Raw genomic sequence first — 56,555 nt, forward strand, 5'->3', positions numbered from 1 at the left:
GCCTTCTCCGCCGTGCTCGACGCGGCACGGCGCCGACCCCGGGGCGCGCCGCCGCCCGCGCTCCCGGGACGCCCGGACGACCGGCGCGACGCACCGCGCGCCTCGTCGGGCTCGTCGGGCACGTCGACGCCCTCGAGCCGGTCGTAGAAGAGGAACTCGTCGCACGCCGGCGGCAGGAGCCGGGACGTCGACTTCTCGACCCCGACGCCGATCACGCGCTTGTTGAGCTCGCGCAGCTTGTGGACCAGCGGGGAGAAGTCCGAGTCTCCCGTGCACATGACGAAGGTCGAGATGTAGTCGCGCTCGAACGCCATCTCGATCGCGTCGACGACCATCTTGATGTCGGCCGCGTTCTTTCGCGACGCGCCCATGCGCTGCGGCATCTCGATGAGCTCGACCTGGTGGCGCGTGAGCGAGCGGCGGTCCTCGTCGAAGTACGACCAGTCCGCGTACGCGCGCCGCACGACCACGCGGCCCCGCACCGCGAGGGCGTCCGCGATCGGTCCGAAGTCGAACGCCATCCCGCCCAGGTGCTCGCGCGCGCCGAGCGCGAGGTTCTCGTAGTCGATGAAGACGGCCAGGCGTTCCTCGAGATCCATGCCCCCGAGCCTAGGGGGCGCCCGGTCCGCCTGCCGCGCCGATGGATCGCGTGGCGCCTCAGCGGGGTGCCGGCTCCCGCGTGACCTCGAACAGCTCGCACGTCGCGTCGTAGTACGCGTCGGTCGTGCCGCGGTGCGCCATCCCGATGCGGCGGCAGACCGCCTGCGAGGCCGCGTTGTCGGGGTGCGTCACCGCGACCACGCGGTCGAGCCCCCGCTCGAAGGCGTGCGCCAGGACGGCCGCCGCCGACTCCGTCGCCCAGCCCTTCCCCCACGCGTCGGGGTGGAAGTGCCACCCGATCTCCGTGTCCCCGGACGGCTGCGGGGGCTCGCCCGTGCCCGACGCCGGGATGGGCTTGAGCAGGACCGTGCCCACGGGCACCACGGGCACCACGGGCACCACGGGCACCGTGTGCTCAGAGGCGGCGTCGGGCGCGGTCGCGCCGAGCGGGACGACCGCCCAGACGCCGTGCGTCCCGTCGTCGGCGGCACGCCAGCGCTCGATGCGCTCGACGGCCTCGTCGCGGTGCTCCAGCACGCGCGGCGTCGTGCCGACGTAGCGCGCCACCTCCCAGCGCGAGTAGATGTCGAGGACGGCGTCGACGTCGTCCTCGGTCCATGGCCGCAGGAGGAGCCGGTCGGTCGTCAGGGTGCGCACCGCGACACCGTACGCCGCCGGTCCCGCCCGGGCCCAGGGGTCACGGCGAGTAGTGCCCGCGCAGCGCCTCGACGTAGGCGTCGAACGGCTTCGCGGGCGGCCCGCCGCGCGCGGCGTTGAGCCGGTCGAGGTAGTACTCCCACCCGGGGCCGATGTCGCCCGGCTCGTCGTCGGGACCGAGCCGGTGCCGCAGCTCGAGCTCCGTCGCGCGACCGCGGCGCGGCGTCAGCGCGACGGACACCCGCCAGCCGCCCTGGTCGACGGAGAACGAGCGCGGCGGGTCGCACGCGAGCACGTCCACCTCGTCGGCCGGTGCGCCGTCCTCGGCGGTCATGCGCAGGCGGACGGTCGCGCCCGCGCGCGGGTCGCCGTCGACGACGCCGTACCACCGGGCGAGGCCCGCCGGCTCCGCGACGTCGGGCCACAGGTCCGCCGCGGACGCGCAGAACGTGCGGCGCAGGACGAGGTCGCGGGCGCCGTCCTCCGCCACCTCGAGCTCGCCGGTGGGGCGCGGCGTCGGGTCCACCTGGGCGGCCGCCCGCGCGACGAGGCGCAGGAGCGCGTCGACGTCCACGCGGTCGAGCGACCGGAACGTGACGACGGCCTTGCCGACCTTCACGTCACCGAGCTCCGGCCCGTACGTCTCCGCGAGGTACCGCCCGTCCTCGGTCGCGTTGACGTACAGGCTCACGTGGTCCTGCTGCGCCGCGAGCCCGACGACGAACCACTCGACCGGCTCGCCGCGCGACCGCTGCTGCACGAGGTCGCCGTAGCCGATGATCCGCTGCTCGGTCCCGCCCCAGAACACGCCCTCCCACAGCACGCGCGAGTGGCCGGCCATGATGCGCGAGATCTCGGCGTCGAGCCGGGCCACGTCGTCCCGGAAGCGGTCGGGCGACGACGCGACGAGGTCGTCGGGGTCGGTGGTCGTGCGCTCCATCACGCCTCCTCGCGAGCGGTCAGACGATCTTCGGGAAGGCGAGCAGGAAGCCGATGCCGACGACCAGCAGCACGCACGCCGCCCCCACCATCGTCCACGCCGCGCGCTCGGAGCGGAACCGCCCCGCGAACGCGCCGAAGAACAGCACGAGGGCGAACAGCACGGTGACGAGCGTGTAGTCGTCGCCGCGCTGGTTGTTGACCAGCGCCTGGGCGAAGTAGGCGTCGGCCCGCGCGTCGGCCTCCGCCGCCTCCACCTCGCCGGGCGGGACGTACGAGTCCAGGGCGAACGGGCTGCGCGCCGCGTCCGGGTCCTGCAGCGGCCGTTCGGCCGTCCACTCCTCGAACGCGGGCGCGAAGTGGTCGGTGAACCGCGCGCGCGTGAACTCCTCGAGCTGGGCGTCGTCGGTCGCGTACGCCTCGAGCCACAGGCTGAAGACCTGCAGGTCCACGGCGCGGGCCGCGTCCGCCGTCGCGGCCTCGCGCGCCGCCTCGATGCGCTGGGAGGAGGCCCGGGAGAAGGCGATCGACATCTCGCCGCCCCACTTGCTCGCCTCGAACCCGCTCCAGGCGGTCAGCACCGCCGAGATCGACAGCACGACGACCGTGACGGTCTCCCGCAGCGACCTGCGGTGCGGGCGCTCCTCGTCGTCGGCGGCCACGGCAGGACGGTATCGCTCGGCCCTCCGGGGCGCGCGGCGACGACCGGACGCGAGCCTCCGACTCGCCGGCCGTCTCGCCCGCTGTCACGTCGTCTCACGTGGCGGTCACTCTCGACCGCATGGCGGATGGCCTCTAGGATCGAGACAACCATCCAGAGCGGTCGAGAGTCCTGGCTCGACGACACCGCAGCAACCCGCCGACGGAAGCCTCCCGAGGACAACGGTGCTAACGCCAGGGTCGATGGAGTGACCATGGTCGACGAGGCATCCTCCGCGCACCGCCCGGGCGTGCGCCGTCCGGCTGCGCCCACGCCCGGCGAGGTCGCGCCGTGAGCGTCGCGCACGCCGTCGGGCAGGCACACGGCGGAGCCGCGCGGCCCACGGTGTCGTTCGAGCTCATGCCGCCGCGGCGGCCGCAGGCGGCGCCGAACTTCTGGGAGACGGCCCGCCGGCTCGTCGCCACGCACCCCGACTTCCTGTCCGTGACCTACGGGGCTGCCGGGAACGACCGGCAGACGTCGCTCGAGGTCATGGGCACGCTCCTGCACGGCACCCCCGTCCACGCGATCGCGCACCTGACGTGCGTGGGTGCGTCGCGCGAGGACGTCGAGGAGGTCATCGCCGACTTCCTCGACGCGGGCGTGCGGAGCTTCCTCGCGCTGCGCGGCGACCCCCCGAAGGACCAGCCGGACTGGCGCCCCGCGCCCGACGGCGTGCGGTCGAGCATCGAGCTCGTCGCGCTGCTGCGCGAGGTCGAGGCGTCACGCTGCGCCGCCGACCCGGCGCTGGCGCTGCGCGGGGCGGCGCGCCCGCTGACCATCGCCGTCGCGACGTTCCCCGACGGCAACCGCGACGCCGGGACGACCCGCACCCAGGAGGTGCGCCGCCTGTGGCAGAAGCAGCAGGCGGGGGCGAACTTCGCGATCACGCAGCTGTTCTACGACGCGTCGTCGTACACCGACTTCGTCGCGGAGGCCCGCGCGGCCGGCGTGACGATCCCCATCCTCGCCGGGCTGCTGCCCACGACGGAGCCCCGCCGGCTCCGCCGCGTCGAGGAGCTCACGGGCGTCCCCGCCCCCCGGCACCTGCTGGAGGCGCTCGACGCCCTGCCCGACCCGGAGGCGCAGCACGCCTACGGGATCGCGTACTCGGTGGACCTCGCGCAGCGCGTCCTCGACGCCGGTGCGCCGGGCCTGCACGTGTACACGTTCAACAAGCACCGCGCCGCACTCGACCTGCTCGAGGGAGTCCACCTCGGCGGCGGGACGCGCGGGGACGACGGCGGCGGCTCGAGTGCCTCGAGCGCCGCGGCGGACCCGCTCCTCCCGGACCTGGCCAGCGGGCCGTGGGTCACCGGCACCTCCCTGCCCGCGACGGGCGCCGCCACCCACGGCAGCGCCGTCTGACCGGTCCACCGGACCAGCACGAGGTATCGACCATGACCACTTCCGTACCCTCCCCTACCCACCTCCCGGCACCCCACTCCCCGGTCCCGTTCCCTGCCGGGACCGTCCTCGGCTACCCGCGCATCGGGCGCCGCCGCGAGCTCAAGAAGGCCGTGGAGTCCTTCTGGGCCGGGCGCACGAGCGCCGACGAGCTCGAGGCCACGGCCCGCGATCTGCGCCTCGCGACCGTGCGCCGCCTCGTCGACCTCGGGCTCGGCGCCGACGACGCGTCCGTGCCCGGCTCGTTCTCCTTCTACGACCAGGTGCTCGACGTCGTCGCCGCGCTCGGGGCGGTCCCGTCGCGGTTCGCGTCGCTCACCGACGCCGACGGGCGGCTCGACCTGCCGGGCTACTTCACCGTCGCCCGCGGCGCCGGCGAGCACGCGCCGCTCGAGATGACCAAGTGGTTCGACACGAACTACCACTACCTGGTCCCCGAGATCGGCCCGGACACCCCGATCCGGTTGGTCGACGACCGCGTCGTGCGCGACTTCGTCGAGGCGAAGGAGGCGGGCGTCGTGACCCGGCCGGTCGTCGTCGGGCCCGTGACGTTCCTGGCGCTCGCCAAGGTGGACGACACCGTGCCCTCGGCCGCCGGGTTCCGCCCGCTCGACCGCCTCGACGACGTCGTCGCCGCGTACGCCGACCTGCTCCGTGCGCTCGCCGCTGCCGGCGCGCCGTGGGTGCAGCTGGACGAGCCGGTGCTCGTCACCGACTCCGTCGACGTGCCGCCCGCCGACCTCGCCGCGGCCGTCGAGCACGCCTACCGCACGCTCGCGACGGACCTCGCCGTCGGCGCGGACGACAGCGCGCACGCGCGCCCGGCGATCCTCGTCGCCGCGCCGTACGGCGGGCTCCAGGGCCGCGCGTCCGACGGCGCGGGGGTGGGCACGGACGCGGCGCCCCTGGACGGGCTCGCCCTGCTCGCGGGCACCGACGTCGACGCGATCGCCGTCGACCTCGTCAAGGGCGCGGTGCCCACCGGGACCGCTGCCGACGGCACCGTGCCGGGGCTGGCGACGAAGACGCTCGTCGCGGGCGTCGTCGACGGGCACAACGTGTGGCGCGCGGACCTTGCTGCACGGCTCGACGTCGTGGGGGCCGTGCGGGGCCTCGGGGCCGGCGCGCTCGCCGTCGGGACCTCGACGTCGCTCCTGCACGTGCCGCACGACGTCGAGGACGAGACGTTCGCCGAGCCGGGGACGCCGGGTGCGCCGCGCACGGCGCTCGACCCGCGCCTGCGCGACTGGCTCGCGTTCGCCGACCAGAAGGTGGGCGAGGTGGTGACGCTGGCCCGCGGGCTCACCGAGGGGCGCGAGGCCGTGACGGAGGAGCTCGCCGCGTCGACCGCCGCCCTCGCGTCCCGCGAGACCGCGACCGGCGTCGTCGTGCCGACGGTCCGCGAGCGCGCCGCCGCGCTGACGGACGCGGACGCCGTGCGCGAGCCGTACGCCGAGCGCGCCGCCGCCCAGCAGGAGCGCCTCGCCCTGCCGCCCCTGCCGACGACGACCATCGGCTCCTTCCCGCAGACCCCGGAGATCCGCCGCGCCCGCGCGCAGTGGACGAAGGGCGAGCTCGCCGACGCCGACTACACGGCGGCCATGCGCGAGGAGATCGCACGCGTCGTCGCGCTGCAGGAGGAGCTCGGACTCGACGTGCTCGTGCACGGCGAGCCGGAACGCAACGACATGGTGCAGTACTTCGCGGAGCACCTCGACGGGTTCGCCGTGACCGCGAACGGCTGGGTCCAGTCGTACGGGTCGCGGTGCGTGCGCCCGCCGGTCCTGTGGGGCGACGTCGTGCGCCCGGAGCCCATCACGGTCGGGTGGTCCGCGTACACGGCGTCGCTCACGGACAAGCCGGTCAAGGGCATGCTGACCGGCCCGGTGACGATCCTGGCGTGGTCGTTCGTGCGCGACGACCAGCCGCTCGGCGACACCGCGGTCCAGGTCGGTCTCGCGCTGCGCGACGAGATCGCGGACCTCGAGGCCGCGGGCATCGGGATCGTGCAGGTCGACGAGCCCGCGCTGCGCGAGCTCCTGCCCCTGCGCCGGGAGGACCAGGCGGCGTACCTCGACTGGGCCGTGCGCTCGTTCCGCCTCGCGACGTCAGGTGTGGACGCGGCGACGCAGATCCACACCCACCTGTGCTACTCCGAGTTCGGCGAGGTCGTCGACGCGATCGACGGTCTCGACGCCGACGTGACCTCGGTCGAGGCGGCGCGCTCGCGCATGGAGATCGTGCCGGAGCTCGCCGCGGCGGGGTACCACCGCGGGATCGGCCCGGGCGTGTACGACATCCACAGCCCGCGCGTGCCGTCGGTGGAGGAGGTCACGGAGCTGCTCGAGCTCGCGGTGAAGGCCATCGACCCGCGGGTCGTGTGGGTCAACCCCGACTGCGGGCTCAAGACCCGCCGCTACGAGGAGACCGTCCCGTCGCTCGAGCACCTCGTCGCGGCGGCGCGGTCGGTGCGCGCGACGCTCGCACCGTAGCCTCCGGGCCGGCGTCGCGCGTCGGCCGGACGCGCGGGGCGGTGCCGAGGTCCGGGACCTCGGCACCGCCCCGCGGGGTGCCTCTCGCGCGGTCAGCGCTCGGTCGTGCCCGTGCCCATCATCGGCAGCATGAACGCGAGGGTCGCCGCGGCGATACCGCCGACGAAGAGCCACGGCGCGCCGTCCACCTGGGACCCGCCCGCGCCCATGAGCACGATGCCGCCGATGAACAGCGCGAACGTCAGGAGGAAGCGCAGCACGGCACCGGCGTGGCCGGGGATGTCGCGACCCTCGGTCCCCGTGGGGAGGGGGCTGTGGGCTGCCTGCTCGCTGGTCGTCGTCATGTCAGTGGCTCCTGTTGCTCGGCGGACGGACCGTCATGGGGAGAGGTGCGGTCAGTCCAGGTAGTTCTCCACCGTACCCGCGTCGCGCACCTGCGCGTCGTCAGGGTCCTTGCCGTACTCGCGCTTCGCGTCGCGCTGGCGCAGCAGGTCCCAGTACTGGTCGAGCTCGGCCTCCACGGCGCGCAGCCGCTCCTGCTCCGTGGGCGCCGAGATCTCCCCCGACTGCAGCTGCTCGCGCAGCGCGCGCTCCTGCGCGACGAGGTCGCTGATGTGCTGTCTGATGTCGCCGTCGTCCGCCATCCGCCCACGGTAGGCCCGACGGCGCGGGGTCGCCCGCCCGGCCGCGCTCGCGGGGGCTCGTGGCCGGGCGGGCGGCGTCGCTACGCTCGGGCAGCATGACGACGACGATCGGTCGGACGGTCCTGCTGTGCCGCGACCTGGAGGCGAGCGCGGCGTTCTGGGCGGACGGGTTCGGCTTCCGCACGCTCTTCCGCGGGGAGACGGACGGCTTCCCGCTCCTGCACGTCGGCCCGGGACGGGTCGACGAGCCGGGGCTGTGGCTCGTCCCGCTGCCCGACGGCGCCGCTCCCCTCGTGCGGCACGGACTGCCGAACCTCGTGCTCTACGTGGACGACGTCGACGCGACGCTCGACCGCCTCGCGGCCCTCGGCGTGGAGCCCTTCGTCGGCCCCGAGACCGACGCCGAGTCGGGCGACCGCTACGCGCACGTGACCGACCCGGACGGGCACCGGATCGTCGTCGTCCGCCTCGGCGGCCGCTGACCCATCTGGCGGCGCCTGCCGGGAGCTCGGTGGACCTGCGTGCCGTCGAGGTGCACCATGGTGCGGTCGGTCGGCACGTCGACCACCCGTCCCGGGCGAACGCCCGCTGACGGTCCCGGGTGCGAGGAGACAGCGGATGCACGGCGCCGCAGGGTGCGAGGTGGCCGTCTCGGCCTGCTCGGGCGACCCCGCGCGCCGCGCCTCGTCCGTCGCCGCCTGCCGCTGATCGCGGCCGGGCCTGCGTCGTCGACGCCTCTGCGCGGCATCCGTCCGCCCCGCCGCCCGCCGCCCGCCGCCCGCCGCCCCGGTGAGCGTTCCTCGCCGTGGCCGCGTGCGCCGTCGTGCCCGTGCCCGGACGCCCGTCCGTGCGCGCGACGGCGTGCGCTCCCCTGCCGGCCGGCGGTTCCGACCGACCCGGAAGCCGAGAGACCATGAACCCCCTGACCGAGAAGCAGATCCGCGCGTCCTTCGTCAACGCCTCGCGCCGTGAGGCCGCGCAGGCGACGCTCCCCGACCTCGACGCGCTCGACTGGGACCGCCTGGACTACCTCGGGTGGCGCGACCGCAGGGCGCCGCTCGCCGCGTACGCAGTGGTCCCCGTCGACGGCGAGCCCGTCGGCGTCCTGCTGCGCTCCACGGACGCGAAGGCGGGCGGCCGCCGTCGTCGTGCGCTGTGCGCGTGGTGCGAGGACGTCGTCGTGACGGACGACGTCAGCCTGTACGTGGCGCGCCGCGCCGGCGCCGCGGGTCGCCGCGGCAACACCGTCGGCACGCTGATCTGCACGGACTTCCGCTGCTCGGCGAACGTCCGCCGCACCCCGACCCGCACCGAGCTGGGCGACGACGACTCGATGCGCGACACGATCGTCGAGCTCCGCATCGACGGCCTGCGCGAGCGCTCGTCCCGCTTCGTCACCGAGGTCCTCCGCGACGCCTGACGCCCCGAGGTAGAGCCCTGCCGCCCGGCAGGGCTTTACCTCGCCCGACCAGCACCCGCCCCGGGCGAGCGGGATCGCTACCTCGCCCGCTCTGAAGGTGACGCGGACACGGAGGTCGAGGGCGGAGCGGGGGTGGGGCGGGTCGTGGCGGGTCTGGCGGGAGGTCGCGAGGAACGAGCGGCCGGATGGTAGACCCGCCCCGCCCCCGCGGAGCCCTCGACCGAACCCGACCTCGATCCCGCACCGACCGACGAGGACCGACGACGCCCGGGCCACCAGTTCCACCGCCCCAGCAACCGCATCGTCGCGGGCAGGAGCAGCCCGCGCACGACGGTGACGTCGAGCAGGACGGCGACGGCCATGCCGATGCCGACCTCCTTCATGGCGACGAGGTCGCCGATGGCGAAGCCGAGGAACACGACGGTGATGGCGACGGCGGCGGTGGTGACGACGGGGCCGGTGAGGGTGATGCCGCGCAGGACGGCGCGGTCGTTGGCAACGCGCGGGTCCTCGTCCGGGTCGCGCTGCCGCCATTCCTCGGCGATGCGGGCGAGGAGGAAGACCTCGTAGTCCATGGAGAGGCCGAAGACGAGGAGGCAGAGCAGGAGCGGGGTGGTGACGTCGAGCGCGCCCCACGACTCGAAGCCGAGGAGGGTCTCGCCCCAGCCCCAGGCGAAGACCGCGGTGAGCACACCGAGCGTGGCGCCGATGGTGACGAGGTTGAGAAGGAGCGCCTTGATCGGGACGACGACGGACCGGGTGAGCGCGAGCAGCAGCACGAACGTCGCGGCGACGACGACGCCGAGCGCGAGCGGGAGGCGGTCGAGGAGCTGCTGCTGGGTGTCGACGACGTCGGCGGCGGGTCCGGCGACCTGGACGACCGTGCTCCCGCCCGCGCCGAAGTGCTCCGTGCGGAGGTCGCGGACGTCGCGCACGAGCTGCTGCGCCTGGGCGCCGGTCGCCTCGCCGGCGGGCGTGAGCTGCACGACGGTCGTGGTGTCGGTGGCGACGGCGTCGAGGTCGATCCCGGCGTCGGTGACCCCGGGGAGCGCGGCCGCCTCGTCGAGGAACGCCTGCACGCGGGCGTCCTCGACGGGCCGGTCGACGATGACGGTGACGGGTTCGATCCCGAGGTCGCTGAAGCCGGTGGTGAGCGCCTCGTACGCGCGGCGCTCCTCGGCGTCGGCGGGCAGCGACCGCACCTCGGAGCTGCCGAGCGTGAGGGAGCCGAGCGGGGCGGCGAGGACGAGGAGGCCGGCGGTCGCCGCGACCGCGACGAGCACGGCGTGGCGCTGGGCGAGTCCGGCGAGCCGGCCGAGGAGTCCGCTCCCCGTGGGGGCGGCACCGGGTGCCGCCGCGGGGCGTGCCCACGGCCGGGACCACGTGCGCGCCCCGGGCGCGGGGACGTGCCGGTGCCAGACGGCGACGAGCGCGGGGACGAGCGTGAGCCCGGCGAGCGTCGCGATGAGCACGACGACGGCACCGCCGACGGCCATCCCGGACAGGAGCGGGTCGCCGAGGAGCAGCAGCCCCGCGAGGGCGATGCCGACGGCGAGACCGGAGACGAGGACCGCCCGCCCCGCGCCGGCGACGGTCCGGCCCAGGACGTCCTCGACCGGCGCGTCGGGCGTGCGCTCGCGCTCCTCGCGGAAGCGGGCGATGACGAGGAGCCCGTAGTCGACGGCGAGGCCGAGGCCGAGCAGGGTCACGACGTTCACCGCGAACTCGTTCACGGGCACGACGCCGAGCAGCCCGGTGAGGCCCAGGAGCGCCGCCGCGATCGTGGCGAGCGCCGCGAGCACGGGGACCACGCCGGCGCGCAGGCCGCCGAGGACGACGACGAGCAGCACGAGCAGCACGGCGACGGCGATGCCCTCGCCGAAGGCCGCGTCCGTGACCGCGCGCTCGACGAACGCCTCCTCGGCGAGCAGCTCGCCGCCGACGAGCACCTTCGGGGCGTCGACCGTGCGCAGCACCTCGGCGACGCGGTCGGCCGCGGCGAGCGCCTCGTCGTCGGCGAGCGCGGGGTCGAGCTCGACCGTGACGAGCGAGCTCTGGCCGTCGTCCCCGATGAGGCCGCCGGCGGTGTACGCGTCGTAGACGTCGACCACGCCCGGGAGGGCGCGGACCTCGGCCATGACGGCCGTCGCGCTCTCGACGAGGTCGGGGTCGAAGAAGTCGCGCCCCGCGATGACCGCGGAGACGACCTCACCCTCGGGTGACTCGCCGGGAGGCGTGGTGAGCTCGTCGTGCCACTGCGCGGCGAGCGCCGCCTCGCTGCCGGGCGGGGCGTCGGGGACGTCCTGCGTGCGGTCGAACACGGCGCCGCCGAGGACCGCGCCGGCGAGCGTGAGCGCCGCCCACAGGGCCAGCACGACGACGCGTCGCCGGGCCACGGCGCGACCGAGCCGTTCGAGCATCAGTGCGTCCTCCTCGTCGAGGGCACGACCGGCCCGTCGGTGGACCGGTCGTGGACGGGGTGCAGCCTACGTCCTGGCGGGAGCGTCGTCGGACCACCGCTCCCGCCTGCGGACGACGAGGGCCTCACGCCCGGCGGCGGACCGCCGGGCGTGAGGCCCCCTGGGTGCGACCGTCAGCCGCAGCTGGTCGCGTCGTACGGCAGCTCGAGCGCCGCCGTGCGACCGTCACCGCTCGCCGTCACCTGGGCCGAGCCGGCGTCGACCGACGCCGACCGGACCGGGAACGACTGGTACGCCGACCTGCCCGGCTCGACGCCGGTCACCGTCTTCGTCCCGAACGGCGTGGTGAGCGTGACGTCCGCCGGCACCGTGTCGGCGTTCGTGGCGCGCACCGCGACGTACGCCTTGCCGGCGAGGCACCGGACCTGCGCCGTGGCGTCGATCGCGAGCTCCTCGGGCTCCGCGGACAGGTCCTTCACCCGGATGTTGCGGTACGAGACCATCTCGCCGCTGCCGTGGTTCTGGATGCCGATGAACCCGCTCGACAGGTCGCGCGCCGGGTCGGTGCTCGTGAAGTCGTTGACGAGCACGTCGTTGAGGTAGACCCGGATGCGGTCCCCCTCGACGCGGATGTCGTACGCGTTCCACTGGCCCACCGGGTTGAGCGCGGCCTCGACCGCCTCCGCGTCGGCACCCTGGAACGTGTAGATCGCACCGGTGGTGCGGTCCGCCGCGTCCGTCGCGTCGATCTGGATCTCGTAGCCCTGGTTGACCGCGACCCACGGGTCGTCGCCCGGGTTCGGGAACCCGACGAACACGCCGCCGTTGTCGTCCTTCACGAGCTTCCAGTCGAGCTTGAGCGAGTAGTCGCCACCGAGCTCCTCGGCCGTGTACCAGAGCAGGCCCATGCCGCCCTCGCCACGGATCGAGCAGTCCTCCTGGCGGCCGAAGCCGCCCGGACCGGCCATGCGCCAGCCCTCGTTGAGGCTGGCGAGCGTGCCGTCGAACAGCGCGGTGTAGCCCTCCTCGACCTCGCCCGGGGTGCAGATGTCCACCGTGTCGCCGACGGAGAGCACGTCGAGGTTGACGTTGCCCTCGTCGCCCTCGTCCTGCTGGACGGCGATCGTGTTGGTGCCGGCCTGCAGCTCGACGTCACGCGTGACCGTGTTCCACGTCTTCCAGTCGCCGGTCGTGGGCAGCGTCCACGGCCCGACCTTCTCGCCGTTGACGTAGAGCGACACGTCCTTGTCGCGCAGCTCGGGGAACGGGTGGATGCCGTTCGCGTAGCGCAGGTGGATCGGGTATGTGCCCGCGGCGTCGACGTCGACCGTGAACTGGCGACCGGTGCCCGGGTCCTTCATGTTGGCGGCGAACCCGGTGCCGGAGTAGTTGCTGTGGTCGTGCGCGTGGCTCGAGCTCCCGAGCGGCTGCGCCTCCTCGGCCTCGAACCAGCCGCGGTCGGCCGGCGCGACGTAGCCCGGGAGGGAGTTCAGCGTGTACCAGGCCTCGGTGCTGAGCAGCTCGGCGCCGCCCGCGGAGGCGAACGGACGCGGTGAGCGCAGGTGCACGACGTGACCCGGCTTGAGCCCGTCGACCTGCAGCGTGACCCGCGTGCGGTCCTCGGACACGCTGGCGTCGGTGACGAACAGCGGCTGCTCGTCGACCTTCGGACCGCCGTACTGCTGCGTCGGCACGTAGCGCCACTGCTCGAGCTGGTAGGCGTCGGCGAGCTTCGCCACGACCTCGTCCGAGACGGGGTCGGTGTACTCGATCTCGAAGCCGCCCTCGACGACGCGCATCGCCTTCATGTCGAAGGAGTCCTCGTTGACGGGGACGAGCTTCTGCAGGCCGTACCGGAGCTTGCCGGACTCGCCCCAGTTGCCGCCCTCACCGGTGCCGCCGGCGTACAGCGCGCCGTCGGGACCGTAGATGACGCGGTTGACGCCGACCTCGAGGCCCGCGGTGTGGCGGAAGACCGCACCCTGGAACTCGCCGTCGACCTTCTCGAGGAACGCGCGCTGGATGCCGCCGTAGGTGACGTCGCCCAGGAGCATCTGCCCCGCGAACTCGCCGTTCTCGACGTAGATCGGGTTGCCCGGGGAGTTGGCGATCTCGTTCTGCGGGAGCCACACGGCCGGCGGGGACACGGGCTGGTCGTCGAACGGGCCGGCCGGGTTCGTGTAGTGGTTGTAGAAGTGGTCCTGCTGGATGTGGATGAGCTTGTTCGACGGGAGCCACGCGCCCTGGTTGTCCGTCGCGAACAGCGCGCCCTCCGGGCCGAAGCCGATGCCGTTCGGCGTGCGCAGACCGCCCGCGACGTAGGTGACCTCGCCGGTCTCGCGGTCGATCTTGATGGACGTGCCGCGGTTCTGCGCGGGCTGCGGGTTTGTCGTCGCACCGCCGTTGTTGATGGCGACGGAGAGGTTCACGTAGAAGTAGTCCTCGTCGTGGACGAGACCGAACGCGAACTCGTGGAAGTTGCCGCCGTCGGGCCACTCCGCGATCTTCGTGTGGACGTCGTAGAAGCCGTCGCCGTCGGGGTCGGTGAGCTGCGTGAGCTGGTGGCGCTCCGAGACGAAGATCGAGTCCTCGATGACCTCGATGCCCATCGGGTTGAGCAGCTCGTCCGCGACCTTCGTGACCGTGACGTCCTCGGGGCCGTCGGCCGTGGTGACGCCGTCGAGGAAGTACACCTCGCCGGACACCGGGTCGGGGCGCCAGCCGCCGGAGCTGACCTCGCCCGTCGTCACGACGGCGAGCTTCTCGTCGGGCGTGAACGCGAGGCCGGAGACCTTGGGCTCGAAGCCCTCGGGGCGCAGGTCGACGAGCTCGTAGTTCGGGTTCACCGAGTCGAGCCGCAGGCCGTCGCCGGCCGTGTCGGTCGCGCCCTCGCAGTACTTGTAGCCGGGCGCGGTGACGCGCACGACGTCGGCCTCGGTGCTCAGGGCGGACTGCGGGATCACCTCGAACGTCGAGCTGCCCGGCGTCTTCCACGCGAGCGTGAGGCGCTGGTTGAAGCCGCCCTCGTAGTACTCGACACGCAGGTCGTGCACGCCGGCGGTGAGCGTGATCGCGCCCTCGACGGACGTCGAGTCGTTCGGGCCGTCGTTCTCGAGGACGAGCTGGTCGTCGATGTACACCAGAGCGCCGTCGTCGTTCGTGACGCGGAGCTGGTACTGCCCGTCCGCGGGGACGTGCAGGTTGGCGAGGACGTGCGAGATGAAGTTGTCCTCACCCCCGAACTGCTGGGCCGTCGACCAGTCGATCGTCGGCATGAGCTTGTCGACGTTCGGGGTCTGGCCCGACTTGAGCGTGCAGACGCCGCCCGGGTCCTGAGCGAGCTGGAAGGTCCGCAGGGTCACGCCGGGCTCCTGCTCCGGCAGCTCGGCGGCAGCGGGGACGGCCCAGGCTCCGACGGCGACGACGGCGCCGAGCGTCACGGCGGCGACGCCGCGACGTCTTCTCGGCGAGCGCCCCGGGTCGGATGGTGGGCGGGTGGTACGTACGAGCATCCTTGCTCCCTTGGGTCGTTCACCGCGCCGACGAGGTGCCCCTGCCGTCCCCGTCGACTGACAACGCTGGCAAGGCTAGCGGCGGTTGTGCCGTGATGTCTACAACTTCGGTCTTTCGCCCGACAAAAGTGGCATGCGGGACGTAGGGGCCATCGGGACCGCGCGCCCTGGCTATCCTCGCCGCCATGAGCGCGCGCCACGCGGAGGCCGGCACCCCCGGCGTCTCCCGCCCCTTCGCCCAGGTCGACGTCTTCACCCGCACGCCGACCCGGGGCAACCCGGTCGCCGTCGTGCTCGACGGCGACGGGCTGGACGACGCGCAGATGGCCGCGTTCGCGCGCTGGACCAACCTCTCCAAGACGACGTTCGTCCTGCCACCCACCGCGGAGGGAGCCGCGGGCGGCGCCGACTACCGCCTGCGCATCTTCACGCCCACGGGCGAGCTGCCCTTCGCCGGCCACCCCACTCTCGGCTCGTGCCACGCCTGGCTCCAGGCCGGCGGGACGCCGCGCGACGGCGACGTCGTCGTCCAGGAGTGCGGGGTCGGTCTCGTGACGATCCGGCGGGAGGACGACCAGCGGCTCGCGTTCACCGCACCCGACCTCCTCGCCGACGCGCCGCTCGACGACGACGAGCTCGACGCGATCGTGGCCGCTCTCGGCGTCCCGCGCGCGGCCGTGCTCGACCACCGTCTGCTCGACAACGGGCCCGGCTGGCGGGTCGTCCTGCTCGACTCCGCCGAGCGGGTGACGGGCATCTCCCCCGACTTCGCGGAGCTCCGCGCCGCGCACCCCGACCTGTCCGTGGGCGTCGTCGGGCTGTACCCGGACGACGCCGCCGGGCCCGACGGCGCAGCCGTGGAGGTCCGGGGCTTCGCCCTCGGGATGGGCATCCCGGAGGACCCGGTGACGGGGAGCCTCAACGCCGTCGTCGGGCAGTGGCTCACGGCGGACGGGCGTCTGCCGGGCCGCTACGTCGCCGCCCAGGGCGGCGCGCTCGGCCGGGCCGGCCGCGTGCACGTCGCGCGCGACGCCACCGGCTCCGTCCGCGTGGGCGGGGACAGCGTCACGGTCGTCGCCGGCACCGTGCGGCTCTAGCGCCGGCTGGGCCGTCCGCGACCCGCGCCCTGTCAGTCGACGGGGAACGTGACCCAGATGTTCTTGGTCGTCGGGGTCGAGTACCACCCGACGTCGAGGGAGAGCGTGCGCGCGAGGTGGAGCCCGAGGCCGCCCGCGCCGGGGATCCGCTCCCCCGCGTAGACCGGCACCGTGCCGCGGTCGTGGTCCGCGACCTCGAGCAACCAGAGGCCGTCGTCGTCCAGCAGCCGCACGATCGTCGGCGGCCGGCCGTGCTCGAGCGCGTTGGTGGCGAGCTCCGAGGCGACGAGCACGATCTTCTCGGGCGTCGTCCCGAGCCCCTCGTCCGGCGCGGCGTCGCCCCGCCGCAGGATCGCGGCGAGCTCGGACCGCAGCGTGCTGAGCTGGTCGAGGGAGTCCATCGACCACTCCCGGACCAGCACGAACCGTGCGGGCGGCCGCGAGAACGGCAGGCCGGCATCGCTGGCGGGTACCTCGATCGAGACGTCCTCGGACGACGTCACGGGCGATCTCCTTCACGGTCGACGGACGCCGTCGACCAGCTCCGTGGGACGGAACCGGCGGTGCACCGGCACCGTCAGAGCCTGGCACGCGACCGCCGCGCCTGCACCTCCAGGCCCCCGCTCCGCGGTTCCTCCCCGGGGCGCACCGGGAAGGCTCCCGTCGCCGTCCGATTCGACGGCGCAGCCCTCGCCCCGGGACGATGGGGCACGGATCGGGCGACGGGCCCGGAGGACGGAGAACCAGTCGCGTGACCGATCGCGGAGCCCTGGACCCGGTGCCCCCTGCCGGGGCCGTGCTGGTCCTCGACCTGACGCGGGACGCCGTCGTGCACCAGGACGAGCGCGCCCGCCGGCTGGCCCCCGGCGTCGCCGCACCGGCGCCCGCGCTGGAGTGGGCACGCTCCGCGGACCTGCGCCACGCCGACGACGGGCTCCCCGTGGACCTGCGCAAGGTGGCGACCGGTCCCTCCGACGGGCTCGCCGTGACCGCCGCCGCGCCGGACGGCGTCGCCGGCAGGGTCCGCTGCGTCCTCACCAGCACCGGTCCGGCCGGCGGCGACGGCACGTTCGCCGTCGTCGTCCTGGAGCCCGTCGACGCGGGCACGCTCGAGCGCCGGGCGGTCCTCGCGAGCGACCTGTCGTTCACGATCGCCGACGCCCGGCTGCCCGACGTGCCGCTCGTCTGGGTGAACCCCGCGTTCACCGCGACCACGGGCTACTCGGCCGAGGACGTGCTCGGGCGCAACTGCCGGTTCCTCCAGGGGCCGGGGACGGACCGCGCGACCGTCGACCGGGTGCGCGAGGGGATCGCCGCCCGCACCACGGTCGGCGAGACCCTCCTCAACTACCGCAAGGACGGGACGCCGTTCTGGAACCAGCTCGTCCTGTCGCCGATCACCGACGCGCGCGGCGACGTCACGCACGTGGTCGGTGTCCAGGCCGACGTGACGGCACGCATCGAGAGCGAGCAGGCGCGCGACCGCCAGCTCGACGACGTCCGTTCGCGCAACCGCCGCCTGAGCACGTCGATGGACATCACCCAGCACCTCACGCAGATCCTCGACGTCGACGCGCTGCCCCGGGAGGCGGCCGCCGTGTTCGCGTCGGCCTTCGCCGCGTGGGCCGTCGTCATCACCTACCCGGGCGGGCGGCCGCGGGCGGACGTCGCGACGTCCGACCCGGCGCTCGACGACGCCGCGCGCGTCCTGTCCGCGAGCGCCGGCTGGGCCCACCGCTCGACGGCCGCGACCGACGTGCTCGACGGCGGCTCTCGCTTCACGCAGCCGTTCGACATCACGCCCGACCTGGTGCCCGAGGACGCCGCACCCGCGGAGCTCGCAGCCATGCAGGCGCTGGGCCTCGGCTCCGCGATGACGGTCGCCCTGCGCGCCCGGGGGCGGATCTCCGGCGTCGTGGGGGTCGTGAGCCCCGAGCCGGACGCCTTCGGCCCGCAGGACGCCGCGATGCTGGAGGACCTCGGGCAGCGCGTCGGGCTGATCCTCGACAACGCGCGGCTCTACGCGGCGGAGCACGAGGCGGCGCGCGCCCTGCAGGAGCGCATGCTGCCGACGCTGGCCGACGTCGAGGGCCTCGACGTCGCGGTGTCGTACCGCCCGGCGTCCGACGGCGAGCAGGCGAGCGCCGCCGTCGGCGGTGACTGGTTCGACGTGCTGGAACGGCCGGACGGGACGGTCGCGCTCGTGGTGGGCGACGTCGTCGGGCACGACATGCACGCGGCGGCGTCGATGGGCCAGCTCCGGTCCGTGCTGCGCACGGTCGGCTGGGACCTCGAGGACCCGGCGGAGGTGCTCGGTCGCGTCGACCACCTGGTGACGGTGCTCGACCTCGCCGACATCGCGACGTGCACGTTCGCGTCTCTCGGCCCTGCGGCGGCCGACGGCACGCGGAGGCTCGCGTACTGCCGCGCGGGCCACCCGCCGCCGCTCCTCCTCCGCCCCGACGGTGCGGTCGTCGCGCTCGACGGCGCGCTGACGACGCCGGTGGGCGTGCCGCTCGTGGACACGGTGACCTCCGCCCACGTCGACGTCCCGGCGGGCTCCGCCCTCGTCCTGTACACCGACGGTCTCGTGGAGTCGCGCGCGCGGGACCAGCGCAGCGGGATCAGGGACGTCGTCGCGGCGCTCGAGGCCGCCCCCGCGGGCCTCGACGCGGCGGGTGTCCGCGACGTCGTCCTCACCGCGGCGGGCAGCGGCCGCCAGGAGGACGACCTGTGCGTCCTCGTGGTGCGCACCGCGGCCGGGAGCGGCTAGCGGGCCGCCGCGTCGCGGTCGACGAGCGCCGGGTGGCGCGGGTCGTCGACGCGCACGACGACGTCCGCCGTCCCTTCGGGGTCGGTCTCCGCGGCGTAGCGCGCGTACGCGTCGAGCGTCCAGGCGTCGTCGGGCGGCGTCCGGCGAGCGATCGTCGTGGCGCGCACCGCGAGGTGGACGGTCACGTCGAGCGGCAGCCCGTGGCCGAGCGCGAGGGACCCGTCCAGCACGACGACCAGCCCCGGCTCCGCGTCGGCGTAGGGCGCCCGCGTCGCGCGGTCCGTCTCGGGGTCGCGCAGGCTCGGCAGGTACCGTCCGCTGCCGGCCGGACCGACGGCGTCGAGCACCTCGCGCCGCAGGCCCGCCACGTCGATCCGGTCCTCGAGCAGCGCGTCGGGGTCCGTGCGCCCGCGCTCCAGGCGCAGCGACGCGGGCCGCCAGAAGTCGTGCACGTGGATCCGGGCGACCGGCCGCCCTGCCGCCCGCAGCGGGTCGACGAGCGCGTCCGCGAGCGCTGTGGGGTTCGTGGTCGGGTGCCCGTCGACGAGGACGCGCAGCGCGAGCCCCGGGACCGGCTCCGCGAGGACGCGCCCGACGACGCGCTCGACCAGGACCTCCTCGCTCACGGGCTCGACACGCACCCGGCCAGCATGGCACCTCGCGGTGCCGGCCGGACCGCCGGGACGTGCTCGAGCCGCCTTCGGCACCTGCCTCGCGGGCTCTCCGCCTCGTCGTCCGGCGACGCCCCGGCGCCGCGTGCCGGCAGCGCGCGAACCCGGACGCGCACGCGCAGGAGGCGGACGGTCACGACGCCGCGTGCCGCGAAGGTCGTCGCCCGCCGGGTCAGGGCGCGGACGGCGGGGTGGTCAGACACGGTCGTACGTGAGGACGGCGTTGCCACCGTCGAACGTCGTGACGTGCGCCAGGTCGAACGTCGTGGGGCGGAAGCCGACCGACCCGAAGGCCGTACGACCGTCGCCCGCGACCACCGGGTACAGCTTGACCACCAGGCGGTCGATCTCCCCGAGGAGGGCCCCGGCGAGGACACCACCGCCCGCCAGGTAGATGTCGAGCGGCGAGCTCTCGGCCTTGAGCGCCCGCACGAGCCCCACCGGGTCGTCGCGCACGACGGTCACCGCGGGGTCGAGCTCGGGCTGCGTCGTCGACACGACGTACTGGCGCAGGTGCGCGTACGGGCTGGTGATCCCCAGGTCGAGCGCGGGCTCGTACGTGCGCCGGCCCATGATCACCGTGTCGAACGACCGGTTCGGCTCGCCGTCGATACCGAGCTGGCGGCGCCCGTGCGTCGGCAGGACGTCGGGGTGGTTCTCGATCATGCGGGCGCTGTAGGCGTCGGAGGACGGGTAGAAGTCGACCTCGTCGTCGGGACCGGAGATGCGTCCGTCGATCGACAGGGCGACGAAATAGGTGAGTCGTCTCATGGCTCGAGCCTCGAGGCCCGCGCGAACGGGATCAATGACACTTCCCTGGATAATCGATCACGCCGGATGAACGATCCTGGCCCCGGACGACGACGTGCTCGGGACGAGGGACGAGAGGTGACGGTGGACCTACGAGACATCGAGATCTTCCTGACGCTGGCCGACGAGCTGCACTTCGGGCGGACCGCCGAGCGGCTCCACGTCTCCCCCGCTCGCGTGAGCCAGGCGATCAGCCGGCAGGAGCGGCGCATGGGCACCGTGCTGTTCGAGCGCACGAGCCGGCGCGTGGAGCTGACGCCCGTCGGGGCACGCCTGCGCGACGACCTGCGTCAGGGGTACGAGCTCATCCAGTCGGGCATCGCGGCGGCGTCCCGCGCCGGGGAACGCCCGACCGGGACGCTGCGGCTCGCGGCGATGGGCATCATCGGCCACGAGATGCTCCCCGTGGTGAGAGCCTTCACGGAACGCCACCCCACGTGCTCCGTCGAGCAGCGCGAGTTCCACTTCTCCGACCCGTTCGGCGGGCTCCGCGGGACCGACGCCGACGTACAGGTGATGTGGGCACCCGTGCGCGAGCCCGACATCGTCGTCGGGCCACGTGTGCTCACGGAGGGGCGTGTGCTGGCGGTGCCCGCGGCGCACGAGCTCGCGGGTGAGGACGCCGTGTCGATCGAGGTGCTCGGCGACCACACCGTGGTCGACGTGGGCCCCGGCGTCCCCGGCTACTGGGAAGACGCGATGGTGCCCCGCCGGACGCCGTCGGGCCGGCCCGTGCTGCGGGGTCCCGAGGCGCGGACGTTCCACGAGGTCTTGGCCGTGGTCGCCTCCGGCGAGGCGGTCACGCCGCTCAACGCGCACGTGCGGCGCTACTACTCGCACCCGGGCGTGGTCTACGTGCCGATCACCGACGTCCCCGACACCGAGTGGGTCCTCACCTGGCTCCGGGGGCGGGAGAGCCCTGAGGTGCGCGCGTTCGCCCAGACGGCTCGCGAGCTGGGCTCGCGGGCCGTCTGACGACGCCCGCCCAGGGATGTCGACGCGGTCGGGCTCGAGCAGGACGGCTCGATGCCCGGCGCAGCAGCGACGACCATGACCCCGCGCGCACGTAGCGCCACGAAGGATCCACCCGGCCGTGCCGTCCGCCGCTACCTGCCGCAGGCTGGGCCACCGCTGGTCACCATGCCGCGAGACGTCGAGGCGACGGTGGCCGCATGGGCGGATCGCCGGGCGGCCACAGTCCGGGTGGCGAGGGCAGATCCTCGGGCGCCGCACCCACGCGGTGGCGTGCGGGTACGGTGAGCGACGGCCTCCCCTCGTGCCGACCGGCCGAGGGCGAGCGAGGCCACGGCTCGACGAAGGGTGCGACGATGCAGTTCAGCACGGTAGGGCTCGCGCTGATGGTGAAGGACCCGACCGCCGCGGGGCGGTGGTTCGCCGACCACCTCGGCTTCACGGTGGTCGCCGACCTCGGGTGGTACGTCACCACGCGACACGACGCGCACGAGAACCTGAGCGTCGACTTCATGACCCCCGACGCGCACGCCTGGCCCGAGCGCGTGCGCGGGCAGGCCGCGGCGGGCACGCTCCTCGCCTTCCTCGTGGACGACGTCGACGCCGAGGCGCGGCGTCTCGGGGCGGAGGGCGTCGAGGTGCTCCTCGCCCCGGTCTCCGAGCCGTGGGGGCAGCGTCGCGTGCAGGTCGCCGGGCCCGAGGGGGTCGTCGTCGAGGTGCTCCAGGTCGTCGAGCCGGACCCCGCGTGGATGGCGGCGAACGGCTTGGCAGCGCAGGACTGACCGGTCAGGGACGGGCGTGCTCCAGCGGGACGAGGCGCGTGAGCTGGGTGACGTGCCGCGGTTCGAGCTCGGCGATGCTCGTGACCTGGAGCAGCTTCATGGTCCGCTCGACCTGCTCCGTGAGGATCTGGATCGTGCGGTCCACCCCCGCGCGGCCGCCCGCCATGAGGCCGTAGAGGTACGCGCGGCCGATCAGGGTGAACCGGGCGCCGAGCGCGCACGCCGCCACGACGTCCGCGCCGTTCATGATGCCCGTGTCGACCATGACCTCGACGTCCGTGCCGACCTCGCGCACGACGCGCGGCAGGAGGTGGAACGGCACCGGGGCGCGGTCGAGCTGGCGGCCGCCGTGGTTGGACAGGACGATCCCGTCGACGCCGAGGTCGGCGAGGCGCTTGGAGTCCTCGACGTTCTGCACGCCCTTGACGACGAGCTTGCCCGGCCAGATCTCGCGGATGGCGTCCAGGTCCGCGAACCCGATCGACGGGTCCATCGCGGAGTCGAGCAGCTCGCCGACCGTGCCGCCCGTGGAGGTGAGCGAGGCGAACTCGAGCTTCGGCGTCGTGAGGAAGTCGAACCACCACCACGGGCGCGGGATCGCGTCGGCGATCGTGCGGAGCGTGAGCTGCGGCGGGATGGAGAACCCGTTGCGCTTGTCGCGCAGGCGCGCGCCCGCGACCGGGGTGTCGACGGTGAACATGAGTGTGTCGAAGCCGGCAGCCGCCGCCCGCTCGGCGAGCGCGAAGGAGATCTCGCGCCGGCGCATGACGTAGAGCTGGAACCAGTTCCGGCCGTGCGGGTTCGCGGCCTTGACGCCCTCGATCGACGTCGTGCCGAGCGTCGAGAGCGTGAACGGGATGCCCGCCGCCCCCGCGGCACCCGCGCCCGCCGTCTCGCCCTCGGTCTGCATGAGTCGCGTGAACCCGGTCGGCGCGATCCCGAACGGCAGCGCCGACGGCCCGCCCAGCACGGTCGTGGACGTGTCGACCGTCGAGACGTCGCGCAGGATCGACGGGTGGAACTCGACGTCGAGGAACGCCTGCCGGGCGCGGGCGAGCGAGATCTCGTTCTCCGCCGCGCCCTCGGTGTACTCGAAGGCGGCGCGCGGGGTGCGGCGGCGGGCGACGTCGCGCAGGTCCTCGATCGTCAGGGCCGCGTCGAGGCGGCGGCGCAGCGGGTCGAGCTGCGGCTTCTTGAGCCGCACGAGCTCGAGGAGGTCGCGCGGGTCGGGGAGCTGTCGGGCGGTCACCGGTCACCTCGGGGGTCGAGTCGGACGGGGGCGAAGGCGGACGCGACGAGCGCGCGCAGGTCGTCGAGGCCGCCGCGGACGAGGCCCGCCGCACGGGTTTGGACCAGCACGTTACCGATCGCCGTCGCCTCGACGGGACCGGCGAGCACGGGCAGGCCGGAGCGGTCGGCCGTCGCCTGGCACAGGAGCGTGTTCTGCGCTCCCCCGCCGACGACGTGGATCGCCGAGACGCTCCGGCCGGCGAGCCGGGCGGCGGTGTGGACGGCGTCGGCGAACCCCTGGGCGAGGCTCTCGACGATGCTGCGCACGACCTCCCCGCGCGTCGCGGGGACGGGCCGGTCGTGCTCGCGGCACCAGTCGGCGATGCGCGCGGGCATGTCGCCGGGCGGCAGGAACCGGGGGTCGTCGACGTCGAAGACCGCGACGGGGCCGGTCACCGCCGCGGCCTCGCCGAGCAGCTCCTGGAGCGTGCTCGAGCGCTGGGCCGCCGTCGCGGCGCGGTCCCACGTGCGGATCGACTCCGACAGCAGCCACAGGCCCATGACGTTGTGCAGGAACCGGGTGCGCCCGTCGACGCCGCCCTCGTTCGTGAAGCCGGCAGCACGCGCCTCCTCGGTGAGCACCGGGGCGTCGAGCTCGAGCCCGACGAGGCCCCACGTGCCGCACGAGACGTACGCGACGTCCGGCTCCGTGCTCGGCACCGCGACGACCGCGGACGCCGTGTCGTGCGACCCCACGGCGACCACGGGGACGTCGCGCCCCACCACCGCGGCGACCTCGGGCGTCATCCGGCCCAGCGGGGTGCCCGGGTCGACGAGAGGCGCGAGGACGCGCGCCGGGACGCCGACGAGCGCGGCGAGCTCGAGGTCCCACTCCCCCGTGCGCGGGTCAAGCAGGCCCGTGGTCGACGCGTTCGTGCGCTCGGTCGCCTCGGTGCCCGTGAGCCAGTACGCCAGGAGGTCCGGCACGAGGAGCAGGCGGTCCGCGAGGTCGAGGACCGGCCCCTCCGCCGCGAGCTGGAACAGCGTGTTGAATGGCAGGTGCTGGAGGCCGTTGCGCCCGTAGAGCTTCTCGGGGCCGATCACGCCGTGCACCCGCTCCACGCCGGCCGCCGTGCGGTCGTCGCGGTAGTGGAACGGCACGCCGAGCAAGCGGCCGTCGCGCAGAAGGCCGTAGTCCACCGCCCACGAGTCGATCCCGACGCTCTCGAGCGCGCCGGACGTCTCGCGCTCGGCCGCCGCGACGCCGTCGAGCACCTGCCGGTACAGCTCGAGCAGGTTCCAGTGCAGGCCGTCGCGCGTGCGGACGGGCTCGTTGACGAACCGTGCGACGTGCCGCAGCCGCAGGTCGCCGCCGTCGACGTGCCCGACGATGACCCGGCCGCTCGTCGCGCCCAGGTCGACGGCGGCGACGCTGCCGGCCCGCGCGGTCACCGGAGGAACGCCGCGGCCACGCCCGAGTCGACCGGGACGTGCAGGCCGGTGGTCTGGGACAGGTCCGGACCGGTGAGCGCGAGGACGGCGGCGGCGACGTGCTCGGGGAGCACCTCGCGCTTGAGCAGCGTGCGCTGGGCGTAGAACGCGCCGAGGTCCTTCTCCTCCACGCCGTAGACCGCCGCGCGCTGGGCGCCCCAGCCGCCGGCGAAGATGCCGGACCCGCGCACGACGCCGTCGGGGTTGACGCCGTTGACGCGGATCTGGTGCTCGCCGAGCTCGGCCGCGAGGAGCCGCACCTGGTGGGCCTGGTCGGCCTTCGTCGCCGAGTACGCGATGTTGTTCGGGCCCGCGAAGAGCGAGTTCTTCGACGCGATGTAGACGATGTCGCCGCCCATGCCCTGCGCGATCATCGCGCGCGCGGCCTCGCGCGCGACGAGGAACGAGCCCTTGGCCATGACGTCGTGCTGCAGGTCCCAGTCCGCCTCGGTCGTCTCCAGCAGCGGCTTGGAGATCGACAGCCCGGCGTTGTTGACGACGAGGTCGACCCCGCCGAAGGCGAGCGCCGCGGCGTCGACCATCGCGGCGACGTCGGACGCCGACGTGACGTCGCCGCCCACGGCGACCGCGACGTCGGGCCCGCCGAGGGCCTCGGCGACCTCGCGCGCGCCGTCGAGGTTGCGGTCGGCGACGACGACGCACGCGCCCTCCGCCGCGAGCCGCTCGGCGATCGCCTTGCCGATCCCGGACCCGCCGCCGGTGACGAGCGCGACGCGCGTCGCGAGCGTCTTCGGCCTCGGCATCCGCTGGAGCTTGGCCTCCTCGAGCGCCCAGTACTCGATGCGGAACTTCTCCGACTCCTCGATGGGCGCGTACGTGCTGATCGCCTCGGCACCGCGCATGACGTTGATCGCGTTGACGTAGAACTCGCCCGCGACGCGCGCGGTCTGCTTGTTGCGCCCGAACGAGAACACGCCGACGCCCGGGACGAGCACGATCGCCGGGTCGGCACCGCGGATCGCGGGGCTGTCCGGGGTAGCGTGCCGGTCGTAGTACGCGCGGTACGCCTCGCGGTACGCCGCGTGCGCCTCGCGCAGCGCCGCGACCGTGTCCTCGACCGACGCGTCGGCCGGGACGTCGACGACGAGCGGGCTCACCTTGGTGCGCAGGAAGTGGTCGGGGCAGCTCGTGCCGAGCGCGGCGAGCGGTGCGAGCTTCTCGCGGGCCAGGAAGTCGAGCACGACGTCGGAGTCGGTGAAGTGCCCGACCTGCGGCGCGTCGGTCGACGCGAGCCCGCGGACCGTCGGGGCGAGCGCCGCCGCCTTGGCGCGGCGCTCGTCCTCGGGCAGCGCCTCGTAGCCGGCGCGGACGGCGCCGAACGGGTGCTCGGCGCGCTCCGCCGTCCGGCGCGCGATGAACTCCTCCGCCGTGCGGACGATCCGCAGCGAGCGCTCCTCCGCCTCGGCCGACGTGTCGCCCCACGCGGTGATGCCGTGCCCGCCGAGGACGCAGCCGATCGCCTGCGGGTTCTCGGCCTTGATGGCGGCGATGTCGAGCCCGAGCTGGAAGCCGGGACGGCGCCACGGCACCCACACGACCTCGTCGCCGAACACCTCGCGGGTCAGCGCCTCGCCGTCGGCCGCGGTCGCGAGCGCGATGCCCGCGTCCGGGTGCAGGTGGTCGACGTGCGCGGCGTCGACCAGGCCGTGCATGGCCGTGTCGATCGACGGCGCGGCGCCGCCCTTGCCGTGCAGGCAGTAGTCGAACGCGGCGACCATCTCGTCCTCGCGCTCGACCCCCGGGTAGACGCCCGTCAGCGCGCGCAGGCGGTCGAGGCGCAGCACCGCGAGGTTCTTCTCCGTCAGCGTGCCGAGGTCGCCGCCGGAGCCCTTGACCCACAGCAGCTCGACGTCCTCGCCCGTCACCGGGTCCGTCGCCGTGCCCTTCGCCGACGTGTTGCCGCCCGCGTAGTTCGTCACGCGTGGGTCGGAGCCGAGCCGGTTCGAGCGCGCGACGAGGTCCGCGACCGTGGTCGTCGTGGTCGTGCCGGTCATCTCATGCTCCCCATCCGGCCTGCGTGCCACCGACACGCTCGGCCACGATCTTCTCGGTGTAGCCCGACGCCGCGAACGCGGCCATCGGGTCGGGCGCGAGGCCCTGCTCCTCGCGCAGGTCCGCGAGCAGCGGCCGCACGTCCGTGCTGTAGGCGTCCATGAGCACGCCGTTCGCGGCGAGGACGTCGCCGGAGACCTGCGCGGCCTCGAGCGCCTCGGCGTCCACGAGCAGCGCCTTCGCCGTCGCCTCCTGGACGTTCATCACGGACCGGATCTGCCCCGGGATCTTCGCCTCGACGTTGTGGCACTGGTCGAGCATGAAGTTCACGCCGCTGTCCGGGGCCAGCGCCCCGGCCTGGACGATCTCGTGCATGATCCGGAAGAGCTGGAACGGGTCCGCGGCGCCGGCCATGAGGTCGTCGTCGGCGTAGAACCGCGAGTTGAAGTCGAACGCCCCGAGCCGGCCCTGGCGCAGGAGCTGGGCGACGATGAACTCGATGTTCGTCCCCGGCGCGTGGTGACCCGTGTCGAGCACGACCTTCGCCCGGTCGCCGAGCGCGAGGCAGTGCAGCAGCGACGTGCCCCAGTCGGGGATGTCGGTCGCGTAGAACGCCGGCTCGAAGAACTTGTACTCGAGCACGAGGCGGTTCTCCGGGTGCGCGGCCGTGAGGGCCGCGTAGACCTCCGCGAGCGAGTCCGCGAGGCGGTCCTGGCGCGCGCGGATCGAGTCCTGGCCCGGGTAGTTGATGCCGTCGGGCAGCCACAGCTTGAGCTCGCGCGAGCCCGTCGCCTCCATGACCTCGATGCACTGGAGGTGGTGCGCGACCGCCTTCTTGCGCACGACCGGGTCCGGGTGCGTGAGCGAGCCCAGCTTGTAGTCGTCGTCCTGGAACAGGTTCGAGTTGATCATGCCGATCGACACGCCCAGGTCGGCCGCGTGGCGCGACAGGTCCGCGTAGTCGTCCACGAGGTCCCACGGGATGTGCAGCGACACGCGCGGCGCGATCCCCGTGTACCGGTGGACCTGCGCGGCGTCGGCGATCTTCTCGTACGGGTCGCGCGGCACGCCCGGCTGGGCGAACACCTTGAAGCGCGTCCCGGAGTTCCCGAACGCCCAGGACGGCAGCTCGATCGTCTGCTGCCGCAGCGCGGCCCGTGCCGCCTGGACGCGGGCCTCGGTGCCCTCTGTCGTGCTCATGTGCTTCTCCCCTTCGAGGCGGCCGAGGCCGCTTCCCGCGCCGTGCGGCGCGGGGACTGTGGAACGTGGTGCCGCTGTGTCGGCGGCGTCGGTGTCAGGCGGTCAGGTGGTGGGTCCCGCCGGTCACGCGGGTGCGCTTCCCGTCGGGCAGGACGATCTCGGCGGGGACGCCGTCGGGGATCGACACGTCGAGGACGAACGCCCCGGCGTCGTGCGTCCACTCGACCTCGATGCGTCCCGCGCGCGACTCGTAGGCCGCGCGGACGTGGTCGATGCCCGGGCCGGGGACCGGCTGGACGAGGACCTCGGCGTAGCCCGGCGCAGCGGGACGGATGCCGGCGACGACCTGGTAGACCCAGTCGACGACGGCGCCCAGGGCGTAGTGGTTGAAGCTCGTCATCTCGCCCGGGTTGATGGAGCCGTCCGGCAGCATGGAGTCCCACCGCTCCCAGACCGTCGTCGCCCCCATCGTGACCGGGTAGAGCCAGGACGGGCACTCCTTCTCGAGCAGCAGCCGGTACGCCTCCTCGACGTGCCCGGTCTCCGACAGCGCCCAGGTGATGAACGGCGTGCCGGCGAACCCGGTCGTCACCCGGTACCCGCTCTCGCGCACGAGCTCCGCGAGCCGGTCGGCCGCCGCCGCGCGGTCCGCGTCGTCGAGCAGGCCGAAGGCGATGGCGAGCGCGTAGACCGTCGTGCAGTCGGAGGTGACCCTGCCGCCGTCGACGTAGTGCTCGGAGAACGCCGCGCGCGTGCGACGCGCCAGCGCGGCCCACCGCTCCGCGTCGTCCGCCCGGCCGAGCACGCCCGCCGCCTCGGCCGCGAACGTCGCGCTCCGGAACAGGCAGGCCGTCGCGACGACGCCGGGGTCCGCCTTGGCCTTCGCCGGCTCGTGGGGCGACGCGTCGGGGTCGAGCCAGTCGCCGAACTGGAAGCCCTGGTCCCAGAGCCCGGACGGCGACAGCGCCGCCTCCACGGACTCGAGGTGCATGACCATCGCCGGGTAGTGGGCGGCCAGGCGGCTCTCGTCGCCGTACGCCCGCCACAGCGCCTCGGGGACCCAGACGGCGGCGTCGCCCCAGACGGCCGTCGGGGTCGTGTCGAACGGGTTGTCCCAGTGCGACACGTCGCCGTGCTTCATGACCTCGGGGACCACGTACGGCACCGCGCCGCCGGGGGCGTGGCGCGTCTCCTCGGCGAGGTCGAGCAACCACTTGTGCAGGAAGTCCGCCGTGTCGAACTGGAAGGAGGCGGACGCGGCGAACGCCGCGATGTCGCCGGTCCAGCCGAGCCGCTCGTCGCGCTGCGGGCAGTCCGTCGGCACGTCGAGGAAGTTGCCCTTCTGCCCCCACACCGCGTTGTGGACGAGCTGGTTCACGAGCGGGTCGGAGCAGGTGAACTCGCTCGTGCGGCGCATCGCCGAGTGCACGACGACCGCCTCGAGGTCGTCCGTGGTGAGCTCGCCGGGCCAGCCGGTCACCTCGGCGTACCGGAAGCCGTGGAACGTCAGCGTGGGCTCGAAGGAGTCGGTGCCGCCCGAGAGCACGAACGTGTCGGTCGCACGGGCGGACCGCAGGGGCCGCGTCCCGAGCTCGCCGTCCTCGAGGACCTCCGCGTGCCGGACCACGATCTCGGTGCCCTCCGGGCCGCTCACGGTGAAGCGCACCCACCCGACGAGGTTCTGCCCGAAGTCGACGAGCGTGCGGCCGGAGGGCGACGTCCACACGCGCCGGGCGGGGAGGACCTCCTGGCGGACCGTGCGCGGCCCGACCTGCGGCACGAGCACGGAACGGTCGAGGTCGACGACCCGCACGGGGAGCGCGGTCGGTTCCGCGGCACGGAGCCGGGCGTCGATGCGCTGGCCGTCGTAGAGCGAGTTCTCCGTGGTGTCCGAGAGGCGGGCCGTCCACGCGGGCGAGCTGGCGACGGTCTGCACCGTCCCGTCGTCGAACGTCACCTCGAGGACGCCGAGGAACCCGATGTCGGTTCCGTAGCTGGCCTTCGCGCCCTCGAAGCCGAGGTCGCCCCGGTACCAGCCGTTGCCGAGGAGCACCTCGACGACCGTCTCGCGGGGACCTCCGCGCACCAGTGCGGTGACGTCGACGTCCTGGACCTGGAGGCGCCACTCGTACGCGGTCCACCCCGGGCGGAGCACGGCGTCGTCGACCGGCCGGCCGTCCACGCGCGCCTCGTAGACGCCGTGCGCGGTGGACACGAGCCGCGCCGAGCGGACCGCCTCAGGGTCCCGCTCGAGCCGGACCGTGGTGGCCAGCAGGATCGCGCGGCCGCGGTCCGCGTCGGCGGTGATCATCTGTGCCGCGTCCAGCAGGGACACGGGGGCCGTGCTGCTCATCGATCTCCTCACCTCGAGCGCCTGTGCTCGACCCTGTGAACGGGGTCCGGACCTCGTCGTCATCCGTCGACTGCGGCGAACCTAACACGGAATGAATCGGTTCACAACCGTCCTCAGGAAACGAGCGATACCGGTCGTGACAGGGATGTGAACTGTTGGAAATCGCCCGGTCGCGCCGGGACGGGCCCGCGCGCTGCGCGCGGGCTCGGCCCCGTCGCTATGCTGCCGCTGGGTCCACCGACGGACGAGCCTCGCCCGGCGGGTCGACGACCCTGGACCGAGAGGACGACGTGCCCAGGACCACCGCCCCCCGACGCAGCTCCATCGGCGACGTCGCCCGGCTCGCCGGCGTGTCCGTGGGCACGGTCAGCAACGTGCTCAACCGGCCCGAGCGGGTGGCGGAGGCGACGCGCGACCGCGTCCTCGACGCGATCCAGCGCCTCTCGTTCGTGCCGAACGGCTCCGCTCGCCAGCTGCGCGCCGGCACGATCACGACCGTGGGCGCGATCGTCCTGGACATCCGCAACCCCTTCTTCACGGAGGTCGCCCGGGGCATCGAGGACCGCCTGGAGCAGGCCGGTCGCACGCTCATGCTGGCCAGCTCCGACGACGACCCGGAGCGCGAGGCCCGCTACCTGCGCCTCTTCGAGGAGCACGGCGTCTCCGGGCTCCTCGTCGTCCCGACCAGCGACGACCTCGCTCCCCTCCTCCGGCTCGCCGCGCGGGGCGTGAACGTCGTCCTGCTCGACGTCCCGTCCCCGACCACCGCGCTGTCGTCCGTCGCCGTGGACGACCTCGCCGGCGGCAGGGCGGCGGGCGAGCACCTGCTGGACCTGGGCCACGAGGAGATCGTCATGCTCAACGGCCCCCACGCGATCCGCCAGTGCCGCGACCGCCTCGACGGCCTCCGCCGGGCGGTGGAGCGCCGGGGCCTCGACCCTGCTCGTGCCGTGCGCGAGGTCCCGCTCGCGAGCCTCGACGCCAGCGGCGGCGCGGCGGCGTTCGCGCGGCTCCTCGACGAGGGCGAGCCGCCGCGCGCCGTCTTCTGCGTCAACGACCTCGTTGCGATCGGCGTGCAGCGCGAGATCCGCCGCCGCCGGCCGGAGCTGCTCGCGCGCACCGCCCTGGTGGGCTACGACGACATCGAGGTCGCCGCCGAGCTCGCCACCCCGCTGACGTCCGTGCGGCAGCCGACCCACGAGATCGGCTTCCGAGCCGCAGACCTGCTGCTCGCCCGGCGAGCCGAGGGCGACCCCGTCCGCGACCACGTCGTCTTCCAGCCCGAGCTCGTCGTCCGGTCGTCCAGCGTGGCCGCCTGACGTCGCGGAACTAGCCCTTGACGGCGCCGGACGTCATCCCCGCGACGATCTGGCGGTTGAAGAAGATGTACATCACCAGCGGCGGGATCGTGATCAGCAGGACGTCCATGAAGAGCAGGTTCCACTGGTTCAGGCCCTGCGACTGGAAGTTGTACAGCGTGAGCTGCACCGTCGCGTTGTCCGTCCCGGGGAGGAAGTACAGCGCGTAGGTGAAGTCGTTGAAGACCGTCACGGCCTGCACGACGACGACCGTGACGATCACCGGCTGCAGGAGCGGGAAGATCACGCGGAAGAACAGGCGGACCGGGCCGGCGCCGTCGATGAGCGCGGCTTCGTCGAGCTCGCGCGGGATCGACGCCACGAAGGCCCGGAAGAGCAGGATGCAGAACGACAGGCCGAAGGCGACGTGGACCGCGATGAGCCCGGCCATCGTCTTGAAGGCGCCCAGGCCCTGCAGCACCCAGATCGTCGGCACGACGGCCGGCGGGATGATGAGCCCGGCGAGCACCAGGGCGTTCACGACGGGGTTCCACCGGCTGCGGCGCCGCTGGACCACGAACCCCACCATCGCGGCGAGCACGGTCATGATCGCGACGCTCACGACCGTGAGGATCGTCGAGTTCGCGAAGGCGCGGATGAGCACGTAGTCCGAGGTCTGCACCACGTCGACGAGGTTCTCGACGAAGGCCCACTCCGTGGGCAGCGAGAAGGCCAGGAGGGACGCCTCCTGCTGCGTCTTGGACGCCGTGAGGACGACGAAGACGAAGGGGACGACGAAGACGACGACGCTGAGCAGGACGGAGACCGAACCCAGCACGAGCCCCTTGCGATTCACGACTCGATCTCCTTGCGGTTGAGCCACCGGTTGAGCGGGAAGACGATCAGCGCGATCGCGACGAAGAGGACCACGTTGCCCGCCGTCGAGAGGCCGTAGAACCCGGCCTGGTACTGCTTGTAGATCACCGACGCGATGACGTCGCTGCTGAACCCCGGGCCGCCGCGGGTCATGACCCAGATGAGGTCGAACGAGCGCAGGCCGCCGATGAGCGACAGCAGGACGACGGTCACCGTCGCGGGCCGGGCCAGCGGGAGCGTGATGTTCCAGAAGTTCTTCCACGGACCCGCGCCGTCGACGCGCGCCGCCTCGTAGTACTCCTGCGGGATCGTCACGATGCCGGCGATGTAGATGAGCGTCGCGAGGCCGACGCCCTTCCAGACGTCGACGAGCGCGACGGAGAATAGGGCGAGCGACGGGTCCGTCAGCCAGCCGGGACCGGCGACGCCGAACCAGCCGAGGACGGTGTTCACGAGCCCGTCGAACGGGTCGAGCAGCACCTCGAACATGATGCCGACGCCGATGGTGCTCACGAGCACCGGGAAGAACACGACCGACCGCAGGTAGCCGCGCGCCACGATCTGCGAGGTGAGCAGGACCGCCAGCAGGAGCCCGAGCACGACCTTGAGCCCCGACGTGAGGAAGGCGTAGACGAACGTGTTGACGAAGCCGCGGACGAGCGCCGGCTCCTGGAAGAACTGGACGAAGTTGTCGAGGCCGATGAACTCGGCGTCGAACAGGTTCCACCGGGTGAGCGCGAAGTAGAACGACGCCGCCGTGGGGATCGCGAACAGCACGACGTAGAAGACGCCTGCCGGGATGAAGAACCACGTCGGGTACGGGCTGCGCTTGCGTCGCGCGCTCCGGGGCCCCGGGGCCTGGCGGCCCCGGGAGCGGTCGTGGGACGTGCCGTGCGTGTCGGCCGGGGCCGGTTGCACCGTTGCCATGCTCTCTCCTTCACGCGGTGGGGCCCGCCGTCGTCGGCGGGCCCCACGCTCCGAGCCTCGGGCTGCTCTGCCGGGGGACGGCCTACCAGCCCTCGAGCCCGAGCTGCTGCGCCTGCTTCTTCACGTCCTCGTCGTAGAGCGCCGCACCGTCCTGCGCGGAACGGATGCCGGAGCCCACCTCGACGGTGATCTGCTCGAGAGCCGGGCCCTTGATCGGGGAGAGGAACTCGAGCGCGAGGCCCGTGTTGCCCTCGTCCAGGTACGGCTGCATGTCCGAGACGACCGCGGGGACGTCCTCGGGGAGCTCGCACCCGTCGATGACGAACGGACCGCCGAGCGTGATCGTCTCCGCCTGGACCGCGCAGGCCTCCGGCGTCGTGAGCCACGCGACGAACTCCTTGGCGGCCTCGAGCCTCTCCCCCTCGAACGACTTGGGGATGTAGATCCCGTTGGGCATCCACAGCGTGAGGCCGTTGACCGACGGGTCCTCCGACGGGATCGGGAAGGTGCCGAGCGTGTCCGCCGCCTCGGGGAAGTTCTCACCGATCGCGCTGGCGACGTTGCTCGTGAGCATCGGGTAGTGCGCCGCCTCGCCCTCGGCGAGGAGGCGGACCCCGTCGTCGTAGGTGGCGGAGGCGAAGTCCTCGTTCATGACCCCGGCGTCCGCGAGCTCCTGGAGGTGCTCGAAGCCGGCGAGCGCCGGCTGCTCGGCGAACTTCGCCTTGCCCGCCGTGTAGTCCTCCGCCCAGCCCGGCTGGATGGTCTCGACGTTGTAGAAGTCGCCGAGCACGGGAACCTGGGAGGTCCAGGTGTCGCCGTAGGTCTGGACGACGGCGGTGAGGCCCGCGGCCTTGACGGCCTCGTTGTTGGCCATGAACTCGTCCCACGTCGTCGGGATCTCGAGGCCCAGGTCGGCGTAGACGTCCTTGTTGTAGATGATGGCGCCGCCGAAGGACGGGCCGACGGGCGCCCCGTACAGCGCCGTGTCCGTGGAGACCACCGTCTTGAAGTCGTCGCTGACCTTGGACACCCACTCCTCGTCGTCGAGGGGGTGGAAGTTCTGGTCCGGGTTGAGCGCCTGGAACAGGGAGCCGGAGTTGTACCAGAGGAGCTCGTTCATCTCGCCGGTGGCGAGGCGCGTCTTGACGAGGTTGTCGCCCTCCGACCCGCCCGGGTGGGTCTCGACCTCGATCGTCACGTCGGGGTTGGCGTCGGCGTAGGCCGCGGCGATGCCCTCCCACAGGTCGATCGAGTTCGGTGCCGTGTCGATGTAGACGGTCAGGGTCGAGGCGTCCTCGGACCCGCCCCCTCCCGTCGAGCACCCCGCCAGGACGACGGACGCCGAGAGCGCCAGGGCCCCTGCTGCCGTGAGTCGGGTCCGAACGTTCACGCTTTACCTCCTCGTAAAGTCACCGCACCGGCAGCGCCGCCAGGTGAAGGATGCAGTTGAAGCGATTCACTGCTCATCGTCAGGCTAGGTGGACCTCACCTGCGGTGTCAACAGACGTGCCGGATCGATACCGTTCCGCGACCTCGAGACCCTTGACGACGCGGGGTACGGGAGCCGGTTCGCTCGTGCGGCCCGGCGATCGCGAGGGCTGCGAGCGCCGGTTCCGCCAGCACGTGCCGCGCACCACGGTGAAGCGGTTCAAGGCTAGGCTCGGGGACGCGACGTCGCGGCCCGCGCGACGGACGCCCGACGCCCTCGCGACGACAGGACCGAACGACCATGACGTGCGACCCCGGCCCCGCGGCCGACGGAGACCTCGACGAGCGCTCCGGGCCCGCGCCCGGCGACCGCTCCCGGACGGCCCCGCGAGGAGCCCGTGAGATCCTCCGCCGCTTCCGGGACGTCAGCCCGGACCCCTATCCCGACGTCCTCGTCGACGAGGACGCCGTCTCCTGGCTCCACGCGGCCGGGCAGTACGAGCTCGGCACGCTGCACCACCTCGTCGCCGAGGGCAGGGCCGCGAACCGGCACGTCGACTACCCGGCGACGTTCGCCAGCGTCGCGCCGCGGACGACGTTCCGCTCCGGCCCCCTGCCCGGCGGGGCGCTGACGATCTCCACCTCCGGGCCGGCCGTCGTGGAGGTGCTGCCTCCGCCCTCGTCCCGGGACGGCGAGGCCACCGCCTCGTCCGCGGGCGAGCCGTGCGCCGTCCTCCCCGCTCCCACCACCGCGCACGCGCTCCGGGTCGCCGCGGGCGACCGGCTGGTGGTCACGGTGACCGCGCCTCCTGACGGCGCCGCGAGCCTCGGGGTCCACGGCGCGACGTCCGACCAGGGATGGCAGTGCCGCACCACCGACGACGCACCGTGGGAACCCGTCCACGTCCGGCGTGGCGGCTCCGCACCGGCCTTCGCCGCGCCCGAGCCGACGACGGACGTCCCCCTCGCCGAGGTCGCACCCGGCCTGTTCGCCGCGCCGGCGCCCGCCCTCGGCCGCGTCGTGGTGCGCGCCGCGACCGAACCGGTGCTCGTCACGGGCGAGTCGGCCGCGGAGGCGCTGGGCGACCCGGAGCAGGGCGAGTCGCGGTGCGACGTCGTGCTCCGCGCACCCGGCGAGTGGGTGAGCCGGCACCGCCTGGGGCTGCGGTACGCGAGCGTCCGGGACGCCACCGCGACGTCCGTCCACGTGGAGGCATCGACGCGTCCCGTGCCGCGCCGGGGCGCCTTCGTGTGCGACGACGCCCGCCTCACCGACATCTGGGCGTCGGCCGCGCTGACCCTCCGGCTGTGCATGCAGCGGCTCATGGTCGACGGGATCAAGCGCGACCGGATGCCGTGGATCGGCGACATCGGCCTGAGCCTCGCCTCGAACGCGTACGCCTTCGCCGACCCGGAGGTGGTGCGGTCCAGCCTCCGCGCGCTCGGGTCGCCGCGCTCGCACCTCATCAACGGGATCTCCGACTACTCGCTGTGGTGGGTGATCTCGCACGAGCTCTTCCACCGCCACTTCGGCGACACCGCGTTCCTCGCCGAGCAGGCCGACGCGCTGGACGCGTTCGTCCGGCGTCTGGCGACGGACGCCGACGACGACGGCGTCCTGCGCCCGCGGCCGGACACCGAGGCGTTCCCCGAGGCGGGGCCGGGCGCCGTCCTGCTCGACTGGGGGGTCACGTTCGAGCCCGGTCGCGACCCGGTCGCGCTCCAGGTCCTGTGGTGCCGGGCGCTGCAGGCCGCGGCGGACGTCCTGGGAGCGGTCGGCCACGCGGGCGCGGCGACCTGGGCCGACCTCGCCGCCCGGGTCAGGAGCACGCTCCGCGCCCGGGGCCGGGACGGGGAGACGGGGGTGTGGCGCACGTACCTCGACCAGCAGGAGGGCGGGGCGGACCACTACGCGAACCTCCTCGCGGTGCATGCCGGACTCTTCGACGGCCCGGTGCCGGAGCCCGCCCTCACGGCGATCGCCGAGGCGGAGATCCGGACCCCGTTCATGCGCTCGCTCGCGCTGGGTGCCCTCGGGCTCGCGGGGAGACGTCACGACGCCGTCGAGGAGCTCGCGGCGGCGTGGGGCCCCATGCTCGACGCGGGGTCCGTGACGTTCTGGGAGGAGTTCTCGCTCCCGGGCGAGGACCCGACGGCGATGTACGGGCGGCCGTTCGGGAAGAGCCTCTGCCACGGCTGGGCGAGCGGACCGGTCGCCGCCCTCCCCGAGCTGGTCCTCGGCCTGGTCCCGCTCGAGCCGGGATGGCGGGAGTTCTCCGTCCGTCCCGAGCTCGGCGACCTCGGCTGGGCGGCTGCCGTGGTGCCCGTCGCCGGCGGCGAGATCGCCGTCACGGCGTGGGCCGGCGGGCGCGTCGTGGTGGACGTCCCGGCGGGTCATGCGCTCCGCACGCCCACCGGCCGCCACGTCGGACCGTCGAGTGTCGACCTGGACGGGTCCTGAGGCGGCAGGTCTCGCCCCGGCCGGGCGCGGACGCCCGTCGCCGGCTCAGCCTGTCGGGAGGCCGGCGCGCCCCAGCTGTGCCTCGAGGTGGAACACCTCGTCGAGCACGACGAAGCCCTCGTCCGGGCTCCCGTCGGCGACGAAGAAGTCGCCCATCGCCGCCTGCCAGCGCGCGTTGACGTCCGTGCGCGCCATCGCCTCCTGGGCCGCCGCGTAGTCGTCGGTCTCGAGGAACCCGACGAGGAGGCCGTCCGGGCGCAGGAACAGGTGGTAGTCGCGCCACCCGGCGTCGCGCAGGGCCTCGAGCATCTCGGGCCAGACCGCGGCGTGGGCGGTGCGGTACTCGTCGAGACGGTCCCGACGCACCTGGGACGTGAAGCAGACGCGGGCGGGACGGCGGTCGGGCATCGTCGGCCTCCGGGTCGGGTGGGTACCGCTGACGGGCGGTGGATCGGTTCGGCAGCCTAGCCGGTCGTCACGCCGTCCGAGATCCGCGCGGACGACGACTACTCGGCGAACGAGCACACCTGGAGCAGCGTCCCGTCGGGGTCGCGGAAGGTGAACTCCGCGAACGACGCGCTGACGCGCTGCACGGGGTCGACGTCCACGCCACGGTCGGCCAACCAGGCGTGCGCCGCCTCGGCGTCCGCGACGTAGAAGTTGAAGGCCGGGAAGTCGCGCGGCACCGGGGTGCCGTCGTGCGAGCCGGGACCGAGCAGCGTCAGCGCGGTCTGGTCGACGTCGAACGCGACGATGTCCTCCGCACGGAACCGCACGCGCAGGCCCAGCACGTCCCGGTACCAGGTCTCCGCCCGGGCGAGGTCCGACGTCCGGACGAACACCGTGTCCACACGCGCCAGCGGACCCCGCGACGCATGCTCGGCGCCCGTGGTGCGGTCCTCGCGGGAGCCCGGCGAGGCGTCCGCGGCCCCGGCCGGCGGCGGCGTCCCGCGCCGGCCGCACCCGAAGGTGATCGCGTACCCGTCGGGGTCGACGACGGTGACGGTCCGGAACGTCGCGCCGTCGCTGTGGACCACCTCGTCCGGCCCGGCGGTCACCGCCGCACCCGCGGCGCGCAGCTCGTCGACCAGGCGGGGGAAGTCGTCGAACTCGACGAACACGTACGAGTCCCAGGCCTCGCGCGGGCCTGACCAGTCGGTGGGATACGTGTCCCGCTCGGCAGGCCGGGAGTTGGGCCGCACGTCCTCGGGACGCGCGGCCGCCTGCAGCAGCAGGTTCAGCGCTCCCCGGACGGCGTGGCCCCACGCGTCGACCTCGCACCCCAGCACGTCCCGGTACCAGCGCTGGGCGACGTCGAGGTCGCGGACGAGCCGCACCTGGCGATGACCCGTCAGGGGCACACGCTCGTGCTGGGCGGGTGGGGTCGCAGTGGGCTGCACGCGAGCTCCTGTCTCCGCGGACGCTCGCGCGCCCGTGGTCCGATGTGCTGGGACGTCCTCACGACGACCGTGGTGACCACGGAGGACACGTGGACGGTACGGACGGCGGGGAACGGACGGCGGACCGCCGGACGAACGGCCGGTGAACGTGCGGTGGCCGTGCCGGCGGGTCGACCGCACGCACGTCGGACCGTCCGACGCAGGCGCTAGGTTGCCGCACATGAGCCCCTCTCCCCTGACCAACCGGATCGGGCAGGTCTTCGTGCCCGTCCGGGACATGCCGGCGGCCGTGGCTTGGTACAGCGCCCTGCTGGGACTGCCCCCGGGCGCCGCGACGCACGAGGACCGGATCTACGACCTGCCCGCGCAGGGTGAGGTGGGGATCGCGCTCGACGCCCATCAGCCGGCGTTCACCGCCGACGGGCCCCCGCGGTTCTTCTGGTGGGTGGAGGACCTGGCCGCCGTGCGCGAGCACCTCGTCGCGCTCGGGGTGGAGCTCGTGGGGGACGTCACCGACATCGGGTCGGTCGCGATCCTCCAGTTCCGCGACCCGGACGGGAACCTGCTCATGGCCTGCGCTCGCCAGCCCCCTCTCGAGACCGCCGGCCGGTCGTAGGAGCAGCGACGACGCCCGCACGGTGACGGTCGCGCGCTCGGAGCGCCCCACGCACGCAGGAGGGCGGCGAACGCCTCGTGGGTGGGACCGGCGGTCATGACGACGCCCAGGCCTTGCGCTCTGCCGCGGGCAGCTTCTCGACGGCGGCGCGCAGCGTCGCGGGCGGCATCGCGGCGGCGTGCTCGTCCAGGAAGGCGCGGAACCGCTCGGGCTCGACGTCGCCCACGACCCGCAGCATCCACCCGACGCCCTTCTGCACGAACGGCGCGGGATCGTCGCGCAGGCGCTCGGCGAGGGCGAGCGTGTCGTCGACCTGGCCCTGGCGCAGGAACGCGGCCGTCGCGACGACCGCCGCGCGCCGTCGCGGCCAGTCGGGCGCGGCGGCGAGCTCGTAGAGCGGGTCGCGCGGCCGGTCGAGCAGCCACGTGCCGAGCACCTGGTGGGCCGTCAGGTCGACGAGGTCCCACGTGTCCACGCGGTCGTGGCGCCGCAGGAGCAGCGCGACGAGCTCGGCGTGCCGCTCGGGCACGACACGGCGCGCGGTCGCGGCCTTGCCCATGATCGAGCACGCGCCGGCGCGGACCTCGTGCACGCGGTCGTCGAGCAGGGCCTCGATCTCCGCGACCGGCAGGTCGATCGCCGCCTTCGCGAGCGTGAAGACGTCGCCCATGCGGACCCCGACGAACGAGTCGTCGCCGGGGAAGAAGCGCGCGTACTTCCGGCGCTGCTCCGCGGTCGCGAGCGTGAGCAGCGCGGCCCGGAACTCGGCCGCCGTCCGCGGCGAGGCGGACGGCGTCGCGGGCCGGGACGAGCCCGCGCGTGCGGCGGCCCGTCCCGCGGTCCCCGGGGGTGCGTTCCTCCTGGCGGGCATGGTCTCGCTCCTCCGTCCTTCGGTCCCTCGTGGCCCGGCGCGGCCGTCAGCGCGGCGCCATGCGGATGGCGCCGTCGAGGCGGATCACCTCGCCGTTGAGCATGGGGTTCTCGACGACGGCCCGGACGAGCTGTGCGTACTCCTCCGGCCGGCCGAGGCGGCTCGGGTGGGGCACCTGCGCCGCGAGCGACTCCTGCGCCGCCTCGGGCAGCGACGCCATCATGGGGGTGCTGAAGATCCCCGGGGCGATCGTCGCCACCCGGATGCGGTGCTGCGCGAGGTCGCGCGCGAGCGCGAGCGTCATCCCGGCCACGCCCGCCTTCGACGCCGCGTACGCGGCCTGCCCCACCTGCCCGTCGTACGCCGCGACCGAGGCGGTGTGGACGAGCACGCCGCGCTCCTCGCCGTCGGGCCCGAGCGGGTCGAGGCGCAGCATGCGCTCGGCCGCGAGGCGCGCGACGTTGAACGTGCCGACGAGGTTGACGTCCAGGACACGGCGGAACGCGTCGAGCGCGTGGACCCCGTGCTTCCCCAGCACGCGCCGGGCCAGCACGATCCCGGCACAGCTCACGACGACGCGCGCCCCGCCGAGGGCGTCGGCGGCGTCGAGCGCCCGCGCGACGTCGTCCTCGCTGGTGACGTCCGTGGGGACGAACCGCGCCGCGTCGCCGAGCGCGTCGGCGACCGCCGCGCCGTCGGACGACGCGAGGTCCGCGACGACGACGCGCGCCCCCGCCGCGACGAGACCTTCCGCCGTCGCCCGCCCGAGCCCCGAGGCCCCGCCCGTCACGAGCGCCACCGTGCCGTCGATCCGCATGCCGTGCTCCTCCGCTCCGTCGCCGTCGACCGGACCGCTCCCTGCGCCACCGCGTCATCGCCGGGCAGGCAGCCGGGCACGTGGCCCGACGTCAGCCTAACCAGGCAGGATGGGGGCGACCCACGACAGGAGGCGACGGTGAGCCTGTACGACATCCCCTTCCGGGCGACGGACGGATCGACGCGCACGCTGGGCGAGCACCGGGACGACGTGGTCATGGTCGTCAACGTCGCGTCGCGCTGCGGGCTCGCGCCGCAGTACGCGACGCTCGAGAGGCTGCAGCGGACGTACGGGGACCGCGGGTTCCAGGTCGTCGGCTTCCCCAGCAACCAGTTCCTGCAGGAGCTCGGCAGCAACGACGCGATCCAGGAGTTCTGCTCGACGACGTACGGCGTCACGTTCCCCGTGGTGGACCGCGTGCGCGTCAACGGGCGGCACGAGCACCCGCTGTACACCGAGCTCAAGAAGACGCCCGACGCCGACGGCAGGGCCGGGCGCGTGACGTGGAACTTCGAGAAGTTCCTCGTGGTGCCCGGCGGCGAGGTGCACCGGTTCCGGCCGCGCACCGAGCCGGACGACCCGGCGATCGTCGGGCTGGTCGAGAAGCACCTGCCGCGCTGAGCGGCCGCCGCTCAGGCCGTCGTCGCGGACGCGGTCGGCGCGGTCGCGGCCGGCCGCGGCACGTCCTCCGGGCCGGTGCGCAGCGCCACGATGGCGACGTCGTCCTCCCCGCGGCCCGGCAGCATGCGCGCGATGGCCGTCTTGACGACCTCCTGCACCGTGAGGGCGTGCGTGCCCTCGAGCGCGCGGGCCAGCTCGTCGAGGTCCTCCCGGACGCTGCGGTCCCGGCGCTCGACGAGCCCGTCCGTGTAGAGCACGAGCGTCTCGTCGGGGTGCAGCTCGACCGTGCGCTCGTGCCGCACGGTGGTGGGGACCAGGCCGAGCGGCAGGTCGCTGTCCAGAGAGAGGATGTCGACGCGGCCGTCGGCGCGGACCAGCAGCGGGGGCAGGTGTCCCGCGCTCGACCACCGCACGGTGCGCAGGTCGTGCCGGAGCTCGTGCTCGCTCTGCTCGATGCGCGCGACGATCGCGGTCGCGATCGCCGCCGGCCCCAGCGCCAGGCCTTCGATGGCGGCGTCCACGCGCTCGAGGACCCGTGCGGGGGACTCGCCGCTGTCGTAGCCGATCGCACGGACGAGCCCGCGGAGCTGGCCCATCGTCACGGCAGCCGTCAGGTCGTGGCCGACCACGTCCCCGATCACGAGGGTCGTGGCACCGTCGCGGTTCACGAACGCGTCGTACCAGTCGCCGCCGATGTCGCGCTCGAGCGCGGCGGGCTGGTAGTGCACGGCCACCTCGAGATGGTCGGGGTGCGGCGGGTCCGTCAGCACCGCCTGCTGCAGCGCGAGCGAGACCTCGCGGACGCGCGCCATCTCCCGCTCGGAGCGCCTCGCGCGCTGGCGCAGCGCGTCGAGGGTGCTGCGCAGCCGCACGGCGTCCCGCAGCGCGGCCCCGATGGTCGAGGCGAGCACCGACAGGTAGCGCGCGTAGTCACCGTCCCAGGGGCGGCCGGGCGCGGCACGGAGCACGACGACGCCCGCGATCCCGCCGCGGCTCGGGTCGCGCAGCGGCTTGACGACGATGCCGTCGGCGACCTCGCGCTGCCGGGTGTCGAAGGCGCGCCGGACGCGGCGCTCCTCGTCGTCGTCCGCCGTGGCACCCGACTGCAGGACGAGCTGGGGCCCGTCGTCGGCGACGTCGTAGAACGCGGCGCGCGCGATGTCCGTGCACTCGCCGAGCACCGAGACCACGGGGCGGGCGAACGAGCGCAGGTCACCGAACCGGGTGGGCAGGGCGGCGTGCAGCTCGCCGAGCGTCACGAGGCGCCGCTGGTTCACGACCTCCTGGGTCGTCTCGGTCGCGATGTCGAGGACCCCGGCGATCCGCCCGTCGTCGTCGCGCAGCGCGCTGTAGGAGAAGGTGAAGAACGTCTCCTCGTCGAAGCCGGAGCGGTTCATGACGAGGCGCAGGTCCTCGTGCCACGTCGCCTGCCCCGTGCGGAGCACGTCCTCGAACAGCGGGCCGACGTCGTCCCAGATCTCGCGCCAGACGACCGGGGCCGGCGCACCCATGGCGCCCGCGTGCTTGTCCGTGCCGAGGACCTGCCGGAAACCGTCGTTGTACAGGATCGTCAGCTCCGGGCCCCAGACCATCATGATCGGGAACCGCGACGAGAAGCACAGCTGCACGGCGTGACGCAGGGCGTTCGACCACGTGCCCGGGTGCCCGAGCGGGGTGTCCTCCCACGCGACCGCGCGCGCCTCTCGGCCGACGGCGCACTGCGCCGTCGCCTCGACGAACCACTCCGCATCCATCCGAGAATCGTACGGGCCGGGTGCGCTGCCACTCACGCCTCGAGACGGCCGGCGCTCCGCGTCGCGGTCCGCGGCGGCCGTCCGCTCAGGCAGGAGCGTGCCCCTCGTGCGGCGCACGGGCGCCCTGCTCCCCCGGCTCCGCGGGCAGGCGCCGCGGCGACAGCTCCGGCGACGGCACGACGACCGCGTCCTCGACCTTCCAGTCCAGCGCCAGCACCGCCTCTCGCGCGTCGACCAGCTCCGCGAGGGTCGGCTGGTGCCCGTCGTGCGGCACGACGAACGCCTCGACGTGGAAGACGTGCCCCATGTCCCGCACCCGTGACCCTGCCTGCGCGACCCAGGGCAGCGATGCCAGCCGCCGGTCGATCTGCCCGACGAGCGGGTGGGTGTCGTCCCCGTCGTAGGTCTCGGCGCGCGCGTCCATGAGCGCCCGGACGGCGACCCGGAGGTTGCGCACGCCGTCGTGGAGGATGCTGCCCGAGATGAACAGCGCGGCGGCGGCGTCCGCCCACCAGAGCCCCACCCCGATCCCGAGGATGCCGACGATCCCGCCGACCGCCGTCATCCAGTCGGCCTTGTTCATGTCTGCGTCCGCGTACAGGACGCGGTCGTGCAGCGCCTCGGCCAGCGGCATCTTCGCGCGTCCGAGCAGCACCGGCGGCACGGCCGTGTAGGCCAGGACGGCGATCATGAGCCATCCGGACCAGACGACGTGGCCGCCGACCTCGATCAGCCCGACGGGCGGGTGCTCGCCCGCGATCAGGCCTGACGCCGAGTCCCAGACGAGCAGGGCGCCCATGGTGAACAGCGCCGTGGCGGCCACGAGATGGCCCACGCCGACCGAGCGGTGGTAGCCGTAGGGGTGCCGGGCGCTGGGCCGCCGGCCCGCGACGCGGACGGCGACGAGGAAGGCGATCGGCGGGATGAAGGACAGCATGTCCTCGGCCCACGCCGCCTTCATGGCCTGCGAGCTGCCCATGACGAGGTAGGTCCCGGTGACCGCGGTGACGAGGAAGGCGATGGTGAGCCACGCCAGGCGCTTGGCGCGGCGCAGCGCCGCGTCCTGGGGCTCCGGCAGCTCGGTGTGCCCGAACCGCGCGCTCATCGCGGCAGGTCCTGGTCGAGGAGGAAGCGCTCGAGCTCCACGAGGAAGGCGTTCTCCCCCATCGGCGCGGCCATCACGTGCAGCTCCTCCCTGCCACGGTCGTCGGTCGTGATCGTGTACCGGTACGTGAGCGCCGCCTTGTCGGCCCACGGCGACCGGGCCGTGAGACCGCCGACGACGAGATCGAGCTCGCCGTCCTCGAGCCGCCCGACGAGGTCCTCCTCGCCGCCCGGCTCCCACCGGACCTCCGCGCCGACCGTCGCGGCGAAGTCCTCCACGAGGTCGACCTCGAGACCGGTCGGGTCGCCGTCCGGGCCGTCGGGCAGCTCGGTCCACGGCGGGTTCGGCGAGACCCCGACGCGCAGCGTGCCGCCCGTGACGCGGTCGAGCGTCCCGTCCGGGTCGGTGGGGATCGTGGTCGCGCACCCGCTCGCCACGGCGACCGCGACCCCGGCGGCCACGGCCGCCCGCGCGACGGCGGGGAATGTGCCGCGCCCCGGGGAAAAGCGCGAGGAAGAGAACCGCCCGGTCACGACGAACCTCCAATTCTGCGTCCCCCGCGCGCGGCGGGGAAATGCTCTCCACGGCGCCGTGGCACGCATTTTCGGCCGACGGTCCGCTGCTCGCCACCCGCGGAGGGACCGGCGTTGACCCGCCACCATAGCCCCGGTCGGGCCCGCACCGCCTGTCGTGGCGACCGCGCCGGAATACGCGTGCCGGAAATGCACCCGGCGGTACCGCGACCGGTTCGGAGCGCATTCCTCGGCGGCTTTTCCTACCGTGGTGGGGTGAGCGTCGTGCACACGGTCGGGCACTCCACGCGGAGCATCGACGAGTTCGTCACCCTGCTGCGGGACCACGGGGTGCGACGGCTCGTCGACGTGCGGACCGTGCCGAAGTCGCTCCGGAACCCGCAGTTCCACCGCGACGCGCTCGCGCCGAGCCTGCGCGCGCACCGGATCACCTACCGGTGGGCGAAGCCGCTCGGCGGGCTGCGCCGCACGCGCCCCGACAGCGAGAACGGCGCGTGGCGCAACGCGTCGTTCCGCGGGTACGCGGACCACATGCAGACGCGCGAGTTCCAGGACGCCGTCGACGACCTCGTGGCCCGCTCCCACCACGACGACCTGGTCATCATGTGCGCCGAGGCGGTGCCGTGGCGCTGCCACCGCTCGCTGATCGGGGACGCGCTCGTCGTCCGCGGCGTCGAGGTGCGCGACATCGTCTCGCCCGGCCCGGCGCGCCCCCACACGCTCACCTCGTTCGCGCGCGTGGACGGGACGCGGGTCTGGTACCCGCCGGAGGCCGACGACGGTCCTTGAGCCAGGACGGTGCGCCAGGACGGAGCGCCAGGTCAGTGCGCCGGCATCGCCAGGCAGCCGCCGTCCGCGATCGGGCCGCCGGCCTCGAGCGTGACGCCGTCCGGCGCGACTCCGCCGAAGACGCACCCGCCCGGCACGCTCACGCCCACGCCGAAGCTCGTCGCGACCAGGCCGAGCGGCGAGGTCTCCGGTGTCACGGCCGCATCGGTGAAGCCCGCCGCGCGGAGCGCCGCCACGACCTCGTCGCGGTCCAGCGGTTCGCCGGTGACGAGCGGCACCAGCGCCGACTCGACGGCCGGGACCGACTGCGCCGCGAGCGCGTCGCCCTCGGGCGTGCCGGCGCGCTGCCGGTACGCCTCGTTCGCCCGCATCGCGGCCTCGCCGTCGTACGGCGCGCACGTCGTGCCCGACGCCGGGTCCCCGCCTCCTGCGTCGTCCGTCCCGGTCTCGGGGCACGCGCCGGTGACCGTCGCCGACGGCGAGACGGCCGGACCGGGCGCGGTCGCGTCGTCGTACGCGTCGCTCCAGGCACCGACGCCCACGACGAGGAGGACGAACCAGCCGAGGAGGGCGGCGACGCCCAGGCCGAGGGTCCACGCGACGACGCGCGCGACCCGTCCCGGCACCGACGAGGTCTCTCCGTCCACGCAGGCACCCTGGCACACGGCACGGGACGCGCGGAACGCGTCGTGGCCCGATCTGCACGACATCGGCACACGGGCCCGCCGTGCCGGCGGCGGCCGGATGCCGCAGGCTGCGGGGAGGCACCGAGAACGAGGAGGACCCATGCGGGGAGTGATCCTGCACGGCCCGGGCGACGTCCGCGTCGAGGACCGGGAGCGACCGGAGGTCGTGGAAGCGACCGACGCGGTCATCCGGGTCACGGCCGCGTGCATCTGCGGGTCGGACCTGTGGCCGTACCGCGGCGCCGAGCGGGTCGACCGCCCGCAGCCGATGGGCCACGAGTACGTCGGCGTCGTCGAGGAGGTGGGCGACGCCGTGACGAGGATCCGGGTCGGCGACCACGTGGTCGGGTCGTTCATCGCGTCCGACGACACGTGCGAGATCTGCCGGGCCGGCTACCAGTCCCGCTGCGTGCACTCCGTCCCCATGGGCAGGCTCGGCAGCCAGGCCCAGTACCTGCGCGTGCCCCTCGCGGACGGCACCCTCGTCGCGACGCCGGGCGAGCCGGACCCGGAGATCGTCCCGTCCCTGCTCGCCGCGTCCGACGTGCTCGGCACCGGCTGGTTCGCCGCGGTGGCCGCGGAGGTCGGTCCGGGCAAGACGGTCGCCGTCGTCGGCGACGGCGCCGTCGGCCTGCTCGGCGTCCTGGCGGCCCGGGAGCTGGGCGCCGAGCGGATCGTCGCGATGTCCCGGCACGCCGACCGCCAGCGGCTCGCGCGCGAGTACGGCGCGACGGACGTCGTCACCGAGCGCGGCGACGAGGGCGTGGCCCGGATCAAGGAGCTCACGGGCGGGCTCGGGGCGCACTCGGTGATCGAGGCCGTCGGCACGCAGGAGTCGATGACGCAGGCGATCCGCGCGACGCGCCACGGCGGGCACGTCGGGTTCGTCGGCGTCGCGCACGACGTCGAGCGCTCCGGCGACGAGCTCTTCGTCGCCACCGTGCACCTGCACGGCGGCCCCGCCCCCGTGCGCCGCTTCCTGCCGGACCTCGTCCGCCGGATCTGGGACCGGGAGCTCGACGCGAGCGGCGTCTTCGACCTCACGCTCCCGCTCGAGGAGGCCGCCGAGGGCTACCGGGCCATGGACGAGCGCCGCGCGATCAAGGTGCTGCTCACGCCGTGACCGCCGCCCTCGCGGCGCCCGGTTCGTCCGGCTCGAGAAGCGGCTCGGAGTGTGAGAAGTGGTCGGCGGTGCTTCACTGGCGGCGACGTCGGGCGACCGCCCTGGCGCCACGAGCAGCGCGGACGCGACCGCACCCGGGGGCGTCCCGTGGATCTCCCGAGGAGGCTCACCATGGCACGACGACGCGGCAGCGCCGCCGCACGGACCGGCGCCGTGGTCGGCGCGCTCGCCCTCGCGGCGGGCTGCGCCCAGGGGACGGGCGAGACCGACGCGGAGATCGACTTCTCGGCGGAGGGGTCGGGCTCGGGGGAGCTGTCCGTCATGGGGTTCGGCACGGGCGACGAGATCGGCGAGGTCCGGTACGAGCGGGCGGTGCAGGGCCTCGACGGCGTGGACGTGCGGCTCTCGGAGGGCGAGCTCGACATCCAGGCCTTCCTGTCCGCCGTCGCGTCCGGCAACCCGCCGGACGTCGTCTACGCGAACCGCGACCAGATCGGCACGTTCGCCTCGCGCGACGCGATCCTCCCGCTCGACGAGTGCATCGACGCGGAGGGCGTCGACATGGACGCCTTCGTCGACTCGGCGGTCGAGCAGGTGACGTTCGCGGGCAGCGTCTACGGGATCCCCGAGTTCAACCAGGTCCAGGTCACCATGGCGAACGCCGACCTCCTCGACGCGGCGGGGCTCACGGTGGAGGACGTGAACGGCTCCGACCGCGAGGCGGTCACCGCGGCGAACGAGGCCCTGATGCGGGCCGACGGCGGCACGCTCAGCGTCATCGGCTACGACTCGAAGCTCCCCGAGTTCCTGCCGCTGTGGGCCAAGGCGGCGGGCGCCGACATGCTGTCCGAGGACGGGCGCACCGCGCAGCTCGACAGCCCGGAGGTGGTCGAGTCCCTGGGGTGGGCCGTCGGCGTCTACGACGCGCAGGGCGGTTTCCCCGCGGTGAAGACGTACCGCGACTCGGCGGACTTCTTCGGCTCCGGCAACCAGTTCGCCACGGGCGTGCTCGGCGCGATGCCGATGGAGCAGTGGTACATCAACGTCCTCGCCGAGTCCTCGCCCGACGCCCCCATGGCGTTCGACGCGGTGCGCACGCCCGACGGCGAGCCGATCGCCTTCGCGTCCGGGTCCGCGTGGGCGGTGCCGCGCGGGAGCGAGAACCCGGCGGCCGCGTGCCGGTTCGCGCGGCTCATGACCGAGACGGACGCGTGGACGGAGGCCGCGCAGGCCCGCGCGGACGCGCGTGCGGAGGAGGGCCTCGTCTTCACCGGTGTGCTGACGGGCAACGAGGAGGCCGACGAGCTGATCCGCACCGAGCTCGTGCCCGACGACGCGCCCCAGCCGTGGCAGGACGCCATCGACGCGATGTACGCGGCGAACGACGCGACGTTCGCCCTGCCCGCCAACCCCGCGGACAACGAGTTCGAGACCGCGTGGCAGGACGCCGTGAACCGCGTGCTCAACGGCCAGCAGGCGCCGGCCGACGCGATGGCGCAGGCGCAGGAGGAGGCGCAGGCCGCCCTCGACGACGCGTGGGCGCAGTGGGACGAGGAGGAGTGACGTGGCCGCGGTCGAGGCCACCGCGCCCGGGCCTGCCGCGGCGCCGCCGGCCAGGAGCCGTGCGCCGCGCCGACGCCGGTTGACCCCGAGCGGGCGGCGCGAGCGCAACGCGGCGCTGCGGTTCATCAGCCCGTGGATCGTCGGGTTCCTCGTCTTCACCGCGTGGCCGATCCTGTACAGCGCGTACCTGTCCCTCACGGACTACGACGTCATCAACGACCCGACGTTCGTCGGTCTCGAGAACTACCGCGAGATGGCGCAGGACCCGAAGGTGGCACTGTCGCTGTGGAACACGCTCGTGTACACGGTGCTGCAGGTGCCGCTCTACACGGTCCTCGCGCTCGGGCTCTCGATCCTGCTCAACCAGGCGGGGCGCTCGGCCGGCTTCTTCCGCACGGCGTTCTTCATCCCCAAGATGACGCCGCCCGTCGCCGTCGGCGTGCTGCTCCTGCTGCTGTTCAACGGGCAGTACGGCGTGGTGAACGAGGTGCTGTCGTGGTTCGGGATCCAGGGGCCGTCGTGGACCACCGACCAGGACTGGATCAAGCCCGGCCTCGTGCTCATCAGCCTGTGGACCGTGGGCTCGGCCGTCATCATCCTGCTCGCCGCGCTCCGCAACGTCCCGCAGGACCTGTACGACGCGGCGCGCGTCGACGGCGCGGGCTTCTGGCGGCGCACCGGCACCGTCACCGTCCCGATGATCAGCGGCGCGATCTTCTTCGTCGTCGTGGTGAACACGATCGCCGGCTTCCAGATGTTCACGGAGGCGTACGCGGCGTACTTCGGTGCCGGGAACTCGACGTACCGCAACGACGCCGCGCTCTTCTACGTCATCTACCTCTTCCAGGAGGGCTTCCAGGAGCTGCACATGGGGTACGCGTCGGCGCTGGCGTGGCTGCTGTTCGTCGTCATCATGCTCGTGACGCTCGTCCAGCTCCTCGTGTCGCGACGCCTCGTGTACTACGAGGGAGAACAGCGATGAGCGGCGCAGCGGTGCGGGGCGCGGCGGTGGACGGAGCAGACCGGTGACCGCCGCACCCCCGCGGCCGGCGGTCTCCGGCCCGGGCGCGGCGCCGGACCCGACCACCGGCGCGCCCGTCGTCGTCGGCCCTCCCCCGCCGCCCCGCGGCACCCGGGCGGGCCGCAGCCCGCGACGGCGCGTCGTGCGCGTCCTCGTGCTCGTCGCGCTCCTCGTCGCGACGGCGGTGTTCGTCTACCCGCTGCTGTGGCTGCTCGCCGCGTCGTTCAAGCCGCGTGCCGACGTCTTCGACAACCGGTTGGTCCCGTCCACGTTCACGCTCGACAACTACGTGACGGTCTGGCAGGAGGCGCCGCTCGCGCTGTGGCTCGGCAACACGGTCGTCGTGACCGTGCTCGCCGCCGGCACCGTGACCGTCTCGAGCGCGCTCGTCGCGTGGGGATTCGCGTACTTCCGCTTCCCGGGGCGCGGGCCGCTGTTCGGCCTCGTGCTCGCGACGATGATGCTGCCCGGCGCGGTGACGCTCATCCCGACGTTCCTCATCTGGAACCAGCTCGGGTTCGTGGGGACCAACGTGCCGCTGTGGGCGGGCAACCTCTTCGGCAGCGCGTTCTACATCTTCCTGCTGCGCCAGTTCTTCCTCGGGCTGCCGCGCGAGCCGTTCGAGGCGGCGCGGCTCGACGGGGCGAACAACTGGCAGCAGTTCTGGCGGATCGCCGTCCCGCTGTGCCGGCCCGCGCTCGTGCTGACCTTCCTGTTCGAGGCGCAGGCGTCGTGGACCGACCTCATGCGCCCGCTCATCTACCTGCAGGACTCGTCGACCTTCACCATCCCCCGCGGCCTCAAGGCGCTCGTCGACCAGTTCGGCCCGGGCGGCGAGTCGCAGTGGGAGGTCGTCGTCACCGCCTCGGTGATCACGACGGTCCCCATGATCCTGCTCTTCTTCCTGGGCCAGCGGCACTTCGTCGAGGGCGTCGCGACGACCGGGAGCAAGGGCTGACCGAGAGAACGACCGAACCCCAGCGGAAGGAGCGACCATGCGAGCGCTGACCTGGCAGGGCCGCGAGCACGTGAGCGTCGAGGACGTCCCGGACCCGCGCGTCGAGGAACCCACGGACGCCGTCATCCGGGTGACGTCGACCGCGATCTGCGGGTCCGACCTGCACCTGTACGGGGTGCTGGGCATGTTCCTCGACCGCGGCGACGTGCTCGGGCACGAGGCGATGGGCGTCGTCGAGGAGGTCGGCCCGGAGGCGGGCGACCTGAAGATCGGCGACCGCGTCGTCGTGCCCTTCAACATCGCGTGCGGGCGCTGCTGGATGTGCGAGCGCGGGTTGCAGACCCAGTGCGAGACGACGCAGGTGCGGTCCCAGGACAAGGGTGCCGCGCTCTTCGGGTACACCAGGCTGTACGGGCAGGTGCCCGGCGGGCAGGCGCAGTACCTGCGCGTGCCGCAGGCGCACTACGGGCCGGTCGTCGTGCCGCACGACGGCGCGCCCGACGAGAAGTACCTCTACCTGTCGGACGTCGTCCCGACGGCGTGGCAGGCCGTCGAGTACGCGGACGTGCCGGAGGGCGGGAGCGTCGTCGTGCTGGGCCTGGGGCCGATCGGCCAGATGTCGGCGCGCATCGCGCGACACCGTGGCGCGGGGCTCGTCGTCGGGATCGACATGGTGCCCGAGCGGCGTGCCATGGCCGAGCGGCACGGCGTCCGGACGATCGACCCGTCCGCCGTCGACGACCTGCGCTCCGTCGTCCTCGACCTCACGGGCGGGCGCGGCCCCGACTCGGTGGTCGACGCCGTCGGCATGGAGGCGCACGGCTCGCCCGTCGCCGAGACGACGCAGAAGGTCGTCGGCCTCCTGCCGGACGCGGTCGCCGCGCCGCTCACCGAGCGGGCCGGCACCGACCGCCTCGCCGCCCTGTACACGGCGTTCTCGCTCGTGCGCCGCGGCGGCACCGTCTCGCTCTCGGGCGTGTACGGCGGTGCGAAGGACCCGCTGCCGATGATGCAGCTCTTCGACAAGCAGCTCACGATCCGCATGGGGCAGGCGAACGTGCGGCGGTGGACGGACGACGTCCTGCCGCTCGTGCAGGACCCGGCGGACCCCCTCGGGGTGCTCGACCTGCGCACGCACCGCGTGCCGCTCGAGAAGGCCCCGGAGGCGTACCGCACGTTCCAGCGCAAGGAGGACGGCTGCATCAAGGTCGTGCTCGACCCCTGGGACGACACCGCCGCGTGAGCCGGCCCCGGTGAGGTCGGCGCGCCGTCACGGGCGAGGCCGGCGCGAGGTCACGCCCCCGGGCGTGGCCCGCGCCCGCCCGGGGCGCCGCCGTCCTCGTCCTCCACGTGCGTGCTCGTGGAGTCCTGACGGCGCGGGCGCCCCATGATGTGGTCGCGCGCGAGGCCCGACTCGCCCCGCCGCTCCGCCTCGCCGTACACCTGCTCGAGCGGTCCCTGCCGCTCCTCCACGTGCTCCATCGCGACGACCTCGGGGTGGTGCAGGTCGAAGGCCGGGGACTCGGACCGGATGCGCGGGAGGGCCTCGAAGTTGTGGCGCGGGGGCGGGCACGACGTCGCCCACTCGAGCGAGCGCCCGTAGCCCCACGGGTCGTCGACCTCCACCTTCGGCGCGTTGCGCCACGTCGTGTACACGTTCCACAGGAACGGCAGGGTCGAGGCGCCGAGGACGAACGCCCCGACGGTGGAGACCTGGTGCTCCCAGGTGAACCCGTCGTTCGCGGCGTAGTCGGCGTAGCGGCGCGGCATGCCCTCGACGCCGAGCCAGTGGTGGATGAGGAACGTCGTGTGGAACCCGATGAACAGCAGCCAGAAGTGGATCTTGCCGAGCCGCTCGTCGAGGCGCCGGCCGGTCAGCTTGGGCCACCAGAAGTAGAAGCCGGCGAACATCGCGAACACGACCGTGCCGAACACCACGTAGTGGAAGTGCGCCACCACGAAGTACGAGTCGTGCACCTGGAAGTCGAGCGGGGGGCTCGCGAGGACGATGCCGGTGAGCCCGCCGAAGAGGAACGTCACGAGGAACCCGACGGCCCACAGCATCGGCGTCTCGAACGTGAGCTTCCCGCGCCACATCGTGCCGATCCAGTTGAAGAACTTCACGCCCGTCGGGACCGCGATGAGCATCGTCATGAGGGCGAAGAACGGCAGCAGGACCGCCCCGGTCGTGAACATGTGGTGGGCCCAGACCGTCATGGACAGGCCGGCGATCGCGATCGTCGCGTAGACCATCCCGCGGTACCCGAACAGCGGCTTGCGGGAGAACACGGGGATGATCTCCGTGATGATGCCGAAGAACGGCAGCGCGATGACGTACACCTCGGGGTGGCCGAAGAACCAGAACAGGTGCTGCCACAGCAGCGCGCCGCCGTTCTCCGGGTCGTAGATCTGCGCCCCGAGCCTCCGGTCGGCGCCGAGCGCGAAGAGCGCCGCGGCGAGCACGGGGAACGCCATGAGCACGAGCAGGCTCGTGATGAGCGTGTTCCACGTGAAGATCGGCATCCGGAACATCGTCATCCCCGGGGCGCGCATCGCGATGATCGTCGTGATGAAGTTGACCGCGCCGAGGATCGTCCCGAACCCGGCCATGGCGAGGCCGAACACCCACAGGTCTCCCCCGATCCCCGGGCTGAACGGCTCCCTGGACAGGGGCGTGTACGCGGTCCAGCCGAAGGACGCGGCGCCCTGAGGCGTGAGGAACCCGCCGGTGGCGATGAGCCCGCCGAAGAGGAACAGCCAGAACGACAGCATGTTCAGCCGGGGGAACGCGACGTCGGGCGCGCCGATCTGCAGGGGCATGAGCATGTTCGCGAACCCGGCGAACAGCGGGGTGGCGAACAGCAGCATCATTACGGTGCCGTGCATGGTGAAGAGCTGGTTGTACTGCTCCTTGCTCTGCACGATCTGCATCCCCGGCTCGAACAGCTCCGCGCGGATCAGCAGCGCCATCAGGCCGCCGAGCAGGAAGAACAGGAACGAGGCGACGAGGTACATCCGGCCGATCGTCTTGTGGTCGGTGGACGTCACCCAGCGGACCGCGGCACGGCCGAGTCCGGTCTTCGACCGGGCCGCCCTAGGGGCGGACGGGCGGGGAGGTGCCGAGACGTCGAGCATCGTTCGACCTCCGGGATGGTGACCGGTGGGTGCGCGGCTTCGTCGCGCGGCCGTCCGACGGGCGGTCCTCACCAGCGTACGACCGCGCGTGAGAGCGCGCATGGTGGCCCGGGACGTCGATGTCAGGCGCGAGCGGGTCCTGATCGGTCCGGTGGGTCGACGGCTCGGCTCCTCAGAGGCCGCCGAAGAACGACCGCAGCTCGTGCGCGTAGCTCTCCGGCTGCTCGAACGCGGCGAAGTGGCCGCCGCGGGGCGGCTCGGTGGCGTACACGGTGTTCGCCACGCGGTCCAGCCAGGCACGGGGCGGGCGCACGACGTCGCCGGCGAACACGGAGAAGCCGGACGCCACCTCGACGTAGCGGGCGTGCTGCTCGCGCGGGATCGCGGCGTTGGCCCGGTACGCGCGGACGCCGGCGCCGACGTTGCCCGCCACCCAGTGCTCGGTGAGGAGGGCGAGGATCTCGTCCCGCGTGAACACGGACTCGACGTCACCGTCGCAGTCGCTCCAGGAGCGCAGCTTCTCCACCACCCATGCGGCGAGGCCGGCTGGCGAGTCCGTGAGGCCGACGGCGAGGGTCTGCGGCTTGGTGCCCTGGATCGCCGCGTAGCCGCCCTCGGCCAGGCGCCACCGGTTGCTGGCGTCGAGCCAGTCCCGCTCCTCCTGCGTCAGCGAGGCCGGGTCGTCGACGACGGGGAGCCCGGCGTCGGTGCGGTGCACGGCGATCACGCGCTCCGGGAAGTCGAGCGCGAGGAACCGGGCGACATGGCTGCCCATGTCGCCTCCGGCGACGAGGAACCGGTCGTAGCCCAGTGCCGTCATGAGCTCGGCCCACATCCCGGCGACCGCGCGGTTGTCCGGCGTCGGGCCGGACGGGGCCTCGGAGAACCCGAAGCCCGGCATGTCTGGGACGACCAGGTCGAACGTGAGAGCCGCGCCGGTCGTCCCGTCGGCGACACCCGGCGCAGCGAGCAACGGGAGCACCTTCCGGTACCGCCACGCGGAGTCGGGCCACCCGTGCGCGAGCAGGAGCGGCACGGGTCGCACGTCGCCGGTCCCGTCGGTCGACAGCGCGTGGAGGAAATGGACCGCCGTCCCGTCGATCGTCGCTCGTCGGCTGGGCAGCGCGGCGAGCTGCGCCTGGTGCGCGGCGAAGTCGAAGCCGTCCGCCCAGTAGGAGAGCAGCTCGCGCAGGTACGTCACGTCGACGCCGGCCGCCCACCCGAGGCCCTCGGGGGCGTCGACCCACCGCGTCGAGCGGATCCGGTGCCGGAGGTCCTCGACCACGGCGGCGGGGATCTGCGGCGTGAAGTCCTCGAGGCCGGTCACGCGGTGCGCCATGAGCCCGAGGCTAGCGGCCCGTCGACGCCCCGAGCAGCTCGGGACTACAGGACGCCGAAGGCGCGTGCGCCGAACAGGGCGAAGACGGCACCGGAGACGAGCAGGCCGGCCCGGAACGACGCCCGCCCCGGGGCGGTGCGGTGGAATCCCGGCGAGGTCGAGGAGCGCCACAGGTAGAGCGCGAGGATCACGGCGTCGACGGCCATGAGCGCCGGGAGCAGCGCGCCCGGTACGGACCCCGCCCACTGCGTGCCGGCGAGATGGACGAGGAAGCACGCGACCGCGACCAGGAGACCGGTGCGCACCCAGTCCCACCCGCTCGCACGCCGGCGACCCTCAGGCTCGGCGGCAAGCTCGACCGTGTCCCTCGACGCCGCACGCACCTCGGACAAGAGACCCCTCCTCGGGCGAGACCCGCGGCGGTCCGGCCGCCGACGCTCGGCGACGTGCCACGGTGAGCGAGACGCTACCGCGCGGAGACGCGCACTCGCGCGCCCGACCGCTCCCGCGCGTCGGTTCACGCCGGGGCACGCGTCGGTCAGCCACCCTGCGCGGCGAGCGCGAAGCGCAGGGAGAACGGGTCGAGCGTGCCGGGGAGGGCGGTGTCCGGGTCGAGCGGGTCGCGCCCGACGAGCCGGGGACCGTCCTCGCCGCTCGCGTCGACGAGCAGCGCGAGCACGGTGCTCGTGACGTGCAGGACGAGGTTGCGGCCCGCGCACTCCGCGGGCCCGGCGCTGAACGGGACGAGCGGCCAGTCGGCCTCGGTGCGCGGGCCCGTCCACAGCTCCGGGGCGAACCGGTCCGCCTCGGGGAGGTTCTCGTCGTCGCGGTGGAAGTACGGCGCGTAGGTGAGGACGAGCGTGTCCTCGGGGACGCGGCCGCCCTCCCACCGCGTCGGCTCGGTCGTCTCGCGCAGGAGCGCCGGCGTCGTCGGCCACAGGCGCAGCGACTCCAGGACGACCGCGCGCAGGTACGGCAGGTCCTGCGGCACGGTGAGGTCGCGCCCCGCGATCTCCTCGCGCGCCCGCGCGAGCGCGTCGGGGTGGCTCGC

The 56,555-nt window shown here is 73.7% G+C and carries 49 protein-coding genes and 1 riboswitch (1 of these 50 running past the window's edge); of the genes, 18 read left to right on the plus strand and 31 right to left on the minus strand.

Annotation, left to right across the window (positions count from 1 at the left end):
- The 4 genes from JZ5iCDA_RS00815 to JZ5iCDA_RS00830 form a co-directional block, all read right to left on the minus strand.
- A partial coding sequence (locus tag JZ5iCDA_RS00815) for an NYN domain-containing protein (RefSeq protein WP_253181898.1) occupies positions 1 to 599 on the minus strand: 599 nt, incomplete at its 3' end.
- Between the two features lie 58 nt (positions 600 to 657).
- Entirely contained in the window at positions 658 to 1,257 is a 600-nt protein-coding gene (locus JZ5iCDA_RS00820) for a GNAT family N-acetyltransferase (RefSeq protein WP_069385382.1), read from the minus strand.
- Positions 1,258 to 1,297: 40 nt separating this feature from the next.
- Positions 1,298 to 2,197 (minus strand): SRPBCC domain-containing protein, encoded by a 900-nt coding sequence (locus JZ5iCDA_RS17795; RefSeq protein ID WP_083259507.1) that lies wholly within the window; start codon positions 2,195 to 2,197, stop codon positions 1,298 to 1,300.
- A gap of 19 nt (positions 2,198 to 2,216) precedes the next feature.
- Positions 2,217 to 2,858: a hypothetical protein gene (locus JZ5iCDA_RS00830; RefSeq protein ID WP_069385383.1), complete on the minus strand. Its 642-nt coding sequence runs from the start codon at positions 2,856 to 2,858 to the stop codon at positions 2,217 to 2,219.
- Positions 2,859 to 3,003: 145 nt separating this feature from the next.
- A riboswitch (SAM riboswitch) is annotated at positions 3,004 to 3,117 on the plus strand.
- 70 nt (positions 3,118 to 3,187) lie between these two features.
- Between JZ5iCDA_RS00830 and JZ5iCDA_RS00835 the strand changes: the two genes are divergently transcribed.
- Positions 3,188 to 4,264 carry a methylenetetrahydrofolate reductase gene (locus JZ5iCDA_RS00835; RefSeq protein WP_069385384.1) on the plus strand — a complete coding sequence of 359 codons (1,077 nt, stop codon included), beginning with the start codon at positions 3,188 to 3,190 and terminating at the stop codon, positions 4,262 to 4,264.
- A gap of 32 nt (positions 4,265 to 4,296) precedes the next feature.
- The gene (gene metE, locus JZ5iCDA_RS00840) at positions 4,297 to 6,795 is read left to right on the plus strand and encodes a 5-methyltetrahydropteroyltriglutamate--homocysteine S-methyltransferase (RefSeq protein ID WP_069385385.1); all 2,499 of its coding nucleotides are present in this window, start codon (positions 4,297 to 4,299) and stop codon (positions 6,793 to 6,795) included.
- Between the two features lie 92 nt (positions 6,796 to 6,887).
- Here the strand turns inward: metE and JZ5iCDA_RS00845 are convergent, their stop codons facing one another.
- Together JZ5iCDA_RS00845 and JZ5iCDA_RS00850 are read right to left on the minus strand one after the other, a co-directional pair.
- Positions 6,888 to 7,139, minus strand: coding sequence for a hypothetical protein (locus tag JZ5iCDA_RS00845; protein WP_253181899.1), 252 nt, complete (start codon positions 7,137 to 7,139; stop codon positions 6,888 to 6,890).
- Positions 7,140 to 7,190: 51 nt separating this feature from the next.
- Entirely contained in the window at positions 7,191 to 7,439 is a 249-nt protein-coding gene (locus JZ5iCDA_RS00850) for a DUF2630 family protein (RefSeq protein WP_069385386.1), read from the minus strand.
- Between the two features lie 95 nt (positions 7,440 to 7,534).
- On the opposite strand from JZ5iCDA_RS00850, the gene JZ5iCDA_RS00855 reads away from it, so the two are divergent.
- The gene (locus JZ5iCDA_RS00855; RefSeq protein WP_069385387.1) at positions 7,535 to 7,921 is read left to right on the plus strand and encodes a VOC family protein; all 387 of its coding nucleotides are present in this window, start codon (positions 7,535 to 7,537) and stop codon (positions 7,919 to 7,921) included.
- A gap of 431 nt (positions 7,922 to 8,352) precedes the next feature.
- The gene (locus tag JZ5iCDA_RS00860) at positions 8,353 to 8,859 is read left to right on the plus strand and encodes an FBP domain-containing protein (protein ID WP_069385388.1); all 507 of its coding nucleotides are present in this window, start codon (positions 8,353 to 8,355) and stop codon (positions 8,857 to 8,859) included.
- Between the two features lie 77 nt (positions 8,860 to 8,936).
- Here the strand turns inward: JZ5iCDA_RS00860 and JZ5iCDA_RS00865 are convergent, their stop codons facing one another.
- Positions 8,937 to 11,279 carry an MMPL family transporter gene (locus tag JZ5iCDA_RS00865; RefSeq protein WP_069385389.1) on the minus strand — a complete coding sequence of 781 codons (2,343 nt, stop codon included), beginning with the start codon at positions 11,277 to 11,279 and terminating at the stop codon, positions 8,937 to 8,939.
- 173 nt (positions 11,280 to 11,452) lie between these two features.
- Positions 11,453 to 14,791 carry a family 16 glycoside hydrolase gene (locus tag JZ5iCDA_RS00870; protein WP_083259509.1) on the minus strand — a complete coding sequence of 1,113 codons (3,339 nt, stop codon included), beginning with the start codon at positions 14,789 to 14,791 and terminating at the stop codon, positions 11,453 to 11,455.
- 185 nt (positions 14,792 to 14,976) lie between these two features.
- On the opposite strand from JZ5iCDA_RS00870, the gene JZ5iCDA_RS00875 reads away from it, so the two are divergent.
- Positions 14,977 to 15,888: a PhzF family phenazine biosynthesis protein gene (locus JZ5iCDA_RS00875; protein WP_069385391.1), complete on the plus strand. Its 912-nt coding sequence runs from the start codon at positions 14,977 to 14,979 to the stop codon at positions 15,886 to 15,888.
- A 32-nt stretch (positions 15,889 to 15,920) separates the two neighbouring features.
- On the opposite strand, the gene JZ5iCDA_RS00880 is transcribed toward JZ5iCDA_RS00875, so the two are convergent.
- Complete coding sequence (locus JZ5iCDA_RS00880; RefSeq protein WP_216093376.1) at positions 15,921 to 16,391, minus strand: ATP-binding protein; 471 nt, start codon at positions 16,389 to 16,391, stop codon at positions 15,921 to 15,923.
- Between the two features lie 248 nt (positions 16,392 to 16,639).
- Here JZ5iCDA_RS00880 and JZ5iCDA_RS00885 point away from each other — a divergent pair, with 248 nt between their 5' ends.
- A complete protein-coding gene (locus JZ5iCDA_RS00885; RefSeq protein WP_171905260.1) occupies positions 16,640 to 18,661 on the plus strand; it encodes a SpoIIE family protein phosphatase in 2,022 nt (673 codons plus the stop codon).
- Here JZ5iCDA_RS00885 and JZ5iCDA_RS00890 read toward each other — a convergent pair.
- Both JZ5iCDA_RS00890 and JZ5iCDA_RS00900 read right to left on the minus strand, forming a co-directional pair.
- The gene (locus tag JZ5iCDA_RS00890) at positions 18,658 to 19,302 is read right to left on the minus strand and encodes a uridine kinase (protein WP_069385392.1); all 645 of its coding nucleotides are present in this window, start codon (positions 19,300 to 19,302) and stop codon (positions 18,658 to 18,660) included. The genes JZ5iCDA_RS00885 and JZ5iCDA_RS00890 overlap by 4 nt on opposite strands.
- A 225-nt stretch (positions 19,303 to 19,527) precedes the next feature.
- A complete protein-coding gene (locus JZ5iCDA_RS00900) occupies positions 19,528 to 20,103 on the minus strand; it encodes a dihydrofolate reductase family protein (RefSeq protein WP_069385394.1) in 576 nt (191 codons plus the stop codon).
- A 123-nt stretch (positions 20,104 to 20,226) separates the two neighbouring features.
- Between JZ5iCDA_RS00900 and JZ5iCDA_RS00905 the strand changes: the two genes are divergently transcribed.
- Entirely contained in the window at positions 20,227 to 21,117 is an 891-nt protein-coding gene (locus tag JZ5iCDA_RS00905; protein ID WP_069385431.1) for a LysR family transcriptional regulator, read from the plus strand.
- A gap of 353 nt (positions 21,118 to 21,470) precedes the next feature.
- Positions 21,471 to 21,896, plus strand: a complete 426-nt coding sequence (locus JZ5iCDA_RS00910) for a VOC family protein (protein WP_069385432.1) — start codon at positions 21,471 to 21,473, stop codon at positions 21,894 to 21,896.
- Between the two features lie 4 nt (positions 21,897 to 21,900).
- Here the strand turns inward: JZ5iCDA_RS00910 and JZ5iCDA_RS00915 are convergent, their stop codons facing one another.
- The 5 genes from JZ5iCDA_RS00915 to JZ5iCDA_RS00935 form a co-directional block, all read right to left on the minus strand.
- Positions 21,901 to 23,145, minus strand: a complete 1,245-nt coding sequence (locus tag JZ5iCDA_RS00915; protein ID WP_069385395.1) for an alpha-hydroxy acid oxidase — start codon at positions 23,143 to 23,145, stop codon at positions 21,901 to 21,903.
- Positions 23,142 to 24,578: a rhamnulokinase gene (locus tag JZ5iCDA_RS00920; protein WP_069385396.1), complete on the minus strand. Its 1,437-nt coding sequence runs from the start codon at positions 24,576 to 24,578 to the stop codon at positions 23,142 to 23,144. The genes JZ5iCDA_RS00915 and JZ5iCDA_RS00920 overlap by 4 nt, the downstream gene beginning before the upstream one ends.
- A complete protein-coding gene (locus JZ5iCDA_RS00925; protein ID WP_069385397.1) occupies positions 24,575 to 26,632 on the minus strand; it encodes a bifunctional rhamnulose-1-phosphate aldolase/short-chain dehydrogenase in 2,058 nt (685 codons plus the stop codon). The genes JZ5iCDA_RS00920 and JZ5iCDA_RS00925 overlap by 4 nt, the downstream gene beginning before the upstream one ends.
- A 1-nt stretch (position 26,633) precedes the next feature.
- On the minus strand, positions 26,634 to 27,830 hold the full coding sequence (rhaI, locus tag JZ5iCDA_RS00930) for an L-rhamnose isomerase (protein WP_069385398.1): 1,197 nt from the start codon (positions 27,828 to 27,830) through the stop codon (positions 26,634 to 26,636).
- 94 nt (positions 27,831 to 27,924) lie between these two features.
- Positions 27,925 to 30,183 carry a family 78 glycoside hydrolase catalytic domain gene (locus JZ5iCDA_RS00935; protein WP_069385399.1) on the minus strand — a complete coding sequence of 753 codons (2,259 nt, stop codon included), beginning with the start codon at positions 30,181 to 30,183 and terminating at the stop codon, positions 27,925 to 27,927.
- A gap of 290 nt (positions 30,184 to 30,473) precedes the next feature.
- Here JZ5iCDA_RS00935 and JZ5iCDA_RS00940 point away from each other — a divergent pair, with 290 nt between their 5' ends.
- Entirely contained in the window at positions 30,474 to 31,502 is a 1,029-nt protein-coding gene (locus JZ5iCDA_RS00940; protein ID WP_069385400.1) for a LacI family DNA-binding transcriptional regulator, read from the plus strand.
- A 10-nt stretch (positions 31,503 to 31,512) separates the two neighbouring features.
- On the opposite strand, the gene JZ5iCDA_RS00945 is transcribed toward JZ5iCDA_RS00940, so the two are convergent.
- The 3 genes from JZ5iCDA_RS00945 to JZ5iCDA_RS00955 form a co-directional block, all read right to left on the minus strand.
- Entirely contained in the window at positions 31,513 to 32,337 is an 825-nt protein-coding gene (locus JZ5iCDA_RS00945) for a carbohydrate ABC transporter permease (RefSeq protein WP_083259512.1), read from the minus strand.
- A complete protein-coding gene (locus JZ5iCDA_RS00950) occupies positions 32,334 to 33,284 on the minus strand; it encodes a carbohydrate ABC transporter permease (RefSeq protein WP_069385402.1) in 951 nt (316 codons plus the stop codon). The genes JZ5iCDA_RS00945 and JZ5iCDA_RS00950 overlap by 4 nt, the downstream gene beginning before the upstream one ends.
- Positions 33,285 to 33,366: 82 nt before the next feature.
- Positions 33,367 to 34,674, minus strand: a complete 1,308-nt coding sequence (locus tag JZ5iCDA_RS00955) for an ABC transporter substrate-binding protein (protein WP_069385403.1) — start codon at positions 34,672 to 34,674, stop codon at positions 33,367 to 33,369.
- A gap of 339 nt (positions 34,675 to 35,013) precedes the next feature.
- On the opposite strand from JZ5iCDA_RS00955, the gene JZ5iCDA_RS00960 reads away from it, so the two are divergent.
- Positions 35,014 to 37,173, plus strand: coding sequence for an alpha-L-rhamnosidase C-terminal domain-containing protein (locus tag JZ5iCDA_RS00960; RefSeq protein ID WP_069385404.1), 2,160 nt, complete (start codon positions 35,014 to 35,016; stop codon positions 37,171 to 37,173).
- 45 nt (positions 37,174 to 37,218) lie between these two features.
- Here JZ5iCDA_RS00960 and JZ5iCDA_RS00965 read toward each other — a convergent pair whose 3' ends face one another.
- The gene (locus JZ5iCDA_RS00965) at positions 37,219 to 37,581 is read right to left on the minus strand and encodes an L-rhamnose mutarotase (protein WP_069385405.1); all 363 of its coding nucleotides are present in this window, start codon (positions 37,579 to 37,581) and stop codon (positions 37,219 to 37,221) included.
- Positions 37,582 to 37,679: 98 nt separating this feature from the next.
- Positions 37,680 to 38,573, minus strand: a complete 894-nt coding sequence (locus JZ5iCDA_RS00970; protein WP_171905261.1) for a VOC family protein — start codon at positions 38,571 to 38,573, stop codon at positions 37,680 to 37,682.
- Between the two features lie 220 nt (positions 38,574 to 38,793).
- On the opposite strand from JZ5iCDA_RS00970, the gene JZ5iCDA_RS00975 reads away from it, so the two are divergent.
- Positions 38,794 to 39,189 (plus strand): VOC family protein, encoded by a 396-nt coding sequence (locus JZ5iCDA_RS00975; RefSeq protein ID WP_069385407.1) that lies wholly within the window; start codon positions 38,794 to 38,796, stop codon positions 39,187 to 39,189.
- 94 nt (positions 39,190 to 39,283) lie between these two features.
- On the opposite strand, the gene JZ5iCDA_RS00980 is transcribed toward JZ5iCDA_RS00975, so the two are convergent.
- Positions 39,284 to 40,060, minus strand: coding sequence for a DNA alkylation repair protein (locus JZ5iCDA_RS00980; protein ID WP_083259513.1), 777 nt, complete (start codon positions 40,058 to 40,060; stop codon positions 39,284 to 39,286).
- 46 nt (positions 40,061 to 40,106) lie between these two features.
- Positions 40,107 to 40,877, minus strand: a complete 771-nt coding sequence (locus tag JZ5iCDA_RS00985; RefSeq protein ID WP_069385408.1) for an SDR family NAD(P)-dependent oxidoreductase — start codon at positions 40,875 to 40,877, stop codon at positions 40,107 to 40,109.
- Positions 40,878 to 41,015: 138 nt separating this feature from the next.
- On the opposite strand from JZ5iCDA_RS00985, the gene JZ5iCDA_RS00990 reads away from it, so the two are divergent.
- Positions 41,016 to 41,498, plus strand: a complete 483-nt coding sequence (locus JZ5iCDA_RS00990; RefSeq protein ID WP_069385409.1) for a glutathione peroxidase — start codon at positions 41,016 to 41,018, stop codon at positions 41,496 to 41,498.
- Positions 41,499 to 41,509: 11 nt separating this feature from the next.
- Here JZ5iCDA_RS00990 and JZ5iCDA_RS00995 read toward each other — a convergent pair whose 3' ends face one another.
- The 3 genes from JZ5iCDA_RS00995 to JZ5iCDA_RS01005 form a co-directional block, all read right to left on the minus strand.
- A complete protein-coding gene (locus JZ5iCDA_RS00995) occupies positions 41,510 to 43,252 on the minus strand; it encodes a PP2C family protein-serine/threonine phosphatase (protein WP_069385410.1) in 1,743 nt (580 codons plus the stop codon).
- Between the two features lie 85 nt (positions 43,253 to 43,337).
- On the minus strand, positions 43,338 to 44,357 hold the full coding sequence (locus JZ5iCDA_RS01000; protein WP_083259514.1) for a cation transporter: 1,020 nt from the start codon (positions 44,355 to 44,357) through the stop codon (positions 43,338 to 43,340).
- Positions 44,354 to 44,818, minus strand: a complete 465-nt coding sequence (locus tag JZ5iCDA_RS01005; protein ID WP_253181900.1) for a transporter substrate-binding domain-containing protein — start codon at positions 44,816 to 44,818, stop codon at positions 44,354 to 44,356. Before JZ5iCDA_RS01005 ends, JZ5iCDA_RS01000 begins: the two co-directional genes overlap by 4 nt.
- A 327-nt stretch (positions 44,819 to 45,145) precedes the next feature.
- Here JZ5iCDA_RS01005 and JZ5iCDA_RS01010 point away from each other — a divergent pair, with 327 nt between their 5' ends.
- Positions 45,146 to 45,679: a DUF488 domain-containing protein gene (locus JZ5iCDA_RS01010; RefSeq protein ID WP_069385411.1), complete on the plus strand. Its 534-nt coding sequence runs from the start codon at positions 45,146 to 45,148 to the stop codon at positions 45,677 to 45,679.
- A 32-nt stretch (positions 45,680 to 45,711) separates the two neighbouring features.
- Here JZ5iCDA_RS01010 and JZ5iCDA_RS01015 read toward each other — a convergent pair whose 3' ends face one another.
- Entirely contained in the window at positions 45,712 to 46,326 is a 615-nt protein-coding gene (locus JZ5iCDA_RS01015; RefSeq protein WP_069385412.1) for a DUF6993 domain-containing protein, read from the minus strand.
- A 139-nt stretch (positions 46,327 to 46,465) separates the two neighbouring features.
- Between JZ5iCDA_RS01015 and JZ5iCDA_RS01020 the strand changes: the two genes are divergently transcribed.
- The 5 genes from JZ5iCDA_RS01020 (at position 46,466) to JZ5iCDA_RS01040 (ending at position 52,273) form a co-directional block, all read left to right on the plus strand.
- Positions 46,466 to 47,488 carry a zinc-dependent alcohol dehydrogenase family protein gene (locus tag JZ5iCDA_RS01020; RefSeq protein WP_069385413.1) on the plus strand — a complete coding sequence of 341 codons (1,023 nt, stop codon included), beginning with the start codon at positions 46,466 to 46,468 and terminating at the stop codon, positions 47,486 to 47,488.
- A 171-nt stretch (positions 47,489 to 47,659) separates the two neighbouring features.
- On the plus strand, positions 47,660 to 49,051 hold the full coding sequence (locus tag JZ5iCDA_RS01025; protein WP_069385414.1) for an ABC transporter substrate-binding protein: 1,392 nt from the start codon (positions 47,660 to 47,662) through the stop codon (positions 49,049 to 49,051).
- 1 nt (position 49,052) lies between these two features.
- The gene (locus JZ5iCDA_RS01030) at positions 49,053 to 50,033 is read left to right on the plus strand and encodes a carbohydrate ABC transporter permease (RefSeq protein WP_083259517.1); all 981 of its coding nucleotides are present in this window, start codon (positions 49,053 to 49,055) and stop codon (positions 50,031 to 50,033) included.
- A 43-nt stretch (positions 50,034 to 50,076) separates the two neighbouring features.
- A complete protein-coding gene (locus JZ5iCDA_RS01035) occupies positions 50,077 to 51,030 on the plus strand; it encodes a carbohydrate ABC transporter permease (RefSeq protein ID WP_083259518.1) in 954 nt (317 codons plus the stop codon).
- A 37-nt stretch (positions 51,031 to 51,067) separates the two neighbouring features.
- Complete coding sequence (locus tag JZ5iCDA_RS01040; protein ID WP_069385415.1) at positions 51,068 to 52,273, plus strand: zinc-dependent alcohol dehydrogenase; 1,206 nt, start codon at positions 51,068 to 51,070, stop codon at positions 52,271 to 52,273.
- A gap of 50 nt (positions 52,274 to 52,323) precedes the next feature.
- Here the strand turns inward: JZ5iCDA_RS01040 and ctaD are convergent, their stop codons facing one another.
- The 4 genes from ctaD to JZ5iCDA_RS01060 all read right to left on the minus strand — a co-directional run.
- The gene (gene ctaD / locus JZ5iCDA_RS01045; protein ID WP_069385416.1) at positions 52,324 to 54,165 is read right to left on the minus strand and encodes an aa3-type cytochrome oxidase subunit I; all 1,842 of its coding nucleotides are present in this window, start codon (positions 54,163 to 54,165) and stop codon (positions 52,324 to 52,326) included.
- A 172-nt stretch (positions 54,166 to 54,337) separates the two neighbouring features.
- A complete protein-coding gene (locus JZ5iCDA_RS01050) occupies positions 54,338 to 55,504 on the minus strand; it encodes an epoxide hydrolase family protein (protein ID WP_069385417.1) in 1,167 nt (388 codons plus the stop codon).
- A gap of 44 nt (positions 55,505 to 55,548) precedes the next feature.
- Positions 55,549 to 55,896 carry a hypothetical protein gene (locus tag JZ5iCDA_RS01055; protein WP_139122896.1) on the minus strand — a complete coding sequence of 116 codons (348 nt, stop codon included), beginning with the start codon at positions 55,894 to 55,896 and terminating at the stop codon, positions 55,549 to 55,551.
- A 146-nt stretch (positions 55,897 to 56,042) separates the two neighbouring features.
- Positions 56,043 to 56,555, minus strand: the end of a protein-coding gene (locus JZ5iCDA_RS01060) for a cytochrome P450 (RefSeq protein WP_069385419.1). 852 nt of this gene lie beyond the right edge of the window; only the last 513 of its 1,365 coding nucleotides appear in the window; its start codon lies beyond the right edge, outside the window — the gene reads right to left on this strand; its stop codon occupies positions 56,043 to 56,045.

The organism is Cellulosimicrobium cellulans (assembly GCF_001722485.1).
Classification (GTDB): Bacteria; Actinomycetota; Actinomycetes; order Actinomycetales; family Cellulomonadaceae; genus Cellulosimicrobium; species Cellulosimicrobium cellulans_A.

Excerpts from the sequence above, each read along its gene's own strand:
- JZ5iCDA_RS17795 (WP_083259507.1), bottom strand. The coding sequence starts at position 2,197 with ATGGAGCGCACGACCACCGACCCCGACGACCTCGTCGCGTCGTCGCCC.
- metE (WP_069385385.1), top strand. The coding sequence starts at position 4,297 with ATGACCACTTCCGTACCCTCCCCTACCCACCTCCCGGCACCCCACTCC.
- JZ5iCDA_RS00845 (WP_253181899.1), bottom strand. The coding sequence starts at position 7,139 with ATGACGACGACCAGCGAGCAGGCAGCCCACAGCCCCCTCCCCACGGGG.
- JZ5iCDA_RS00850 (WP_069385386.1), bottom strand. The coding sequence starts at position 7,439 with ATGGCGGACGACGGCGACATCAGACAGCACATCAGCGACCTCGTCGCG.
- JZ5iCDA_RS00855 (WP_069385387.1), top strand. The coding sequence starts at position 7,535 with ATGACGACGACGATCGGTCGGACGGTCCTGCTGTGCCGCGACCTGGAG.
- JZ5iCDA_RS00860 (WP_069385388.1), top strand. The coding sequence starts at position 8,353 with ATGAACCCCCTGACCGAGAAGCAGATCCGCGCGTCCTTCGTCAACGCC.
- JZ5iCDA_RS00865 (WP_069385389.1), bottom strand. The coding sequence starts at position 11,279 with ATGCTCGAACGGCTCGGTCGCGCCGTGGCCCGGCGACGCGTCGTCGTG.
- JZ5iCDA_RS00870 (WP_083259509.1), bottom strand. The coding sequence starts at position 14,791 with ATGCTCGTACGTACCACCCGCCCACCATCCGACCCGGGGCGCTCGCCG.
- JZ5iCDA_RS00875 (WP_069385391.1), top strand. The coding sequence starts at position 14,977 with ATGAGCGCGCGCCACGCGGAGGCCGGCACCCCCGGCGTCTCCCGCCCC.
- JZ5iCDA_RS00900 (WP_069385394.1), bottom strand. The coding sequence starts at position 20,103 with ATGAGACGACTCACCTATTTCGTCGCCCTGTCGATCGACGGACGCATC.
- JZ5iCDA_RS00910 (WP_069385432.1), top strand. The coding sequence starts at position 21,471 with ATGCAGTTCAGCACGGTAGGGCTCGCGCTGATGGTGAAGGACCCGACC.
- JZ5iCDA_RS00925 (WP_069385397.1), bottom strand. The coding sequence starts at position 26,632 with ATGACCGGCACGACCACGACGACCACGGTCGCGGACCTCGTCGCGCGC.
- rhaI (WP_069385398.1), bottom strand. The coding sequence starts at position 27,830 with ATGAGCACGACAGAGGGCACCGAGGCCCGCGTCCAGGCGGCACGGGCC.
- JZ5iCDA_RS00935 (WP_069385399.1), bottom strand. The coding sequence starts at position 30,183 with ATGAGCAGCACGGCCCCCGTGTCCCTGCTGGACGCGGCACAGATGATC.
- JZ5iCDA_RS00950 (WP_069385402.1), bottom strand. The coding sequence starts at position 33,284 with ATGGCAACGGTGCAACCGGCCCCGGCCGACACGCACGGCACGTCCCAC.
- JZ5iCDA_RS00960 (WP_069385404.1), top strand. The coding sequence starts at position 35,014 with ATGACGTGCGACCCCGGCCCCGCGGCCGACGGAGACCTCGACGAGCGC.
- JZ5iCDA_RS00965 (WP_069385405.1), bottom strand. The coding sequence starts at position 37,581 with ATGCCCGACCGCCGTCCCGCCCGCGTCTGCTTCACGTCCCAGGTGCGT.
- JZ5iCDA_RS00975 (WP_069385407.1), top strand. The coding sequence starts at position 38,794 with ATGAGCCCCTCTCCCCTGACCAACCGGATCGGGCAGGTCTTCGTGCCC.
- JZ5iCDA_RS00980 (WP_083259513.1), bottom strand. The coding sequence starts at position 40,060 with ATGCCCGCCAGGAGGAACGCACCCCCGGGGACCGCGGGACGGGCCGCC.
- JZ5iCDA_RS00985 (WP_069385408.1), bottom strand. The coding sequence starts at position 40,877 with ATGCGGATCGACGGCACGGTGGCGCTCGTGACGGGCGGGGCCTCGGGG.
- JZ5iCDA_RS00995 (WP_069385410.1), bottom strand. The coding sequence starts at position 43,252 with ATGGATGCGGAGTGGTTCGTCGAGGCGACGGCGCAGTGCGCCGTCGGC.
- JZ5iCDA_RS01000 (WP_083259514.1), bottom strand. The coding sequence starts at position 44,357 with ATGAGCGCGCGGTTCGGGCACACCGAGCTGCCGGAGCCCCAGGACGCG.
- JZ5iCDA_RS01020 (WP_069385413.1), top strand. The coding sequence starts at position 46,466 with ATGCGGGGAGTGATCCTGCACGGCCCGGGCGACGTCCGCGTCGAGGAC.
- JZ5iCDA_RS01025 (WP_069385414.1), top strand. The coding sequence starts at position 47,660 with ATGGCACGACGACGCGGCAGCGCCGCCGCACGGACCGGCGCCGTGGTC.
- JZ5iCDA_RS01040 (WP_069385415.1), top strand. The coding sequence starts at position 51,068 with ATGCGAGCGCTGACCTGGCAGGGCCGCGAGCACGTGAGCGTCGAGGAC.
- ctaD (WP_069385416.1), bottom strand. The coding sequence starts at position 54,165 with ATGCTCGACGTCTCGGCACCTCCCCGCCCGTCCGCCCCTAGGGCGGCC.
- JZ5iCDA_RS01050 (WP_069385417.1), bottom strand. The coding sequence starts at position 55,504 with ATGGCGCACCGCGTGACCGGCCTCGAGGACTTCACGCCGCAGATCCCC.